Raw genomic sequence first — 57,671 nt, 5'->3', positions numbered from 1 at the left:
AATCCAGAGGGCCCGGACGCCAACGGCGATCCCGTATCCGCGGCGCACGACATCCGCGAGACCTTCGCCCGCATGGCCATGGACGACGAGGAAACCGTGGCGCTGATCGCAGGCGGCCACACCTTCGGCAAGACCCACGGCGCCGGTCCGGCCTCGCACGTGGGTCCCGAACCCGAAGCCGCGCCGCTCGAATATCAAGGTTTGGGCTGGGCCAGCAGCTACCAGTCGGGCAAAGCGGGGGACGCGATCACCAGCGGCCTGGAAGTCACTTGGACCAGGACCCCGGCGCAGTGGAGCAACGACTTCTTCGAAAACCTGTTCAAGTATGAGTGGGTCCAGACCAAGTCGCCCGCAGGCGCCATCCAGTGGGAAGCCAAGGATGCCGAGGCCGTCGTTCCGGGGCCGACGGCCGGCTCGCCCAAGCGCAAGCCGACCATGCTCACCACCGACCTGTCGCTGCGCATGGACCCGGCCTACGAGAAGATCTCGCGCCGCTTCCTGAACAACCCGCAGGCCTTTGCCGACGCCTTCGCCCGCGCGTGGTTCAAACTGACCCATCGCGACATGGGTCCGAAGGCTCGCTACCTCGGACCCGAAGTGCCCAAGGAAGACCTGATCTGGCAAGATCCCCTGCCCAAGGCGGTGCACAATCCCGGCGCGGCGGATATCGCCGACCTCAAGGCCAGAATCACCGCGTCCGGCCTGTCGGCTCCCGCGCTGGTGGCCGCGGCCTGGGCGTCGGCCTCGACCTTCCGCGGCTCGGACAAGCGCGGCGGGGCCAACGGCGCGCGCATCCGCCTGGCGCCGCAGAAGGACTGGGCCGTGAACCAGCCCGTGCTCGCGACGCTGGCCAAACTGGAGGAAATTCAAACAGCTTCCGGCAAGGCGTCGCTGGCCGATGTCATCGTGCTGGCTGGCGCAGTGGGAATCGAAATGGCGGCCAAGGCTGCGGGCGCCTCTGTCTGCGTTCCTTTTGCCGCGGGCCGGGTAGATGCTTCGGCGGAGCAGACCGACGCAGCGTCTTTCGGCGCGCTCGAACCCATCGCCGACGGTTTTCGCAACTATCTCAAGGGCAGCTACAACATACCGGCCGAAGCCCTTCTGATCGACAAGGCACAGCTGCTGACGCTGACCGCGCCCGAAATGACCGCACTGATCGGAGGCCTGCGCGCCATCGGCATCAATGCCGACGGTAGCAAGCACGGCGTATTCACCGACAAGCCTGGCACCTTGACCAACGATTTCTTCGTCAATCTGCTCGACATGGGTACGCAGTGGAAGGCCGCCGGCGACCTGTACGAAGGCCATGACCGCAAGACCGGCGCCCTGAAATGGACAGGCACGCGCGTCGACCTGGTGTTCGGCTCGAATTCGATCCTGCGCGCGCTGGCCGAGGTCTACGGAAGCGCGGACGGACAGCACAAATTCATCGACGACTTTGTCGCGGCCTGGGTGAAGGTGATGAACCTGGACCGCTTCGATCTGGCTTGATCGTGCCGCCTGGTCAGGCCTTGAAAAAGGCCTCGACCAGCTTCACCCAGTACGTCGCGCCCACCGGAAGCAGGGCGTCGTTGAAGTCGTAGTTAGAGTTGTGCAACTGGCACGGCCCCATGCCGTGATAGCTGGCATCGCGGTGATCGCCCTCGCCATTGCCCAGAAACAGATAGGCGCCAGGAATCTCCTGCAGATAGAAGGAAAAGTCCTCCGCGGCCATCAGCTGAGCGGTGTTCTCATCGACGTTTTCGGCGCCGAAGGCTTCGCGCGCAACCTGCGCGGCGAACGCCGTTTCTTTCGCGTGATTCACCACCGGCGGATAAGCGCGTGTGAACTGTAGTTCGCCCGTCGCGCCATAGACCTGTGGCAGGGAAGTCACGATGCGATGCATATCGCTTTCGATCTGGTCCAGCGTCTCGGTCGTGAAGGTGCGCACCGTGCCGCGCAGCACCACTTCGCCGGGTATCACGTTGTAGGCGTCGCCCGCGTGGATCTGAGTGATCGACAGCACGGCCGGGTCGAGCGGATCGCGCCGTCGCGATATGACCGACTGCAACGCCTGCACCAGCTCGGCCGAGATCACAATGGGATCAACGCCCCGGTTGGGCATCGCGGCATGTCCGCCGACGCCGCGGATGACGATGTCCCAGCGGTTGCTCGATGCCATCAGTGGGCCCGCGCGCAGACAGAACTTGTTGGCCGGCTGACCCGGCATATTGTGAATGCCGAAAATCGCATCGCAGGGGAATTTCTCGAAAAGGCCTTCTTCGATCATGGCTCGCGCGCCGGCATGGCCGCCTTCTTCCGCGGGCTGGAAAATGAAATTCACGGTGCCACCGAACAGCTCGCGGTGCTTGGCCAGGTACTGCGCCGCACCCAGCAGCATGGTGGTATGGCCGTCATGCCCGCAGCCGTGCATGCGGCCACTGACGGTGGATGCATGCGCGAAACGGTTCAGTTCCGGCATGGGCAGTGCATCCATGTCCGCCCGCAATCCCAGGCTCTTGCGCGATGCAGCGCCGGTGCCGTGCAATACGCCGACCACGCCGGTCTTGCCCAGGCCGGTGTGCACTTGCAGCCCCCATGCGCGCAAACGATCGGCCACCAGCCTGGAGGTCCGGGTCTCCTCGAAGGCCAGCTCCGGGTTGGCATGGATGTCGCGCCGGATGGCGGTAAGTTCGCCGCGCGCACGTTCGATTTCGTCTAGGGTCTTCATGGAAATTCCTGTCTGGCGGTAAAAATCTGTCCTACATCATAGCCATGCGTGCCGTCAGACCGCCAATCACGGCAGAGCCGCCATGTCCCCTCCGGCAATTCCGCCCAGGCACGTTATATTTCTTCATTGCCTGTTTTTGCGCCCGCCATGCCTGCTGCATCCATCCCCATTGCCGCTATCGCCACCGCCCCGGGCCGGGGAGGAATCGGCGTGGTGCGTGTCTCGGGCGGCAACCTGGCCCCACTGATCATGCGGCTTTTCGGCCGGGAACTCAGCGCGCGCCATGCACATTACCTGCCTTTCACCGCCGCCGACGGCGAGGTGCTGGATCAAGGCATCGCCCTGTTTTTTCCCGCGCCGCATTCCTACACCGGCGAAGACGTACTCGAACTTCAGGGCCACGGCGGACCGGCCGTGCTGCGGCGCCTACTGGCGCGCTGCATGGAAGCCGGCCGCGACCAAAGCCTGCGCCTGGCCCAACCGGGCGAATTCACGCACCGTGCCTTCCTTAACGAGCGCCTGGACCTGGCCCAGGCCGAAGCCGTGGCCGACCTCATCGATGCGTCGTCGGAAGCCGCGGCGCGCGGCGCCATGGCCTCCTTGTCCGGGGAATTCTCCGCGCGGGTCAACGCCTTGGCCGATCGCATCGTGCATCTGCGCATGCTGGTCGAGGCCACGCTCGACTTTCCCGAGGAGGAAATCGACTTTCTTGAAAAATACCAGGCCCGTCCCACGCTCGATGCGCTGGCGGCCGATCTGGATACACTCGTCAGGCAGGCCAGGCAGGGCGTAATCCTGCGCGAAGGCCTGCACGTAGTGCTGGCCGGCCAGCCCAACGTGGGCAAGTCCAGCCTGCTCAATGCGCTGGCGGGCGACGACATCGCCATCGTCACGCCCATCGCCGGCACCACGCGCGACAAGGTCGTACAGGAAATACACATCGAGGGCGTGCCGCTGCACATCGTGGATACCGCTGGCCTGCGCGAGACCGACGATACCGTCGAAAGTCTGGGCATCGCCCGCACCTGGAAGGAAATCGAACGTGCCGACCTCATCGTGCATTTGCAGGACGCCACGCGTCCCGGTGACGCGCTCGATGCTCAGATCACCGCGCGGCTGCCGGCCCGCACGCCGGTGCTGGTCGTCTACAACAAAGTGGATCTGCTGCCCGAACCCTTTACCGCGCCTGCAGGTGGACCTGCTTATGCAGGCGCCCTGACAATCTCGGCGCGTGCCGGCACCGGTCTGTCCGAACTGCGCACGCAACTGCTGCAGCTGGCTGGTTGGAATCCCGGCGCCGAATCTCCCTGGCTGGCGCGCGAACGGCACTTGCATGCTCTGCAGGCGGCCGCCCAGCATCTGGCGTTCGCCTCAGAGCACGCCTCGCAGGACGATCGCGTACTGGATCTGTTTGCGGAAGAACTGCGGCTGGCGCACGAGAGCCTGACGGCCATAACGGGAAAATTCACCAGCGACGATCTGCTCGGTGAGATCTTTTCCAACTTCTGCATCGGCAAGTAGCTTGACGCCCGAAGAAATCCAGCCAAAGATGACGCAAACTTTCCCTTCCTGCAACACCCAATCCATGCAATCAAAAGCACGGCACTCCCGGCATACCCTCTACGGCATCGCGCTGGTTTGCGCGCTTTCGACGACTTCGGCACCCGCTATCGCAGCCGGCTCAATCGACGATCTGTGGAGCATGACCATCGCGGCTGCCAACTCAATTGCTGCGCAGGCCCAGGCCAACAACGACAAGAAGGCCCTGCATCTCATCGTGGACGAAGTCCAGCAATGCATGACCCGGGTCAACGACGCGCTTGCCAACAACGCCAAGCCCGACACCATCGTCCGCGAATGCGCCCAGAAAGTCCTGGCTGATGTTTGCACCGGCACCGGCTTTGCAAACACGAGCACGGCGCTGTCCATCAAGTCCACGCCCGAATGTGGGAACCTTGCCGACGCCGCCCGGATGTAGTGCCTAGGATAGGCATGTGTTTTGTTTAGTGGCTCAGCCGTCACGCATGCACGACCTTCTTTTTCGCGATCGTAATCTGCGCGATCGCACATGCCGCGATCAGCAGTACGGCGGCAATGGCTGCCGATACCTTCAATCCCGCCACGACATGATGCGGTTCGTCTCCAGCCAGTGCACCGAAAAGCGCCACACCCATCGCACCGGCGGCCTGCCGCGCGGCGTTGAGCACTGCCGCGGCAATACCTGAGCGCTCGCGCTCGACATTGGCCAGTACCGCCGTCGTCATCGCAGGCACGCCCAGCCCCATGCCGCCGGGCATCATCACGAAAGCAATGGCCAACTGCCAATAGGGTACCGATGCCGTGGCCACGATAGCAAGCAGCGAGAACCCCATTGCATCGATCAGCGCGCCGGTGATCATGGGTGCACGCGAACCGGCTTTTCCGACCCACCAGCCGCTGATGATGTTGACCACGAGAAACGTCGCGGTAAGCGGCAGAAAGGCCAGCCCAGCGGCGAGCGGCGTGTAGTCCAGCACACGCTGAAGATAAAGGCTCAGTACGAAAACAATGCCGTAATAGGTAAAGTTGGCGATGCTGCCGAAGCAGACGGCGCCACAGAAAATTGGCGACTTGAATAATGACAAAGGCAGCATCGGTGCCTCCGTCTGTGCTTCCCAGCAAACGAATGCGATCGCCGCGGCAGCTCCGATCGATGCGCAGATCCACACCAGAGGATTTTCAAAGCCCCTAGGCTGGACCTCGATCACGGCACCGATGACGGCGCTCAGGGCGATTACACTCAACAGCTGGCCGACTACATCGAAACCGCGTTTGGCCGCGGGCCGCGGCGTTTCTTCACACTTGAGCGTCAGCCACACGGCGATCGCGCAGATGGGCAGGTTGACCAGGAAAATGCTGCGCCAGCTCGTCACGCCGATCAGAAGGCCACCGATAATGGGCCCGGCGGCGACGGCGATGCCGCCGACAGCCGTCCACCAGCCTATTGCCATGGCGCGACGCTCGGGATGCCCCGCAGCGGCGTGATTGATGAGCGCGAGCGAACAGGGCAGCATCATTGCGGCGCCCACACCCTGCAGCATGCGTCCGGCGATCAGCAGCGCCGCGTTGGGAGCAAGACCGCAGGCAGACGATGCAAGCGCGAACATGACAATGCCACCAAGATAGCCTCGTTTGGCCCCCCAGCGGTCGCCAATATAGCCGCCGGTCAAAAGCAAAGCGGCAAACACCAGAGCATAAGCATCGACCACCCACTGCAGGCCGGCGAGGGTAGCGCCCAACTCCCGCGCTATCGTGGGTAGCGCGACGTTGACGATGGTCACATCGAGTTGGACGATTCCGAAGCCGAAACTTGCCGCGACGGTCGTCGCAACGATGGGGAAGGAGACTGCACGCTTAGTCATGCCGCCATGGTAGTTGCGGACCGGATGCGATGCTTCGGCACAGGCCGAAGCATGTGCAGATCACTTCAGAACTGAACCGCCGAGAGGAGCGGCATCCCGGAAAAATACCGCGCCGCGTTGTCGAGGAACCGTTGATAGGAAGCCTGCGCCGCTTCCGGCGAAGTTCCTGCCATATGGGGAGTCAACACGATATTGTCCAGATCCTTCAAGACTGCCGGCAACTCCGGCTCGCCTTCATAGACGTCTAGTCCCGCGCCAGCGATCACGCCCTGTTCGAGGGCGTAAGCCAAGGCTGCCGTATTGACCACGCTGCCACGCGCCACGTTGACCAGGTATCCCTCGGGACCCAAGGCTTGTAGCGTCTGGGCGTCCACCAGATGCCGCGTCGCCGGGCCGCCTGGTGTCGTCACGATCAGGTAGTCCGACCAGGCTGCAAGCTCCCTGGCACTACCGAAGTATGCATAGGGTTCATCTTCGATAAGGCTGCGGTTGTGATAGCCGATTTCCAGCTCGAATCCCAGGCCGCGCCGGGCGATCTTGCGGCCTATGGTGCCCATGCCAAGAATGCCCATGCGCTTGCCCGAAAAGTTGGGCGGGAAGGGCAGGCAATCGCGCCAACCGCCGGCTCGCGTGTGGGAATCGAGCCTGACGATGCGCCGCACTGCGGCCAATAACAAAGCCATGGCATGGTCGGCGACGCAGTTGTCGTTTGTGCCTGCGCCATTGCCCACTGCAATGCCGCGTTCTCGCGCGGCTTTCAAGTCGATATTTTCGTAGCCGGCACCCAGTGCGCAAATTAGCTCGACCCTGGGCAGGACAGCCAATTGCTGCGCCTGGCAACCCACCGTGCCGTTGGTCAATATCGCCCGCACATTGGCATGTTGCGCCAGGCGCTCCGGCGTCTGGTCTCGCTGATCGGGGACATGATGAATTTCAAAGTGCCTGGACAGCATTTCCCTGTAGTCGTTCTTCAGGGCAATAAGTACCAACAGATCGTTTTTCATAACCGGAGAAAGATCGGCGCCAAATGGTGCCATTGCGCCAGCATGTCAGCATCACCGCGCTTTGTCGAATCGCAGGCGGAGCCGCCTAGAAAGCTGCCACGGCACCTGTGGATAAGTAGGGATAAGCGCTACGGCGACGACCTGTGCAAAGTGTGTGGACCCAATATGAACAAGCGCCTTATTTCGGTCTCTTGCGAAAAGTTGTTCAACTTTGACCGCCATGCTCAAGCCTTGCGCCGCACAGGTAAAATTGAACATAACTTATTGAAATAAATGAATTTTTATCAGTTAATGGAGTTATCCACAGACACCCATTACCACCACCAAACTAATATATATAAAAGCATTGGATAACAGATAGAGATAGTCATCCAGTCGCTTGCAACGAACAATCGTTCGTCCGTTCAAGACATATGCAAGACCGCTTGACCTGAGGTGATCAACGTCGCGGTTTAGATGTGGTGCGATGAGTTCTCAGCGTGAGGACGGTAGATAACGCCGGATGTTCGGCAGTACGCTCAGGCTGGAGGGTAGACGGATGTCCGAATGGATCCGTATGGCGGCGGTCGTCTTGGCATGAAGCTGCCGACAGACGATCACAATGCGTTTTTTCTGGTCCGCTATGCGGACCAGTTTCTTTGCTATGGCAAAATGGTGGGAAGCAATCGCGTATGACAGTTAGGTTTGCCGTGTGCCTACACTTTCTTCAGCTTTTCGATTGCGGCATCCAAAGTGCTTTCTTTTTTCGCAAAGCAGAATCGTACGAGCGAGTGATTCGACTGCGGCGCATCCGGTTCTCGGTAGAAGGCCGATACCGGGATCACTGTTACACCGTGCTCGATGGTCAGCCGGCGAGAAAAATCGGCTTCGTTTTCACCTGATATTTCCCTGTAGTCCGCCATCAGGAAAAAAGTACCTGGGCTAGGCAGGACCTGGAACCGGCTGGTTGCCAGTCCTTGGACCAAGCGGTCGCGCTTTGCCTGATAGAAGCGCGACAGTCCGAGATAGGGCTGCGGATCGCTCATGTACTGTGCCAGAGCAAATTGCATGGGCGAGGACACGGTAAAGACCATGAACTGATGAATCTTGCGCAGCTCGGCTGTCATGGCCTTTGGGGCGCAGCAATAGCCAACCTTCCAGCCGGTCGCATGATAGGTTTTGCCGAACGACGAGATTACGAAGGTATGGTCTGACAGCAAGGGGCGCGTTGCCAGACTGCGATGGGATTGCCCGTCGAACACAATATGTTCGTAAGGTTCGTCGGACAGTAGCAGTACGCCGGTGTCACGCACGATACGTTCGAGGGCGTCCAGATCGTTGTCCTGCAGGATGATCCCCGTTGGATTGTGGGGAAAATTCATCATGATCAGTCGAGTCCGCGGCGTAATGGCGTCCCGCACTCGTTGCCAGTCGACCCGAAAACGAGGGTCTTCAACGGTTGGCGCTCGTAGCGCAATCGTTATTGGGGTGCCTCCTGCCAGGCGGATAGCCGGCAGATACGAGTCATAGCAAGGTTCGAGGACCACGACTTCGTCGCCTTGGCCCACCACGGCCATTACAGCGGCCATCAGGGCTTCGGTCGCGCCACTGGTTACGGTGATTTCGGTATCAAAGTCGTAGGAGCGTCCGTACAGTGCCTGAACCTTGCTTGCGATAGCCCGTCTCAGAGCAGGTATGCCCGTCATGTGGGGATATTGGTTATGGCCGTCAGCCATGGCCTGGGTTACCAGGCGGCACAGGGCAGGGTCCGGATCGAAATCGGGAAAGCCTTGTCCCAGATTGATGGCGTGATGGTCCTGAGCCAGGCGACTCATTACCGTGAATATGGTTGTGCCGATGTCGGGTAGTTTCGATTGCAGCATGGGAGTCGAACAGGTGGGTTGGATAGGGGCAGTTCGCCGCATAGTAAGCCGAGGTCTGGGAGCTTGGGATGGGTTGGTTTTGGTTTGAAGATATATGGAAATTGACCTAGGGAAAATATCTAGTGTCCCATGCGTGGCGGCTGGGTATGCTCGTCCTAGCAGTTGACTCAAGAAGTGCGCAAGTCTCTTTGGTGTATAGGTTTTAGCGTCCTTGAATCATTTGCGCATTCCGTTTTATCCATCATGGACGCTATAGGAAAATGGCAAAAGGTAAAGTCAAGTGGTTCAACGCTGATAAGGGCTATGGGTTCATCACGCCCGACGGCGGTGGTCCGGAGGTATTCGCGCACTTTTCGGCCATTCAGGGACGCGGTTATCGCAGTTTGAATGAAGGTCAGGAAGTCGAGTTCGAAGTCAAGGATGGTCCGAAGGGACCCCAGGCGGCCGAAATCAAGCCGCTCTGATCGCAGGAATCCCGTTTCCTGCTTGCCAGTTCCGTCTGGCTGCAACGCCCCAAGGTCTTATGGTCTTGGGGCGTTGTCACGTGAGCGTGAAAAAAACATGTGGATAAGACCTTAATAAGCTGGGGATAAGCTGGGATAACTATTCGATACGCTAAGGTGAGCCTTTTGGGAAGGTAACGGTGGTGAACTCGATTTTTTCAGTTATGCACAAATAGGTTTCCTTGAGAGAAAGAGGGGGGATTCTTTCCGTCCCGCAGGAGGAGGGAAACTTATTGATGTTGAATACGATGCGGCGCGGCATTTTTCTGTGAGTTATTCACAAAGATATCCTCAGCAGTTTTCTTTGATATCACGTGGATGTACTTTCGATATTGTTACGGGTCCAAAGTTGCGGATAGGTTTCAATCTTGCAGCGGATCATGCGATGGTTTCACGTGAAACACCGCGTCTGCTAGTAATTTCGATGTTTCACGTGAAACAGCAATCCCTCAGCCACTATAATGACAGCTGACGCTCTTTCATCTTTATCTACTATGGATTTCCCACGCGAATTTGATGTGATCGTTGTTGGCGGCGGTCACGCAGGTACAGAAGCCGCATTGGCATCGGCACGCATCGGCGCGGCGACGCTTCTGCTTACCCACAATATCGAGACACTGGGGCAAATGTCCTGCAATCCTTCCATAGGGGGAATTGGCAAGGGACACCTGGTCAAAGAGGTAGACGCTCTCGGTGGGGCCATGGCCATTGCTACCGACGAGGCGGGAATCCAATTTCGTATTCTCAATAGTTCCAAGGGTCCCGCTGTGCGCGCTACGCGTGCCCAGGCAGACCGGATCCTGTACCGCAAAGCTATCCGCGGCCGTTTAGAAAATCAACTCAATCTCTGGCTTTTTCAACAGGCTGTCGATGACTTGATGGTCGAGGGAGATAAGGTCGTTGGTGCGGTGACCCAGATTGGGCTGAAATTTCGAGCACGAACCGTGGTGCTTACGGCAGGGACGTTCCTTAACGGCTTGATTCATGTGGGTTTGCAACACTATTCGGGCGGCCGGGCAGGGGATCCACCGGCCATTTCTCTCGGGGCGCGGCTGAAAGAACTCAGACTGCCTCAAGGCCGGTTAAAGACAGGGACGCCTCCGCGCATCGACGGACGAACCATCAATTACAGCGTATTGGAAGAACAACCGGGAGACTTCAATCCAGTCCCGGTATTTTCGTTCATGGGCAATGCCGCTATGCATCCCCGTCAGCTGCCTTGCTGGATTACCCATACCAATAGCTATACCCATGAGATCATTCGCGGCGGGCTCGATCGCTCGCCCATGTACAGTGGCGTGATCGAGGGTGTGGGCCCGCGTTACTGTCCATCCATCGAGGACAAGATCCATCGCTTCGCCGACAAGGAATCGCATCAAGTATTTCTCGAGCCGGAAGGGCTGGACACGCACGAGATCTATCCCAATGGTGTGTCCACCAGTCTGCCGTTCGATGTGCAGCTGGATCTGATCCGTTCCCTACCTGGGTTAGAACAGGCGCACATATTGCGTCCAGGCTACGCTATCGAATACGACTATTTCGACCCCCGTGGGCTAAAGTCCACCCTGGAAACCAAGGCAATCACGGGTCTGTTCTTTGCCGGGCAGATAAACGGAACGACGGGCTATGAAGAGGCTGCAGCCCAGGGCTTGCTGGCCGGAACAAACGCCGCGTTGCAGGCGCAAGGTAAGGCAAGCTGGACGCCGCGCCGCGACGAAGCCTATCTGGGTGTACTGGTCGATGATCTGGTGACGCGCGGTGTCACGGAGCCGTATCGCATGTTCACTTCACGTGCGGAATACCGCTTGAGCCTGCGCGAAGACAATGCGGATCTGCGCCTGACCGAAATCGGACGCAAGCTGGGTCTGGTCGACGATGCTCGCTGGGATGCTTTCAGCCGCAAACGCGACGCCATTGCGCAGGAACTAGAGCGACTCAAATCCACTTGGGTCAATCCGCGCCTGATGCCAGTGGAAATCGCAGAACCCTTATTGGGCAAGGCGATTGAACGTGAGTATTCACTATCAGATTTGCTCAAACGTCCCAACGTCAGTTACGCCAGCCTCATGGCGGCCAAGCAGGCAGACGGTACTTTGTTGGCTGGTCCGGGGCTGATTCATAACCAAACGCTGGCCGAGCAGATCGAGATACAGACTAAATACGCCGGCTACATCACGCGCCAGCAAGACGAAGTGCGCAAACATGCCGACCAGGATCAGCAAGCCATCCCCGTGGACATCGACTATGAAGCAGTCACCAGCCTGTCTTTCGAAGTTCGCCAGAAGCTCAAAACCCACAAGCCCGAAACCATAGGCCAGGCCGCACGCATCTCTGGCGTTACGCCCGCGGCTATTTCGCTGCTGCTCATCCACCTGAAGCGATTGCACTACGGTGCGCGCAAGCAGGCAGCATGATGCGCGACGCAGCGATACCCGCCGATTCCGACCGTCGGCTGGCGCAGGCATGCCGGCAGCTCGAACTGCAGGCCACGCAAATGCAACGCGGGAAGCTGTTGCACTACATTGAACAAATGCAGCGCTGGAACCGCACCTACAATCTCACGGCCGTGCGCGATGTCGGTCAGATGCTGGTGCAGCATGTGTTCGACAGTCTCGCCGCAGCGCGGCCTATCGAAATGCATGCCAGGGCGCAACCGCTGCAGATCATGGATGTAGGCTCCGGCGGTGGCTTGCCCGGGGTGGTTCTGGCCATACTTCACCCGAATTGGCAGGTGCATTGCGTCGACGCCGTGGACAAGAAAATGGCCTTCGTGCGCCAGATGAGCGGTACCCTGGATCTCCCCAATTTGCGGGCCAGCCATGTGCGCGTTGAAACCTTGCCTGCATCAGGTTGCGACATCGTGATTTCCCGCGCTTTTGCCTCGTTGCTGGACTTCGCTAGCTTGGCGGGCCTGCACGTAGGCGAGCAGGGCGCCTTGCTCGCCATGAAAGGCAAGACCCCCGAAGACGAAATCGCCGCCTTGCATGCGCAGGGCGTCTGGCAAGTACAGCACATCGATACGCTGCAGGTGCCCGAGCTCGACGCCCAACGCTGCCTGGTCTGGATGCGCCGCACTGAGCAGACCTGAAAACCCGAAAGCAATATCCCAGCTACGCAGCAACTTCGACAGGAATTCCATGACCGCCCCCGCGTCCCAGACCCAGCCGACCGCACACGTCTTTTGCATTGCCAATCAAAAGGGCGGTGTCGGCAAGACGACGACAGCCATTAATCTGGCCGCCGGCCTTGCCACGCAGGGACAGCGCGTTCTGCTGGTCGACCTGGATCCGCAAGGCAACGCGACCATGGGTAGCGGCATCGACAAAAGCACGCTCCAGGGCACACTCTATCAAGTGCTGATCCGCGAAATGAACATCGTCCAGGCACGCGTACGTTCCGAAGTGGGTGGATACGACGTACTGCCGGCCAACCGTGACCTGGCGGGCGCCGAGATCGATCTGGTCGAGATGGACGAACGCGAGCGCCAGCTCAAGCAAGCCATCGCCGGCGTCGCCGATCAATACGACTTCATCCTCATCGACTGTCCGCCCACCTTGTCGCTGCTCACGCTCAACGGTCTGGTGGCGGCCCACGGCGTGATCATTCCCATGCAGTGCGAATATTTCGCGCTGGAGGGCTTGTCCGATCTGGTCAACACCATCAAGCGCGTGCACCGCAATATCAACGACGAACTGCAGCTCATCGGATTGCTGCGGGTGATGTTCGATCCGCGCATGACCTTGCAACAACAGGTTTCTGCGCAGCTCGAATCGCACTTCGGCGACAAGGTGTTCAAGACGGTCGTTCCGCGTAATGTGCGCCTGGCCGAGGCCCCCAGCTATGGCATGCCCGGCGTGGTCTACGACCGCAGCGCGCGCGGCGCGCAGGCCTATATTGCATTCGGTACCGAGGTGATCGAGCGCGTCAAGGCCATGCGCGGCGGTGTCTGAATGCAAACGGATCAAGGCTTGTCCCATGCGGCACAGATCGCCCGTATAGAAGAGGCGTCGCTCAACGCAACCGTCGTGCCTGAGCAGCAGCTCTACAACGGCTGGCTGGTGCGCTGGGCCGATTCGGCGGCCAAGCGGGCGCGCAGCATCAATATCCTGGCGCCGTCCGCAGCGCCTTTGGACGAACGGCTGGACTACGTCGCCCACATTTACAAGCGACACGACCTGCCGTTGATTTTTCGGCTAACCGACGCCTGCCCCGATGTCGATCTGCAGGAGACCCTGTCGCAGCGAGGATTCAAATCTTTTGGGCACACGCTGGTCATGACGGCATCCATGCGACAAGCGAACGAATTCGCCGCGCGGCAGCAGCAGGGCACCTGGCAGTTGCGGCCGGCCGACGTGCAGACCTTTGCGGCTCAAGTAGGACGCCTTAAAGGTTCCAGCGCGCAATACATCGCCGAGCATGCGCTGCGCCTGTCAAGCGTTGCCGTGCCCAGCCAGATGCTGCTGGCCTATCACGGCCGTGCTTGCGTCGGCGCGGCGTTGGGCGTGTTCGACGGCGCGCTGATGGGCATTTTCGATGTCATTAGCGACGCGGCGCAGCGCCGACAGGGCATTGCAACCCAGTTGCTGCGCGCGCAGTTGCAGGAGGGCGCCAGGCGGGGCATCTCGCAGGCCTACCTACAGGTCGAGACGGTCAATCAGCCGGCGCGCACCCTCTATGCCCGCTACGGCTTTACGAATCATCATCAATACTGGTACATGTCGCCGGCCGGTGGCCAGGACGACCAATAAACGCATCGAGAAAGAGGAATCACATGGCGACAAAAAACCCCAAGGGCTTGGGCCGGGGTCTGGATGTACTGCTGGGTGCGGACGCGCCCGCTGTCGATAATCTGGGCAAATCGGGGGGCCAGAAAGAAGGCCCGCCGACGTCGTTGGCCGTGGCCAAGCTGCGCGCGGGCAAGTACCAGCCGCGCACCCGCATGGACGAGGGTTCGTTGACCGAGCTGGCCGAATCCATCCGTGCCCAAGGCGTAATCCAGCCCATCACAGTCCGCGCTCTGGGCGCTGACGCGCCGGGCGAGTACGAGATCATCGCCGGCGAACGGCGCTTTCGTGCTGCGCAATTAGCGGGCTTGAAGGAAGTGCCGGTACTGGTACGCGAGGTATCGGACGAGAACGCCGCCGTCATTGCGCTGATCGAGAACATCCAACGCGAAGATCTCAATCCGCTGGAAGAAGCCCAGGGCGTACGGCGGCTGCTGGACGAGTTCGGCCTGACCCATGAGCAGGCGGCGCAGGCCATCGGCCGCTCGCGCTCGGCCACCAGCAATCTGTTGCGCCTGCTCAATCTGGCCGCTCCCGTGCAGACCATGCTGTTAGCCGGCGATATCGACATGGGTCACGCGCGTTCGCTGCTTCCCGTGGACGCGGCCACGCAGATCCAGCTGGCCAACCAGGTTGTGGCCAAGAGGCTGTCGGTGCGCGAAGCCGAAAAACTCGTTGCCCGGGTCCAAAAAGAAACCGAAGCCACTAGGACTAAAAAATCCAAGAGTCCCTCGCGCGACGTCACGCGGCTCGAAGAAGCCCTGTCCGACATTCTGGGCACGCGCGTGACGCTCAAGGTCGGTGCCAAGGAAAAGGGCCAGATCCTCATCGATTTTCACGGTTGGGATCATCTGAATTCACTTCTCGAACGCCAGGGACTGTCGGGGGTGCTCGATGCTTGAGCAAACCTTGCCGCGGATCGCCTTGCTCGCCACGGGCGGCACCATTGCCGGCACTCAGGTACAGGCCAACTCCGCCGGCTACAAGGCCGGTGCCCTGCCGATCGGACACCTGGTCGATGCCGTGCCCGGCTTGTCCAACCTGGCTCGAATACAGGCCGAGCAGGTCGCCAACATCGGCAGCCAGAACATGAGCCATGACGTATGGGGGGCGTTGGCCGCACGCATCGCCGACCTGTCCAGGCAAGAGGACATAAAGGGCATTGTCGTCGTGCACGGCACGGACACGCTCGAAGAAACCGCGTATTTCCTGAGTCTGGTCACGCATACCGACAAGCCTCTGGTACTGGTGGGCGCGATGCGTCCGGCGACGGCGCTGGGCGCGGAAGGTCCAGCCAATCTGTACAACGCGGTGGCCCTGGCCGTCAGCGCTCAAGCGCGCGGCCGCGGCCCGCTGGTCGTGATGAACGAAGACATTCACTACGCACGCGAAGTGCAGAAAATCGCCAGCATGGGCATCTGCGCCTTCGCATCGCCTAACCGAGGCAGGGCGGGGGTCGTGCGCGGAGGCGAACCGCGTTTCTACTCGCGCAACACAACGCGGCATACCCTGGACAGCGAATTCTCCTTGTCGGCCCTACAAGCGGCGCACTGGCCGCGTGTGGACATCGTCTACGCCCACGCAGGCATGGACGGCCTTCTCATCGACGCGCTGGCCGGCCATGCGGCGGGCATCGTGCTGGCCGGTGTAGGGGGCGGCAACACTACCGACAGCGCGCTGTCGGCGCTGTCGCGCGCGGCTGCGGCCGGCGTGGCGGTGGTGCGCAGCAGCCGCACCGGCAGCGGTCCGGTCGATCGCGGCGGCGAGGTCGACGATGACGCGATGAATTTCGTCGCTGCGGGCGAGCTCAGCCCGCAGAAGGCCCGAGTACTGCTGATGCTGGCCTTATCGGTCGGCCGCGACCCCGCGCAATGGCAGCGCTGCTTCGAACAGTATTGATCCCATCCGGGTAAATGCCTATCTTGATTTGACATTCTTAATCAAGTTACTCATAATCCCAAGTTCTTCGCGGAGGGGTGCCCGAGTGGTTAAAGGGGGCAGACTGTAAATCTGTTGGCCTTGCGCCTACGTTGGTTCGAATCCAACCTCCTCCACCAGAAAACCTGCAAGGTTATTAGGTTCTTTCAGGTTTTTGCGCGCGGAGAAAACCAGGCAGGTGCCAAGCAAAGCCGGCTGGTGCAGGAAAAGGGAAGCCTTAGGTGGTATGCCGCGGGTGTAGCTCAATGGTAGAGCAGAAGCCTTCCAAGCTTACGACGAGGGTTCGATTCCCTTCACCCGCTCCAGCAAAGTCGGCGTTGTGCGGTAATTGTCTGGGCTGTGCAGTATTTGCCCATGTGGCTCAGTGGTAGAGCACTCCCTTGGTAAGGGAGAGGTCACGCGTTCGATCCGCGTCATGGGCACCACGAATTCAATCGTAGTTCTTCACTTTCTTTACTTCAAGTCTGGTTCGCGGCGGTTTCTCCAAGCGTGAGGTCCCGGCGGGCAGACTCTACAAGGTCCAGGAGTCAGCCATGGCAAAAGGCAAGTTTGAGCGTACCAAGCCGCACGTGAACGTGGGTACGATTGGTCACGTTGACCACGGCAAAACGACGTTGACGGCGGCGATCACGACGGTGCTGTCGAGCAAGTTTGGTGGAGAAGCGAAGGGCTACGACCAGATTGATGCGGCCCCTGAAGAGAAGGCGCGCGGCATCACGATCAACACGGCGCACGTGGAGTACGAGACGCAGAACCGTCACTACGCGCACGTGGATTGCCCGGGACACGCGGACTACGTCAAGAACATGATTACCGGGGCCGCCCAGATGGACGGGGCGATTCTGGTGGTGTCGGCCGCCGACGGCCCGATGCCCCAGACGCGCGAGCACATTTTGCTCTCGCGCCAAGTGGGCGTGCCGTACATCATCGTGTTCCTGAACAAGGCGGACATGGTGGACGATGCCGAGCTGCTCGAGCTGGTGGAAATGGAAGTGCGCGAGCTGCTCTCGAAGTACGATTTTCCGGGCGATGACACCCCGATCGTCAAGGGTTCGGCCAAGCTGGCGCTCGAGGGCGACAAGGGCGAGCTGGGCGAGCAGGCGATCATGGCGCTGGCCGATGCGCTGGACACGTACATCCCGACGCCTGAGCGCGCTGTGGACGGCGCTTTCCTGATGCCGGTCGAAGACGTGTTCTCGATCTCGGGTCGCGGCACGGTGGTGACCGGCCGTGTCGAGCGTGGCATTGTCAAGGTGGGCGAAGAAATCGAGATCGTCGGTATCAAGCCCACGCTCAAGACCACCTGCACGGGCGTGGAGATGTTCCGCAAGCTGCTGGACCAGGGCCAGGCCGGAGACAACGTCGGTATTTTGCTGCGCGGCACCAAGCGTGAAGAAGTCGAGCGTGGCCAGGTGCTGGCCAAGCCCGGTTCGATCACCCCGCACACCGAGTTCACGGCCGAGGTGTACATTCTGTCCAAGGATGAAGGCGGTCGCCACACGCCGTTCTTCAATGGTTATCGTCCCCAGTTTTACTTCCGCACCACGGATGTGACCGGCACGATCGACCTGCCCAAGGACAAAGAGATGGTGCTGCCGGGCGATAACGTGACGATGACGGTCAAACTGCTGGCCCCGATCGCCATGGAAGAAGGCCTGCGCTTTGCTATCCGCGAAGGCGGACGTACCGTCGGCGCCGGCGTCGTCGCTAAAATCATCGCCTAAGCAACGGTAGGCGGGCCTGGTGCCCGCAAGGCAAATGTCCGGCTGGTCTGGCATTCGCAGCGATGGAACAAGGGCCGCTCGGCCCTCTTTCCATCTCTACTAGAAAAGTAGTATCATGTATGGTTCCGCGAGGCACTATGCATGCCAGAATCACCGCCATAGGGGTATAGCTCAATTGGCAGAGCGTCGGTCTCCAAAACCGAAGGTTGTAGGTTCGATTCCTACTGCCCCTGCCAAAGCTCAAGTTTTGGCCCTGACTCGTTCTTAAAATGTCCAACACCAACGTAGAAACCGTAACCAGCACTGCCGACCGGATCAAGCTCGGACTGGCGGTTCTTGTCGTCATCGCAGGAATTGTCGGTTTCTCGGTGTTGGATTCGCAGTCCATCGGCGTGCGCATTGGCGTGTTCGTCGGTGGTCTGGCCATCGCAGCGCTCATTGCCTGGTTCAGCGAACCCGGTCGCCGCACGCTCAGCTTTGGCAGCGAGTCCTACAACGAAATGCGCAAGGTCGTCTGGCCTAGCCGCAAAGAAACCACCCAGATGACTGGCATCGTGTTTGCCTTCGTGGTCGCCATGGGTGTGTTCATGTGGGTGGTCGACAAATTGATCGAATGGATACTCTACGGCCTATTGCTGGGCTGGAAATAAAGGGCCGTCATGAGTAAGCGTTGGTATGTCGTCCATGTCTATTCAGGCATGGAAAAAAGCGTCCAGAAGGCGCTGAACGAGCGCATTGAGCGCGCTGCGCTGCAGACTTCGTTTGGTCGCATTCTTGTGCCGTCGGAAGAAGTCGTCGAAATGAAAGGCGGCCAGAAGTCGATCAGTGAGCGTCGTATTTTCCCGGGCTACGTCCTGGTTGAGATGGACCTCACCGACGAAAGCTGGCACCTGGTCAAGAATACCAATCGAGTCACCGGTTTTCTGGGCGGCTCGGGCAATCGTCCTTCGCCGATCTCCGAAAAGGAAGTCGAGAAGATCCTCTCCCAAATGGAAGAGGGTGTCGAAAAACCGCGTCCCAAGGTGCTGTTCGAAGTGGGCGAGATGGTGCGCGTCAAGGAAGGCCCGTTCGCGGACTTTAACGGCAACGTCGAAGAAGTCAACTACGAAAAGAGCAAGGTGCGCGTGTCGGTGACCATTTTTGGCCGCGCGACCCCTGTGGAATTGGATTTCAGCCAGGTCGAAAAGACCTGATCTGGCGGGGCGATGTCCCCGATGGCAGTACCGCGTTAAGCCGTTTTCATCAACCCCGGGGAGCCCGCCGCAAGCGGCGAGCGTTAGAACCCGCAAGGAGCAAAGCATGGCGAAGAAGATCGTCGGCTTTATCAAGCTGCAAGTGCCGGCTGGTAAGGCCAATCCCTCTCCCCCGATCGGTCCGGCGTTGGGCCAGCGCGGCCTGAACATCATGGAATTCTGCAAGGCGTTCAACGCCAAGACTCAGGGCATGGAGCCCGGTCTGCCGATTCCCGTGGTGATCACCGCGTTCGCGGACAAGTCCTTCACCTTCATCATGAAGACCCCGCCCGCGACGGTCCTCATCAAGAAGGCCGCTGGCGTGCAAAAGGGCTCCCCCAAGCCCCATACTGACAAGGTTGGCATGCTGACGCGCGCCCAGGCCGAGGAAATCGCCAAGACCAAGCAACCCGATCTGACCGCGGCCGACCTGGACGCCGCCGTCCGTACGATCGCAGGCAGCGCCCGCAGTATGGGCATCACCGTCGAGGGCATCTGATCATGGCAAAACTGTCCAAGCGCGCCGCCGCTATCGCCCAGAAGATCGAACGTACCAAACTGTACCCGGTCTCTGAAGCCCTGACCCTGGTCAAGGAAACCGCCACCGCCAAGTTCGATGAATCCATCGACGTGGCCGTGCAGCTGGGTATCGACCCCAAGAAGTCCGATCAACTGGTCCGTGGCTCGGTTGTCATGCCTGCTGGCACTGGCAAGACCGTTCGCGTCGCCGTGTTCGCCCAGGGTGACAAGGCTGAAGCGGCCAAGGCCGCCGGCGCCGACATCGTCGGCATGGAAGACCTGGCCGAGAGCATCAAGGGCGGCAATTTCAATTTCGACGTGGTCATCGCATCGCCCGACACCATGCGCGTCGTCGGTACGCTGGGCCAGATCCTGGGTCCGCGCGGCCTGATGCCGAATCCCAAGGTCGGCACCGTGACGCCCGACGTCGCCACCGCTGTGAAGAATGCCAAGGCCGGCCAGGTGCAATACCGCACCGACAAGGCAGGCATCATTCACGCCACCATCGGCCGCGCCTCGTTCGGCGTGGAGCAACTGCAAACTAACCTGGCTGCCCTGGTCGACGCCCTGCAAAAGGCTCGTCCCGCCGCCGCCAAGGGCATTTATCTGCGCAAACTCGCTGTCTCGTCGACGATGGGCGGCGGTGCGCGCGTGGAAATTGCCTCGCTGTCGGCCTGATCGCCGACGGTACGTAACGTACTTTGGGCCGCACCCGAATTTTCGGGTGTAGCTGTCAAAGACCGCTGGAGCCTATGACCTCACGTTATAACGGGGTCTTGGGCTTAATACCGGAAATCCTGGGCGACCAGAAAATCCGAATCCAGCGTAGATGGCGCTCCCAGGAAGAATTCTTTATCTGAAGAACTCAACCCAGGCGCCGCATTCGGTAGACGCGCAAGACTGCGAGGAAACCCCGCAAGGGAAATCTGAACCGGTCCCAGGCGTCTTTTGATGGAGTGTTCAAACCGTGAGTCTCAATCGTCAAGAGAAAGCGGTCGTGATCGAAGAAGTCTCGGCGCAAATCGCCAAGGCCCAATCGATCGTGGTCGCCGAGTACCGTGGTCTGGACGTCGCTTCTGTCACCGTACTGCGCAAAACTGCGCGTGAATCGGGCGTTTACCTGCGTGTTCTGAAAAACACGCTGGCCCGTCGAGCTGTTGCTGGCACGGCTTTCGAGTCGCTGGCCTCGCAACTGACCGGTCCGCTGATCTATGGCATCAGCACCGACCCGGTTTCGGCGGCCAAGGTTCTTGCCGGTTTCGCCAAGAGCAATGACAAGCTCGTGCTCAAGGGCGGTTCGCTGCCCAACAGCGCACTGAGCGCTGAAGGTGTAAAGGCTCTGGCCACCATGCCTTCGCGTGACGAGCTGCTCTCGATGCTGATGGGCACCATGCAAGCCCCGATCGCGCAATTCGTGCGTACGCTCAACGAAGTTCCGACCAAGTTCGCCCGTGGCCTCGCCGCCGTGCGCGATCAGAAGGCCGCCGCGTAAGCGGGCAGCCGAGCGGAAATTCGCTGAACGACATAACGACAATCCAACCCTGGCATTTATCCAATTCTGGAGTTCTGAAAAATGGCACTTAACAAAGCTGAAATCCTTGACGCCATCGCTGGCATGACCGTGCTCGAGCTGTCCGAGCTGATCAAGGAAATGGAAGAGAAATTTGGCGTGTCGGCTGCCGCCGCCGCTGTCGCCGTGGCTGCCGCTCCGGCCGCTGCCGCTGCCGCTGTTGAAGAGCAGACCGAGTTCACCGTCGTGCTGGCTGAAACCGGCGCCAACAAAGTGAGCGTCATCAAGGCCGTGCGTGAAATCACCGGCCTGGGTCTGAAGGAAGCCAAGGACCTGGTCGACGGCGCTCCCAAGCCCGTGAAGGATGGTCTGGCCAAGGCTGACGCCGAAGCCGCCAAGAAGAAGCTGGAAGAAGCCGGCGCCAAGGCCGAGTTGAAGTAATCCCTGGCCTTCTTGCCCGGGGACAGCGCAGTTTGCCGTCCCCGGGCTTTTGCGTTTCCAGGAAAGCCCGCTTGCGTGTGTGGATTAGTGGGATTTCCTGGAGTCGTAATACCCAGGGCCGTGGTTGACGGCCCATGCAACCTCGAGTCGGAGTGCTCATGCCTTACTCGTACACCGAAAAAAAGCGCATCCGCAAAAGCTTCGCCAAGCGTGAAGACGTCCAGAACGTGCCCTTCCTGCTGGCGACACAGCTTCAATCCTACCTAACGTTCCTGCAATCTGACGTTCCCTCCGCGCAGCGGGCCAGCGATGGCCTGCAGGCCGCGTTCACGTCGATTTTCCCGATTGTCAGCCATAACGGTATGGCGCGCTTGGAGTTCGTCAGCTATGTGCTGGGCGAACCCGTGTTCGACGTCAAGGAATGCCAGCAGCGCGGTCTGACCTATGCATCGCCCCTGCGTGCCAAGGTACGTTTGGTGCTGATGGATCGCGAAGTCAGCAAACCCACCATCAAGGAAGTCAAGGAACAGGAAGTCTACATGGGCGAAATTCCGCTCATGACCGGCACCGGTTCCTTTGTCATCAATGGTACCGAACGCGTCATCGTGTCGCAACTGCACCGTTCGCCCGGTGTGTTTTTCGAGCACGATCGCGGCAAGACCCATAGCTCGGGTAAGCTGCTCTTCTCGGCCCGAGTCATTCCCTATCGCGGCTCCTGGCTGGATTTCGAGTTCGACCCCAAGGACGTCCTGTTCTTCCGTGTCGACCGTCGTCGCAAGATGCCCGTGACGATTCTGCTCAAGGCCATTGGCATGACGCCGGAATCGATTCTGGGTGAATTTTTCGAATTCGACGATTTCACGTTGCAAAGCGAAGGCGCCATGATGACCGTGGTGTCCGAGCGATGGAAGGGCGAGATCGCGCGCTTTGACATTGCCGACCGTGCCGGCAAGGTGCTGGTCGAGAAGGACAAGCGCATCAACGCCAAGCACTTGCGCGATATGGCCAGTGCCGACATCGAACGCATCACGGTGCCCGAAGATTTTCTGCTCGGCCGTGTACTGGCCAAGAACATCGTCGATGCCGAGACCGGCGAGATCGTTGCCCATGCCAACGACGAGATCACCGAATCGGTGCTGATGGCCATGCGCGAGGCCAAGGTCGCCAGCTTCCAGACCCTGTACACCAACGACCTGGACCGCGGCCCCTATATCTCGCAGACGCTGCGTACCGACGAAACCGTCGACCAGATGGCCGCGCGCGTGGCGATCTACCGCATGATGCGCCCCGGCGAGCCGCCGACCGAAGAAGCGGTCGAGGCCCTGTTCCAGCGCTTGTTCTACAGCGAGGAAACCTACGATCTGTCGCGCGTGGGCCGCATGAAGGTCAACAGCCGCCTAGGTCGCGGCGAAGACAACACCGGTCCGATGACGCTGACCAACTCGGATATCCTCGAGACCATCAAGGTTCTGGTTGAGCTGCGCAACGGCCGCGGCCAGATCGACGATATCGATCACCTGGGCAACCGCCGCGTGCGCTGCGTGGGCGAACTGGCCGAGAACCAGTTCCGCGCCGGCTTGGTGCGTGTCGAGCGCGCCGTCAAGGAACGCCTGGGTCAGGCCGAGACCGAAAACCTGATGCCGCACGATTTGATCAACTCCAAGCCGATTTCGGCCGCCATCAAGGAGTTCTTCGGTTCGAGCCAGCTGTCGCAGTTCATGGATCAAACCAATCCCCTGTCGGAGATCACGCACAAACGACGTGTTTCCGCCCTGGGCCCCGGCGGTCTGACCCGCGAGCGTGCCGGCTTCGAGGTGCGCGACGTGCATCCCACGCACTATGGCCGCGTCTGCCCGATCGAAACGCCTGAAGGTCCGAACATCGGCCTGATCAACTCCATGGCGCTGTACGCGCGCCTGAACGAGTACGGCTTTCTGGAAACGCCTTACCGCAAGATCATCGACGGCAAGGTTAGCGACCAGATCGACTACCTGTCGGCCATCGAGGAAAGCCACTACGTCATCGCCCAGGCTAACGCCGAGCTGGACGAGCAGGGCCGTTTCGTCGACGACCTCGTGGCCTGCCGCGAAGCGGGCGAAACCATGATGACCTCGCCGGCCAATGTGCATTACATGGACATCGCCCCGTCGCAGATCGTCTCGGTCGCAGCCTCGCTGATTCCGTTCCTGGAACACGACGACGCGAACCGCGCGCTGATGGGTGCCAACATGCAGCGCCAGGCCGTGCCTTGCCTGCGTCCGCAGAAACCGCTGGTCGGCACGGGTATCGAACGCACGGTGGCCGTCGACTCCGGTACCACCGTGCAGGCCTTGCGCGGCGGTGTGGTCGACCATGTCGACGCCGAGCGCGTGGTGATCCGCGTCAACGACGACGAGAACGTCGCCGGCGAAGTGGGCGTGGACATCTACAACCTCATCAAGTACACCCGTTCCAACCAAAACACCAACATCAACCAGCGCCCCATCGTCAAGCGCGGCGACAAGGTCGCCAAGGGCGATGTTCTGGCCGACGGCGCGTCGACGGACTTGGGCGAGCTCGCCCTGGGCCAGAACATGCTGATCGCGTTCATGCCCTGGAACGGCTATAACTTCGAAGACTCGATCCTGATCTCCGAGAAGGTCGTGGCCGACGATCGCTATACCTCGATCCACATCGAGGAGCTGACGGTCGTCGCGCGCGACACCAAGCTCGGGCCGGAAGAAATCACCCGCGACATCAGCAATCTGGCCGAGACCCAGCTCAACCGCCTGGATGAATCGGGCATCGTCTACATCGGCGCCGAAGTCAATGCAGACGACGTGCTGGTGGGCAAGGTCACGCCCAAGGGCGAGACCCAGCTCACGCCGGAAGAAAAGCTGCTGCGCGCGATCTTCGGCGAGAAGGCCTCGGACGTCAAAGACACCTCGCTGCGCGTGCCCTCGGGCATGATCGGCACCGTCATCGACGTGCAGGTGTTCACTCGTGAAGGCATCGTGCGCGACAAGCGCGCCCAGTCCATCATCGACGATGAATTGCGCCGCTATCGCCAGGACCTGAACGACCAGCTGCGCATCGTCGAGAACGACCAGTTCGATCGTCTGGAAAAGATGCTCAACGGCAAGACCGTCAACGGCGGTCCGAAGAAGCTGGCCAAGGGCGCCACGATTACCAAGGCCTACCTGGCCGATATGGACCGCTGGCAGTGGTTCGACATCCGCCTAGCCGACGAGCAGCACGCCGTCGTTCTGGAACAGGCCAAGGAGTCGCTCGAGCAGAAGCGACACCAGTTCGACCTGGCCTTTGAAGAAAAGCGCAAGAAGCTCACGCAAGGCGACGAGCTGCCGCCGGGCGTGCTCAAGATGATCAAGGTGTACCTGGCCGTCAAGCGTCGCCTGCAGCCTGGCGACAAGATGGCCGGTCGTCACGGCAACAAGGGCGTGGTTTCGCGTATCACCCCCGTGGAAGACATGCCGCACATGGCCGACGGCACCACCGCCGACATCGTTCTGAACCCGCTGGGCGTGCCCTCGCGGATGAACGTCGGCCAGGTGCTGGAGGTCCACCTGGGCTGGGCCGCCAAGGGTGTGGGCCAGCGCATCGCCGACATGCTGCGCGACGAGCGCGTGGCGCAGGTCAAGAACATCCGTGCTTATCTGGAAAAGGTCTACAACTCGACCGGCTCCGGTGCGCACATCGATGAGCTGACCGACGACGAAGTCATCGAGATGGCGCACAACCTGCGCGACGGCGTGCCGCTGGCCACGCCTGTCTTTGACGGCGCGACCGAAGAGGAAATCAGCACGATGCTCAAGCTGGCCTATCCGGACGACATCGCTCAGAAGATGCAGCTGACGCCTTCGCGCGCGCAGGCATGGCTTTTCGATGGCCGTACCGGCGAGCAGTTCGAGCGCCCGGTCACCATCGGCTACATGCATTACCTGAAGCTGCACCATCTGGTCGACGACAAGATGCACGCCCGTTCGACCGGCCCGTACTCGCTCGTCACCCAGCAACCGCTGGGCGGCAAGGCGCAGTTCGGCGGCCAGCGCTTCGGTGAAATGGAAGTGTGGGCCCTGGAAGCTTACGGCGCCGCGTACACGCTGCAGGAAATGCTGACGGTGAAGTCCGACGACATTAACGGCCGCACCAAGGTTTACGAAAACATCGTCAAGGGCGATCACGTCATCGACGCCGGCATGCCGGAATCGTTCAACGTGCTCGTCAAGGAAATCCGTTCCCTGGCCCTCGACATGGATTTGGAGCGTAACTGATGAAAGCGCTACTCGACCTCTTCAAGCAAGTCTCGCAAGACGAGCAGTTCGATGCCATCAAGATCGGCATCGCCTCGCCTGAGAAGATCCGTTCCTGGTCTTACGGCGAAGTCCGCAAGCCCGAGACGATCAACTACCGTACCTTCAAGCCCGAGCGCGACGGCCTGTTCTGCGCCAAGATCTTCGGGCCCATCAAGGACTACGAGTGCCTGTGCGGCAAGTACAAGCGCCTGAAGCACCGCGGCGTGATCTGCGAAAAGTGCGGCGTCGAAGTCACCGTCGCCAAGGTTCGCCGCGAGCGCATGGGCCACATCGAGCTGGCCAGTCCCGTCGCGCACATCTGGTTCCTAAAGAGCCTGCCTTCGCGCCTGGGCATGGTGCTGGACATGACGCTGCGCGACATCGAGCGCGTGCTGTACTTCGAAGCCTGGTGCGTGATCGAGCCGGGCATGACCCCGCTCAAGCGCGGCCAGATCATGTCCGATGACGACTTCCTGGCCAAGACCGAAGAGTACGGCGACGACTTCCGCGCCCTGATGGGTGCCGAGGCCGTGCGTGAGTTGCTGCGCACCATCGACATCGACCGCGAAGTCGAGACCCTGCGCGGCGAGCTCAAGGCCACCAGCTCGGAAGCCAAGATCAAGAAGATATCCAAGCGCCTGAAGGTGCTGGAAGGCTTTCAGAAATCCGGCATCAAGGCCGAATGGATGGTCATGGAAGTGCTGCCGGTGCTGCCGCCGGACCTGCGCCCGCTGGTGCCGCTCGATGGCGGCCGCTTCGCCACGTCCGACCTGAACGACCTGTATCGCCGCGTCATCAACCGCAATAATCGCCTCAAGCGCCTGCTGGAGCTGAAGGCGCCCGAAATCATTCTGCGCAACGAAAAGCGCATGCTGCAGGAAGCCGTCGACTCGCTGCTCGACAACGGCCGCCGCGGCAAGGCCATGACCGGCGCCAACAAGCGCCAGCTCAAGTCGCTGGCCGACATGATCAAGGGCAAGAGCGGGCGCTTCCGCCAGAACCTGCTGGGCAAGCGCGTGGACTACTCGGGCCGTTCGGTCATTGTGGTGGGTCCGCAGCTCAAGCTGCATCAGTGCGGCCTGCCCAAGCTGATGGCGCTGGAGCTGTTCAAGCCCTTCATTTTCAATCGTCTCGAAATGATGGGCCTGGCCACGACCATCAAGGCGGCCAAGAAGCTGGTGGAAAGCCAGGAGCCGGTGGTGTGGGACATCCTCGAAGAGGTGATCCGCGAACACCCGGTCATGCTCAACCGCGCGCCGACGCTGCACCGCCTGGGCATCCAGGCCTTCGAACCGACGCTGATCGAAGGCAAGGCCATTCAACTGCACCCGCTGGTCTGCGCGGCGTTCAACGCCGACTTCGACGGCGACCAGATGGCCGTTCACGTGCCGCTGTCGCTCGAAGCCCAGCTCGAGGCCCGCACGCTGATGCTGGCCTCGAACAATGTGCTGTTCCCGGCCAACGGCGAACCCTCGATCGTGCCGTCGCAGGACATCGTGCTGGGTCTGTACTACACAACCCGCGAGCGCATCAACGGCAAGGGCGAAGGCATTTTCTTCACTGACGTGGCCGAAGTCCAGCGAGCCTACGACAACGGCGAAGTCACGCTGCAAACACGCATCACCGTGCGCCTGAAGGAGCACGAGAAGGACGCCAACGACGAATGGCAGCCCGTCATCCGTCGCCATGAAACCACCGTGGGCCGTGCGCTGCTGTCGGAGATTCTGCCCAAGGGACTGCCGTTTACGGTACTGAACAAGGCGCTCAAGAAGAAGGAAATCTCGCGCCTGATCAACCAGTCGTTCCGTCGCTGCGGCCTGCGCGACACGGTGATCTTCGCCGACAAGCTGATGCAGTCGGGCTTTCGCCTGGCCACGCGCGGCGGCATCTCGATCGCCATGGAAGACATGCTGATCCCCAAGGCCAAGGAGAGCATCCTGGCCGAGGCCAGCCGCGAAGTGAAGGAAATCGACAAGCAGTACTCGTCGGGTCTGGTTACCTCGCAAGAGCGCTACAACAACGTCGTGGACATCTGGGGCAAGGCCGGCGACAAGGTCGGCAAGGCCATGATGGAGCAACTGGCCACCGAGCCGGTCATCAACCGCGCCGGCCAGGAAGTGCGCCAGGAATCCTTCAATTCCATCTACATGATGGCCGACTCGGGCGCGCGCGGTTCGGCCGCCCAGATTCGCCAGTTGGCCGGCATGCGCGGCCTGATGGCCAAGCCTGACGGCTCGATCATCGAGACGCCCATCACGGCGAACTTCCGTGAAGGCCTGAACGTTCTGCAGTACTTCATCTCGACGCACGGCGCCCGCAAGGGCCTGGCCGATACGGCGCTCAAGACCGCGAACTCCGGCTATCTCACGCGCCGCCTGGTTGACGTGACGCAGGACCTGGTCATCACCGAAGACGATTGCGGTACCTCGCAAGGCTATTCGATGAAGGCGCTGGTCGAAGGCGGCGAAGTCATCGAGCCGCTGCGCGACCGTATCCTGGGCCGCGTGGCCGCGGTGGACATCGTCAATCCCGACACGCAGGAAACCGCCATTCCGGCGGGCACGCTGCTGGACGAAGACCTGGTCGACGCGATCGACAAGCTGGGCGTGGACGAGGTCAAGGTTCGCACGCCGCTCACTTGCGAAACCCGCCACGGCCTATGCGCGCATTGCTACGGCCGCGATCTGGGCCGCGGCGTGCGCGTCAACTCCGGCGAAGCGGTCGGCGTCATCGCCGCCCAGTCGATCGGCGAACCGGGCACGCAGCTCACCATGCGTACCTTCCACATCGGCGGCGCGGCTTCGCGCTCGGCCCTGGCCAGCGCGGTGGAAACCAAGTCGGCCGGTAACGTCGGCTTCATCAGCACGATGCGCTACGTGACCAACGCCAAGGGCGAACGCGTGGCGATCTCGCGCTCGGGCGAACTGGCCATCTTCGACGACAACGGCCGCGAACGCGAACGCCACAAGATCCCCTACGGCGCCACGGTGCTGGTGGGCGACGGCGAAGCCGTCAAGGCCGGCACGCGCCTGGCTACGTGGGATCCGCTGACCCGTCCGATCGTGTCCGAGTACGGCGGCGCGGTGCGCTTTGAGAACATCGAGGAAGGCGTCACGGTTGCCAAACAGGTCGACGAAGTCACCGGCCTGTCGACGCTGGTCGTCATCACGCCCAAGACGCGCGGCGGCAAGATCACCATGCGTCCGCAGATCAAGCTGGTCAACGAGGCGGGCGAAGACGTGCGCATCGCCGGCACCGACCACGCGGTGAACATCTCGTTCCCGGTGGGCGCGCTGATCACGGTGCGCGACGGCCAGCAGGTCGCGGTGGGCGAAGTGCTTGCCCGTATCCCGCAGGAATCGCAGAAGACCCGCGACATTACCGGCGGTCTTCCGCGCGTGGCCGAGCTGTTCGAAGCCCGTTCGCCCAAGGATGCCGGCATGTTGGCCGAAGTCACCGGCACGGTCTCCTTCGGCAAGGACACCAAGGGCAAGCAGCGCCTGGTCATCACCGACCTGGAAGGTACCAGCCACGAATTCCTCATTCCGAAGGAAAAGCAGGTGCTGGTGCACGACGGGCAGGTGGTGAACAAGGGCGAAATGATCGTGGACGGCCCGGCCGATCCGCACGACATCCTGCGCCTGCAAGGCATCGAGAAGCTTGCCACCTACATCGTCGACGAAGTGCAGGACGTCTATCGCCTGCAAGGCGTGAAGATCAACGACAAGCACATCGAAGTGATCGTGCGGCAGATGCTGCGCCGCGTGAACATCGTCGATGCGGGCGACACGTCGTTCATCACCGGCGAGCAGGTCGAGCGTTCGGAACTGCTCAACGAGAACGATCGCATCGTTGCCCAGGACAAGCTTCCGGCCACGTTCGAGAACGTTCTGCTGGGTATCACCAAGGCCTCGCTGTCGACGGATTCGTTCATCTCCGCGGCGTCCTTCCAGGAAACCACCCGCGTGCTGACCGAAGCGGCCATCATGGGCAAACGCGACGACCTGCGCGGCTTGAAGGAAAACGTCATCGTCGGCCGCCTGATCCCAGCGGGTACCGGCCTGGCCTATCACCTGGCCCGCAAGGACAAGGAGGCCATCGAAGCGGCCGAACGCGAGGCTGCCCGACAGCTGGCCAACCCGTTCGAGGATGCGCCGGTCACGGCATCGGTCGAAGCTGATGCCGATGCCGCTGCCGATGCCGCTGCGGACGCGGCGCCCAGCGTGGAGTAAGCTGTCTGCGCGTGCTCCGGCCGTAGCCGAGGCATACGACAAAAAAGCCGCCGGAAAAACCGGCGGCTTTTTTATTTTCATACGACCTTGAGGTAAACCTATTCGGGTCCGGCGGCCCAAGGCTGCGCCACGATGCTCACGCCGCGCGTTCGTCGATGCGGGCGATTTCGTCTTCCGTGTAGGCAGGCAGCCGCAGGATGAAAGTGGAGCCGGCGCCGGGCTGGCTGTCCACCTCGATGCTGCCGCCGTGACGGGCCGCCACGGTGCTGACAAAGGCCAGGCCCAGGCCCGCCCCGTTGCTGTCATTGCGTGCAGCCGGACCCACGCGCGTGAAGGGCTGAAAGATGTTCGGGAGATCTTCCTGCTCGATACCCAGGCCGCTGTCGGCGATGCAGATTAACCAGCTCGCACCCTCGCACTGCAGGGAAATCCGCACCCGCCCGCCACCGGGCGTGTACTTGACCGCGTTGTCGATCAAGTTGCATATGGCACGCAGCAATAAAGCACGGTCGCCGCGGATCAGGGCGTGGTGCGGATCGTCGCCGAAGGACAGGTCCACACGGCGCGCCTGGGCCAGACCCCAGAAATCGTCCATGGCCTCGTGCAGCAGCATGTCCACGTCGATGACCACGTGCGCAAGGCGTACCGATTCGGCGCGGGTCAGATGCACGAAGTCATCGACCAGCCGCAGGGTACGCCGCGCCAGCTGGCCGATGCGCGACCAGGCATCATGCTGTTTCTTCGGATCGCTTTCCTGGCTGTTCAGGTAGACCAGCGCAAGGATGGAGTTCTGAGGCGCGCGCATGTCGTGCGAAACGAAACGCAAGGTCTCCTCGCGCTTGCTCTCTGCCAGGCGTATTGCGCTGATATCGTTGAACGTGACGACCGTCCCGGCGAACTCGCCGGAGCTGATGTGGATAGGCGCGCATTTAAGGATGACGCTGCGGCCTTGGCGGTCCTGAATCTCCATGTTCAGGCGCCAGGGCGACGCGTCGGACTGCCGGCCGGTGAGGGCAGGGCCGACCTCGCCCAGCACGGCGGGATCGGAAACGAGTTGTTCCAACAGCCAGGCAGTCGATTGGCCCAGGCGCGGCGCGCGCAGCGCAAGGTCGCGGAAATAGGCCAGCGCGGCGCGGTTGCGCATGCGCAGGCGTCCGTCTTCATCGGAGACGAAGACCGGGTCGGTGATGCCGTCGAAGCCGTCGACCAGAAAGCGCCGCAGGTTGCGCACACGCGTCAGTGCCTGTCGCAGTTCAAGCAGACGCGCACCCATGGCGTCCTTGCTCGGGCGCGCCGGCAACTGCGCCTCGCCGAGTATGGGCGGATATTCCTCCCGCAGCCGTTGCAGCTCCCTGTCTATATCGCCGAGCACGGCCTCCTGCTGACGCCAGCACCATAGCGGATAGCATACGATCAGCATGAGAACCGCCGCCGAAGGCGCCATCCAGTAATGCGCATAGTTCAAGGCCGCGAACGCCGCGGCCATTGTTAGAGCGGCCGCAGCCAGTGATAGCAGCAGGGCGCCGCGCGGCGGCATGCGGCGTAAGGCCAGGCACGCCAGCAGGGCGCACAATGCGGTAACCAAGGCAGTGAGCCATGCCGGTGCGGTGCGGATCATGAGATCGTCCCGGGCGGCCTGCAGCTGTTCGCCCAGCAGCTCTACGCCGCTCAGCCGCCCCATCGGCGTGGGAAAGCGGCGCGCCCAGCTGTCGGGCTGCGAACCCACCAGCACGTATTTGCCGCGGATCTGCGCTGCGGTAACTTGCCCGCGCAGCACTTGCAGATAGGATGCGACGCGCATGTGGCCTGAGGGGCCGACGTAATCGATGCCGGTGGTGCCGCCCGGCCCGGCCTGCCTCAATATCGTGTCCGCCTTGCTTTTCTCGCCGCCCGCGGCAAGCAGGGCCAGCACCACATACCGGCAATTGCGGCCGTCTTGCAGATGCGTACTCCATTGCACGCGGCGGATGATGCCGTCGTTGTCCGGCATGCTGTTCAGATAGCCCGTGCCCGCGGCCGCCGCGGCCAACTTGTCATTGGCAAGATCGTTTCGGGTGGGGGCGGCCAGGTGGTCGAGCACGGCGGGCAGCACGACATGGCCGTTGCGCTGGATGGCCTGGAGCAGCAGCGCGTCGTCCCGCGGATTGGTTGCGGACTCGTTGGGAAGCAGGCCAACGGCACGCGCGCCCTGCAGCTTGCCCAGCAGCTGAACGAGAACACTGCGTGGCCATGGCCACGGACCCAATGCGTCCAGCGATGCATTGTCGACGGTGACCAGAAGAATGTCGGGCGAGGCCGGCCGGCTCGACCAGGCCATGGCTTGGTCATAGAGACTTTGGTCGAAACGGCCCAGGCCGTTAAAGGAGCCCAGTAGGGCGGCCACGACGACCAGCAGGCCGATAAGCAACTGGTCGGCCGACCAATTCAGGCGCCTTCGGCGTCTTTGTGTCTGGGCCATGTCAGCGCATCCGGAGCGACTCAGGGCACGATGGGGAACGGGGAAACGCGTTCGCCGGCTTCCTGTTCGGAAAGATGCACCAGATCGAGGCGGTAGCCGAGCGCGTAGGAGGAACTCAGGCGCACGCCGTGCTGCGCGCGCAGTTGCAGCTTCTGGCGGATATTGGACAGATGCGTGTCCAGCGTGCGGGAGGTGGCGGGAATCTCGCGGTTCCATACGCTCTCGGCGAGCACGTCGCGCGACAGCAGGCGGCCGATGTTGCGAAAGAACAGCACCGCAAGGTCGAACTCCTTGGGTGCCAGCACGATGTTGCGGCCGTCCAGGGTGATGAAGCGCTCTGCCGGGTCGATGCGATAGGCGCCGACCGTGAAAGCGGCCTCAGCCGCCTGCACGGGCTGGGCGCGGCGAAGCAGGGCGCTGATGCGGGCCAAGAGCTCGGCGTGGCGCAAGGGCTTGGAGATGAAGTCGTCGGCGCCGGCCTGCAGGCCTTGCACTACCTCCTCTTCCTGGCTGCGGCTGGTGAGCAGGATGACGGGGATGGCATAGCCGAAGTGGTTGCGCAGATGCCGAAGTACTTCGTCCCCATTCATGTCGGGCAGTTGCCAATCGAGCAGCACCAGATCATAAGTGATGTTGCGCATGGCGCCCAGCAAGTCGACGCTCTGCTGGAAGCTGTCGCAGTGGTAGCCGGCCGAGGCCAAGACCTGCTGAATTTGACGGGCCTGGTCCAGGTCGTCCTCGAGCGATGCGATCTTCATAGGTTTGCGCTTGTTGGTGAGACAACAAATGATGCAAACCTATGAACGGCTCCATCTTTACATCTCTTAAGGTTTGTAAAGAGCAAAGCGTGAAGATTTGATAAATATTACGTCTCAATACATTCATGAGATTTCGGTAACAACGGAGGGGCTTGGGAGACGAGAGCTAAGGCCGCCAGGATTTTCCCCTCGTTCAAAGGGTTCTCCCGCCTATCTTTCTTTGACAAACGCACTTGCCTGAGCTAAGCTTTCGGGCTCACTGCTACATTTGCGAATAAAAGGATGGCCGGTGCGATTTTTCGCCTGGACGCTCCGGTTTTCGCAATGTGCCGTTTCAGTCTGCGCTCGATAAGATTTGCGAGCGCGATGCCTGCAAATCCTTCTTCAAATGCGGGCATGGCCGAAGCGAGAGCCGCTCTTTTACGTATGCGACATGGTGCGACGGAAAACGGGCGGGTCTGTGTGAGCTGCCTACACATCCAGTGGTAATACGTAAAAGGAATTCCCGAGGCCATGCCTACCATCAGCCAACTCGTGCGCAAGCCGCGCGAAGTCAGCATCATCAAGAGCAAGAGCCCTGCGCTCGAAAATTGCCCGCAGCGCCGTGGCGTCTGCACGCGCGTCTACACCACCACCCCCAAGAAGCCGAACTCGGCGCTGCGTAAAGTCGCCAAGGTGCGCCTGACCAATGGTTTCGAGGTCATCTCGTACATTGGCGGCGAAGGCCACAATCTGCAGGAGCACTCGGTGGTGCTGGTGCGCGGCGGTCGTGTCAAGGACTTGCCGGGTGTGCGCTACCACATCGTGCGCGGTTCGCTGGACCTGCAAGGCGTGAAAGACCGCAAGCAGTCGCGCTCCAAGTACGGTGCCAAGCGCCCCAAGAAGGCCTGATTTCCTGAGGCCGATCAGCAGTCATAAACCCGCAAGACCCGAACGGCAAACTGCCGCGAGGAACGTGCAAACGCACAGCATCGTTGGATGCGTGTGGACCGTAAGGGGCCATTTGAATGAATGGCCACGGCCGTGGGGTCGAACAAACCCGCGGTTCAACTGAATAGACACAAGGAAGTAAGAAATGCCCCGTCGCCGCGAAGTCCCCAAGCGCGAGATCCTGCCCGATCCGAAGTTCGGCAGCGTCGAACTCGCCAAGTTCATGAACGTTGTGATGCTGGACGGCAAGAAAGCCGTCGCCGAGCGCATCGTCTACGGTGCCCTCGAGCAGGTCCAGAACAAGACTGGCAAAGAGCCGCTGGAAGTCTTTTCTCTGGCCATCAACAATATCAAGCCCATCGTCGAAGTGAAGAGCCGTCGTGTGGGTGGCGCCAACTACCAGGTGCCGGTCGAAGTGCGCCCCGTGCGCCGCCTGGCCCTGGCCATGCGCTGGCTGCGCGAAGCCGCCAAGAAGCGCGGCGAGAAGTCCATGGACCTGCGTCTGGCCGGCGAACTGATCGACGCCTCCGAAAGCCGCGGCGCCGCAATGAAGAAGCGTGAAGACACGCACAAGATGGCCGAAGCCAACAAGGCATTCAGCCATTTCCGCTGGTAATACAAGGAATACCGAATCATGGCCCGCAAAACCCCGATCGAGCGCTATCGCAACATTGGTATCAGCGCTCACATCGACGCTGGCAAGACCACCACGACCGAACGCATCCTGTTCTACACCGGCGTCAACCACAAGTTGGGCGAAGTGCATGACGGCGCGGCGACGACCGACTGGATGGAGCAGGAGCAAGAGCGTGGCATCACCATCACCTCGGCGGCCGTGACCTGCTTCTGGAAGGGGATGGACCTGTCCTACCCCGAACACCGCTTCAACATCATCGACACCCCGGGACACGTGGACTTCACCATCGAGGTGGAGCGTTCCATGCGCGTGCTCGACGGCGCCTGCATGGTGTACTGCGCTGTGGGTGGCGTGCAGCCGCAGTCCGAGACCGTGTGGCGTCAGGCCAATAAGTACAATGTGCCGCGTCTGGCGTTCGTCAACAAGATGGACCGTACCGGCGCCAACTTCTTCAAGGTCTACGACCAGATGAAGCTGCGCCTGAAAGCCAACCCCGTGCCCGTCGTCATCCCGATCGGCGCCGAAGAAAACTTCAAGGGCGTGGTCGATCTGGTGAAGATGAAGGCTATCTTCTGGGATGAGGCTTCCCAGGGCATGAAGTTCGACTACGCGGACATCCCGGCCGAACTGGCCGCGGACGCCAAGAAGTGGCGCGAGAACATGGTCGAGGCCGCCGCCGAGTCCGGCGAAGAACTGATGAACAAGTATCTCGAAGAGGGCGACCTCAACGAGGACGACATCAAGCAGGGGCTGCGCGTTCGCACCATCTCGACTGAAATCCAGCCCATGCTGTGCGGTACTGCGTTCAAGAACAAGGGCGTGCAGCGCATGCTCGACGCGGTTATCGACTACCTGCCTTCGCCCGTAGATATTCCTCCCGTCAAAGGCACCGACGAGGACGACAACCCCACCGTCCGCAAGGCTGACGATAGCGAAAAATTCTCCTCCCTGGCGTTCAAGCTGATGACCGACCCTTTCGTCGGCCAGTTGACCTTCGTGCGCGTCTATTCGGGCGTGCTGAAGAAGGGCGACACGGTGCTCAACACCGTCAAGGGCAAGAAAGAACGTATCGGCCGTATCGTGCAGATGATGGCCAACGACCGTATCGAGATTGACGAGATCGTCGCTGGCGACATCGCCGCTTGCGTGGGCCTGAAGGAAGTGACGACGGGCGAAACGCTGAGCGACCCGAGCGCCGCCATCGTGCTGGAGCGCATGGTGTTCCCTGAGCCCGTGATTTCGCAGGCCGTGGAACCCAAGACCAAGGCCGACCAGGAAAAAATGGGCATTGCGCTGCAGCGCCTGGCTTCCGAGGATCCTTCGTTCCGTGTTCGCACCGATGAAGAGTCGGGCCAGACCATCATTTCCGGCATGGGCGAGTTGCACCTGGAAATCATCGTCGACCGCATGAAGCGCGAATTCGGCGTGGAAGCCAACGTCGGCAAGCCCCAGGTGGCCTACCGCGAAACCATACGCAAGACTGTCGAAGAAGCCGAAGGCAAGTTCGTCAAGCAGTCGGGCGGCCGCGGCCAGTACGGCCACGCCGTGCTCAAGGTCGAGCCCCTGCCTCCCGGCGGCGGTTACGAGTTCGTCGACGCGATCAAGGGCGGCGTGGTGCCTCGCGAGTTCATCCCCGCGGTGGACAAGGGCATCCAGGAAACCCTGCCGGCCGGCATCCTCGCGGGCTTCCCCGTCGTGGACGTGAAGGTCACGCTGCACTTCGGTTCGTACCACGACGTGGACTCGAACGAAAACGCGTTCAAGATGGCCGGTTCGATGGCGTTCAAGGAAGGCATGCGCAAGGCCAGCCCGGTTCTGCTCGAGCCCATGATGGCCGTTGAAGTCGAAACGCCCGAAGACTACGCCGGTACCGTGATGGGTGACCTGTCATCCCGCCGCGGTATGGTGCAGGGCATGGACGACATGGTCGGCGGCGGCAAGATCATCAAGGCCGAGGTTCCCCTGGCCGAGATGTTCGGCTATTCGACCTCGCTGCGTTCGGCGACCCAGGGTCGCGCCACGTACACGATGGAGTTCAAGCACTACGCCGAAGCTCCCAAGAACGTGGCCGACGAGGTCATCGCCGCTCGCGCCAAGTAAACATCTACCCATGACCGCGTCCCGGCGTCGGGACGCGGCAACCCAACAATTTTTTTCCTTGCAATCAAAGGACAGAGATCATGGCAAAAGGCAAGTTTGAGCGTACCAAGCCGCACGTGAACGTGGGTACGATTGGTCACGTTGACCACGGCAAAACGACGTTGACGGCGGCGATCACGACGGTGCTGTCGAGCAAGTTTGGTGGAGAAGCGAAGGGCTACGACCAGATTGATGCGGCCCCGGAAGAGAAGGCGCGCGGCATCACGATCAACACGGCGCACGTGGAGTACGAGACGCAGAACCGTCACTACGCGCACGTGGATTGCCCGGGACACGCGGACTACGTCAAGAACATGATTACCGGGGCCGCCCAGATGGACGGGGCGATTCTGGTGGTGTCGGCCGCCGACGGCCCGATGCCCCAGACGCGCGAGCACATTTTGCTCTCGCGCCAAGTGGGCGTGCCGTACATCATCGTGTTCCTGAACAAGGCGGACATGGTGGACGATGCCGAGCTGCTCGAGCTGGTGGAAATGGAAGTGCGCGAGCTGCTCTCGAAGTACGATTTTCCGGGCGATGACACCCCGATCGTCAAGGGTTCGGCCAAGCTGGCGCTCGAGGGCGACAAGGGCGAGCTGGGCGAGCAGGCGATCATGGCGCTGGCCGATGCGCTGGACACGTACATCCCGACGCCTGAGCGCGCTGTGGACGGCGCTTTCCTGATGCCGGTCGAAGACGTGTTCTCGATCTCGGGTCGTGGCACGGTGGTGACCGGCCGTGTCGAGCGTGGCATTGTCAAGGTGGGCGAAGAAATCGAGATCGTCGGTATCAAGCCCACGCTCAAGACCACCTGCACGGGCGTGGAGATGTTCCGCAAGCTGCTGGACCAGGGCCAGGCCGGAGACAACGTCGGTATTTTGCTGCGCGGCACCAAGCGTGAAGAAGTCGAGCGTGGCCAGGTGCTGGCCAAGCCCGGTTCGATCACCCCGCACACCGAGTTCACGGCCGAGGTGTACATTCTGTCCAAGGATGAAGGCGGTCGCCACACGCCGTTCTTCAATGGTTATCGTCCCCAGTTTTACTTCCGCACCACGGATGTGACCGGCACGATCGACCTGCCCAAGGACAAAGAGATGGTGCTGCCGGGCGATAACGTGACGATGACGGTCAAACTGCTGGCCCCGATCGCCATGGAAGAAGGCCTGCGCTTTGCTATCCGCGAAGGCGGACGTACCGTCGGCGCCGGCGTCGTCGCTAAAATCATCGCCTAAGCGGCAGGGTCCAGGTCCCCATGAAAATGGGGCGCCTATTCCACTGGGCCTGCGAATCGTATAGACTTTCGTGTTTGGCTTTGACTGCCGACCACTTAAGTCGATTTCACAGGCCAAAAACCCACGCTCCGGGTTAAATCGTTCTTTAGGAAATTTCATGAAAAACCAGAAGATCCGCATCCGCTTGAAAGCCTTCGATTACAAGCTGATCGATCAATCCGCCGCTGAGATCGTCGAGACCGCCAAGCGCACCGGCGCCGTGGTCCGTGGCCCCGTGCCCCTGCCCACCCGCATCCGCCGCTACGATGTGCTGCGTTCGCCTCACGTGAACAAGACCTCGCGCGACCAGTTCGAAATCCGCACCCATCAACGCCTGATGGACATCGTGGACCCCACCGATAAGACGGTCGACGCGCTGATGCGCCTGGACCTGCCGGCCGGCGTCGACGTGGAAATCGCGCTGCAGTAAGGCCGAACCAGCCCCGCTCAAAGAGGGCGGGGTTGAAAAAAGCCGGACTTTTCCGAAAGTCCGGCTTTTTTCATCAGTGCAAGAGCGCACGCAGCATGCTTTTTCCACAATGCCTGAATCCGAGCAACAGACCTTGCAAAATCAAGGTTTGCCATGCTAAGATGCAAAGCTTGCCATTTTGTGGTGAGCCTTTATGCATATTGAATGCGCAAAGGCAAATTTGTAGGGTTCGATGCCTTTACTGTCGAATCCGATTAGCCCCGACCAATCGCAGTTGGGAATGCAAAACCTGGGGCCATTGGCCCTGTGGAGAAAACAATGTCGAATACGACATCCACGCCCGCCGCTTTCCGGCTGGGTCTGGTGGGTCGCAAGGTCGGCATGACCCGTGTGTTCACGGAAGATGGCGAGTCCATCCCCGTGACCGTGCTGGACGTGTCGAACAACCGCGTAGCCCAGGTGAAGTCGCCGGAAAATGACGGCTATGCCGCCGTCCAGCTGGCTTACGGCACCCGTCGTGCCTCGCGCGTCGCCAAGGCGCAAGCGGGCCACTACGCCAAGGCCGGCATCGAAGCCGGTAGCATCCTCAAAGAATTCCGCCTGGATCCTTCCAAGGCCGCCGAATTTACGGCGGGCTCGGTCGTTGCCGTGGAGTCCGTGTTCGAAGCCGGCCAACAGGTCGACGTGACGGGCACCACTATCGGTAAGGGCTTCGCCGGCACGATCAAGCGCCACCACTTCGGTTCGCAGCGCGCTTCGCACGGTAACTCGCGTTCGCACCGCGTTCCCGGCTCGATCGGTCAGGCGCAGGATCCCGGTCGCATTTTCCCCGGCAAGCGCATGTCCGGCCACTTGGGCGATGTTACGCGCACCGTCCAGAACCTGGACGTCGTCCGTGTCGACGCCGAACGCGGCCTGCTGCTCGTCAAGGGCGCCGTACCCGGCTCGGCCGGCGGCGACGTCGTCGTGCGTCCGGCCATCAAGGCCCCCGCCAAGCAGGGAGCATAAGCAATGGACATCAAGCTCCTGAACGAACAAGGTCAATCGACCACGTTTAGCGCGCCCGACACCGTGTTCGGCCGCGACTACAACGAAGCGCTGGTTCATCAGATCGTGGTGGCCTACCAGGCCAATGCCCGCAGCGGCAACCGCGCCCAGAAGGACCGTGCCGAAGTCAAGCACAGCACCAAGAAGCCCTGGCGCCAAAAAGGCACCGGCCGCGCTCGCGCCGGCATGACCTCCTCGCCGCTGTGGCGCGGAGGCGGCCGCATCTTCCCGAACTCGCCTGAAGAAAACTTCGGCCAGAAAGTCAACAAGAAGATGTACCGCGCCGGTATCCGCTCGATTCTGTCGCAGCTGGCCCGCGAAGACCGCATCGCCGTCGTCGACACGTTCGCGCTCGAATCGCCCAAGACCAAGCTGGCTGCGGCCAAGCTCAAGACCATGGGCCTGGATTCGGTGCTGATCATCACCGACAACGTCGATGAGAACGTTTACCTCGCCACCCGCAACCTGCCGCACGTTGCCGTGGTCGAACCCCGCTATGCCGACCCGCTGTCGCTGATCCACTACAAGAAGGTGCTGATCACCAAGCCGGCCATCGCGCAACTCGAGGAGATGCTGGGATGAACGCCGAACGCTTGATGCAAGTCATTCTTGCCCCGATTGTGACCGAAAAGGCCACCTTCGTTGCCGAGAAGAACAATCAGATCGCCTTCCGCGTCGTGGCTGACGCCACCAAGCCGGAAATCAAGGCTGCCGTCGAACTGCTCTTCAAGGTGCAGGTCGAGTCCGTGCAGGTTCTCAATCGCAAAGGCAAAGAGAAGCGCTTCGGTCGCTTCGTCGGTCGCCGCCGCAACGAGCGCAAGGCCTATGTCTCGCTCGTCGCCGGTCAGGAAATCGACTTTGCGGAGGTGAAGTAAATGGCCCTCGTAAAAACGAAACCGACATCGGCCGGCCGCCGCGGCATGGTCAAGGTGGTGCACCCCAATCTGCACAAGGGTGCTCCCGAAGCCTCGCTGCTCGAGAAGCAGATCCGTGGTTCGGGCCGTAACAACAACGGCCACATCACCGTTCGCCACAAGGGCGGCGGTCACAAGCAGCACTACCGCGTCGTGGATTTCCGTCGCAACAAGGACGGCATTCCCGCCAAGGTCGAGCGCCTCGAATACGATCCCAACCGCACGGCGCACATCGCGCTGCTGTGTTATGCCGACGGCGAGCGCCGCTACATCATCGCCCCGCGCGGTCTGGAAGTGGGCGCCACGCTGGTCTCGGGCATCGAAGCCCCGATCCGCGCCGGTAACACGCTGCCCATCCGCAACATCCCGGTCGGTACCACGATCCACTGCATCGAGATGCTGCCCGGCAAGGGTGCCCAGATGGCCCGCTCGGCCGGCGCATCCGCCGTGCTGCTGGCTCGCGAAGGCATCTACGCCCAGGTTCGACTGCGCTCGGGTGAAGTGCGCCGCGTGCACATCGAGTGCCGCGCCACCATCGGTGAAGTGAGCAACGAAGAACACAGCCTGCGCCAGATCGGCAAGGCCGGCGCGATGCGTTGGCGCGGTGTCCGCCCGACGGTTCGCGGCGTGGCCATGAACCCGGTCGATCACCCGCACGGTGGTGGTGAAGGCCGCACTGGCGAAGGCGGCGTGCCCGTCAGCCCGTGGGGTACCCCGGCCAAGGGTTACAAGACCCGCCGTAACAAGCGGACGGACAGCATGATCGTCCAACGTCGCAAGCGCAAGTAAGAGGCGAACACTATGTCACGTTCGATCAAGAAGGGCCCGTTTGTCGACGCTCACCTTATCAAGAAGGTGGACGCGGCCGTTGCGGGCAAAGACAAGAAGCCGATCAAGACCTGGTCGCGCCGTTCCACGATTCTGCCCGAGTTCATCGGTCTGACGATTGCCGTGCACAACGGCAAGCAACACATTCCTGTGTATGTCAACGAGAACATGGTCGGTCACAAGCTTGGCGAGTTCGCCCTGACCCGTACGTTCAAGGGTCACGCTGCGGATAAGAAGGCCAAGAGGTAAGGGATAAGCCATGGAAACTACTGCCATTATCCGTGGGGTGCATATCTCGGCGCAGAAGACTCGCCTGGTCGCGGACCTGATCCGCGGCAAGTCGGTCGCTCAAGCGCTGAACATCCTCACCTTCTCGCCGAAGAAGGCCGCCGGCATCCTGAAAAAGGCTGTCGAGTCCGCCATCGCCAACGCCGAGCATAACGACGGCGCCGACATCGACGAACTGAAGGTCACCACGATTTACGTGGACAAGGCCGAGTCGATGAAGCGTTTTTCGGCTCGCGCCAAAGGCCGCGGCAACCGTATCGAGAAGCAGACCTGCCACATCACGGTCAAGGTCGGAGCTTAAGGAGTCAAGATGGGTCAGAAAATACATCCCACTGGGTTCCGTCTCGCGGTCACCCGTAATTGGACCTCGCGTTGGTACGCCGACGACAAGGCTTTCGGCGGCATGCTCGCTGAAGATATCCGCGTGCGCGAATATCTGAAGAAGAAGCTCAAGAGCGCATCGGTCGGTCGCGTGATCATCGAGCGTCCTGCCAAGAATGCCCGCATCACCGTCTACTCGGCGCGTCCGGGCGTGGTGATCGGCAAGCGCGGCGAGGATATCGAAAACCTCAAGAGCGACCTGCAGCGCCTGATGGGCGTGCCCGTGCACGTCAATATCGAGGAAATCCGCAAGCCGGAAACCGATGCTCAGCTGATCGCCGATTCGATCACCCAGCAGCTCGAAAAGCGCATCATGTTCCGCCGCGCCATGAAGCGCGCCATGCAGAACGCCATGCGCCTAGGCGCCCAGGGCATCAAGATCATGAGTTCGGGCCGTCTGAACGGCATCGAAATCGCGCGTACCGAGTGGTATCGCGAAGGTCGGGTGCCGCTGCATACGCTGAAGGCGAACATCGACTACGGTACCTCCGAAGCCCACACCACGTACGGCGTGGTTGGCGTCAAGGTCTGGGTCTACAAGGGCGATCTGCTGGCCAATGGCGAGCTGCCCCCCGAAACCGCCGCTCCGCGTGAAGAAGAGCGTCGTCCGCGTCGCGCCCCTCGTGGCGACCGTCCGGAAGGCGCCCGTGCGGGCCGTCCTGGCGGCCGTGGCCGTGGTCCCCGCAAGGCGGACGCCGCTCCGGCTCCTGAAGGAGAATAAACATGCTTCAACCCGCTCGCAGGAAATATCGTAAAGAGCAGAAAGGCCGCAACACCGGCCTGGCTACGCGCGGCGCCGACGTTTCGTTTGGCGACTTCGGCCTGAAGGCCACCGGCCGTGGCCGTCTGACCGCCCGCCAGATCGAAGCTGCCCGTCGCGCCATCAACCGTCACATCAAGCGTGGCGGCCGTATCTGGATCCGTATCTTCCCCGACAAGCCGATCTCGCAGAAGCCTGCCGAAGTGCGTATGGGTAACGGTAAGGGCAACCCGGAATACTGGGTCGCCGAGATCCAGCCCGGCAAGGTGCTGTACGAAATGGAAGGTGTCAGTGAAGAGCTGGCGCGCGAGGCGTTCCGCTTGGCCGCTGCCAAGCTGCCGATCTCGACCACCTTCGTGTCGCGTCATATCGGTGCTTAAGGAGTAACGAATATGAAAGCTACCGAACTCCATACCAAGGACACCGCCGAGCTCGGCAAAGAGCTCGAAAGCCTGCTGAAGGCGCAGTTTGGTCTGCGCATGCAGAAGGCCACTCAGCAGCTCGCCAACACCAGCCAGCTGCGCAAAGTGCGCCGCGACATCGCGCGTGTGCGCACTGTGCTGGCCGAGAAGGCAGGGAAATAATCATGACCGAACAAACCACTCAAGTGGCCAAGCGCCAGCGCACGCTGGTTGGCAAGATCGTCAGCAACAAGATGGACAAGACTGTCGTGGTGCTCGTCGAGCGCCGGGTCAAGCACCCCATCTACGGCAAGATCGTCATGCGTTCGGCCAAGTACAAGGCGCACGACGAAGCCAACCAGTACAACGAAGGCGATACGGTCGAAATCGCCGAAGGCCGCCCCATCTCGCGCTCCAAGGCGTGGTCGGTGGTGCGCTTGATCGAGGCTGCCCGCATCATCTAAGCTGCCTGCAGTCTCGCAAAAAAGCCAGAGGAAGTCCTCTGGCTTTTTTTTGGCTGCGCGGTTCTTCCAGGAAAATGCCTACGCCTTGAGTCGCGCGACGGTGGTATGGTCGTGCCTGCAGTCAGGCGCGTGCCCTGGTGGCGCGTGGATCAATCACAATGGCCCATGGGTGGAACAATGCAAGAGCGCGCAGTGAAAACGGTGGTGGACGCAGTTGCGCTGGTCGAGGCCAGCGCATTGACGCATATCAAGGTGGGTCTGTCCGACATCGACGGTGTGATGCGGGGCAAGTACCTGCGCAAGGACAAATTCCTGTCCGCCCTCAAGTCGGGCCTGGGTTTCTGCAATGTTGTGCTGGGCTGGGACCTGGACGACCATCTGTACGACAACGTCAAGTACACCGGCTGGCACACCGCGTATCCGGATGCCCAGGTGCGCATCGTGCCCGAGAGCTGTCGCCGGCTGCCGCTGGAACCGGGACCGGGCGGCGAGGCCATGCTGTTCTTCCTTGCCGAGTTCGAGGGCGCTGCGGCGCAGGTCTGTCCGCGCCGACTGCTGCATCGCGTGCTGGAACGCGCCGACAGCCTGGGGTTCGATGCTTACGGCGCGCTCGAGTACGAATTCTTCATGTTCACCGAGACACCGCAATCGGTGCGCGAGAAGGGCTATCGCAACCTGCAGAACTGGACGCCGGGCAACTTCGGCTATTCGGTTCTGCGCAGCACGGTGGCGTCCGATTTCTATCGGCAGCTAAATGAGATGTGCGAAGCCATGGACATGCCCATTGAAGGCCTGCATACCGAAACCGGCCCCGGCGTGCTGGAAGCCGCGCTTGCGGTCGACCAGGTAGCCAGGGCGGCCGACAAAGGCTTTCTGTTCAAGACCTTTACCAAGGCGCTGGCGCAGCGCAACGGCATGATGGCGACGTTCATGGCCAAGTGGTCGCACGAGCATCCGGGCCAGAGCGGCCACATTCATTTATCGCTGCGCGACAAGCAGACGAACAAGTCGGCCTTCTTCGACGAAAGCCAGCCTTACGGCATGAGCAGGACCCAGGCCCGCTTCATGGCGGGTGTGCAGCGCTATCTGCCCGAGTTCATGGCGATGTACGCGCAGACGGTCAACAGCTATTCGCGCCTGGTACCGGGCTATTGGGCGCCGCTCGATGCCACTTGGGGCATGGAGAACCGCACCACGGCCCTGCGCCTGATTCCCGGCAGCGATACATCGCAGCGCGTGGAAGTGCGCATCGGCTCGGCCGATGCCAATCCCTATTTAGCCTTGGCTGCGGCGCTGGGCTCGGGCCTGTATGGCATCGAGAGGGAACTCGAGCCGGAACCCATGGTCCAGGGCAACGCTTACGCCCAGCAGTTCCCCGCGCACTTGAAGCTGCCCAACACGCTCTGGGATGCGGCGCAGCGTCTGCGCCAGTCCGATGTCGCGCGGACCTTGTTCGGCGAGGCCTTCGTCGAGCATTTCGCCGCCACGCGCGAGTGGGAGGAGCGCGAATTTCGCCGCCACGTCACCGACTGGGAACTGGCGCGCTACTTCGAAATCATCTGAAGCCCGGATGCATTGCGGCATGGCGCCCTTTTATGTTGTCATCCGCATTGCCGTGCATCGACCTCATATCGGACTCCCATGAAACAGGAACTCATTACCATCAGCCCTATCGACGGCCGTGAACTCGTGCGCCGTCCTTTCGCCAGCGAGGCCGAACTGTCGGCCCTGCTGGCCCGCGCCCAGACCGCGCAGCGCGAGTGGCGCTCGCTTGCGCTGACGCAGCGCAAGACCTTGGTCGGCGCGGCAATCGATCGTTTTGTCGCGATGAAGGAGGAGGTGGCCCAAGCGATCACCCGACAGATGGGGCGGCCGCTGCGCTATACGCCGGGCGAGGTCGACGGCTTTGCCGCACGCGCGCGGCACATGATGGAAATCGCCGACCAGGCCCTGGCGCCGGTGCAGGTTGCGCCGCAGGCCGGGTTTACGCGCTATATCAAACGCGAGCCGATCGGCGTCGTGCTGACCATCGCGCCATGGAACTATCCCTTGCTCACGGCGGTCAACAGCATTGTGCCCGCGCTGCTGGCCGGCAATACGGTGATCCTCAAGCATTCGGAGCAGACGCCCCTGTGCGCCGAGCTGATGCATCGCGCCTTCACCGAGGCGGGATTGCCGCAAGGCGTGTTCCAGTTCGTCCACGCCAACCACGAGATGACACAGCGACTGATCGCCGCGCCCGAGGTCGGGTACGTCTCCTTCACGGGGTCGGTCAACGGCGGGCGCATGGTCGAGGCGACGGCCGCCGGCCGGTTCATCGGCATGGGCCTGGAGCTGGGCGGTAACGACCCGGCCTATGTACGCGCGGATGCCAAGCTCGATCATGCGGTCGAGACGCTGGTCGACGGGGCCTTCTTCAATTCCGGTCAGTCGTGCTGCGGCATCCAGCGCATCTATGTGGCGCAGTCGCTTTACGGCGACTTTGTCGAGCAGGCTGCGGCGCTGACGCGGCAGTACGTGCTAGGCGACCCGATGCAAAGTGAAACCACGCTCGGGCCGCTGGTGCGCACATCGGCCGCCGACAGCGTGCGCAAGATCCTGGGCGAGGCGCTCGCGCGCGGTGCGCGCAATCTGATCGACGCGAATTTTTTCCCGGCTGCGCGCGAAGGCACGGCCTATATGGCGCCGGCCCTGCTGGTCGACGTGGACCACGGCATGACGCTGATGAACGACGAATGCTTCGGCCCGGTAGTGGGCATCATGCCGGTCAAGGACGACGACGAGGCGATCCGGTGGATGAACGACAGTCCCTATGGCCTGAGCGCGGCCGTATTCACCCAAGACCAGCAGGCCGCGGTGCGCATCGGCGATCGCGTAGCGACCGGGACGTTCTTCATGAACCGGTGCGACTACCTGGATCCGGCGCTGGCCTGGACCGGCGTCAAGAATACCGGGCGCGGTGCATCGCTGTCGGTAATCGGCTATGAGCACCTGACGCAGCCCAAGTCCTTCCATCTGCGCGCGCTCTGACGCGTTCAATCCTATTGTCAGACAAGGATGAGTGTTATGAAACCCGCTAGCGTCAACTGGAACTACCCGACCGCGGTCAAGGTCGGCCCCGGGCGTATTGCCGAACTGCCCGACGGGTGCAAGGGTCTGGGCATGAAGCGCCCGCTGCTGGTGACCGACCCCGGCCTGGCCGGCATGCCCATGGTGGCCGCGGCGCGCGCCGCATGCGAGGCCGCGGGCCTGCCTTGCGGCCAGTTCCACAGCATCAAGGGCAATCCCACCGGCGCCAACGTCGATGACGGCGTGCGCGTGCTGCGCGACGGCGGGCACGACGGCGTGATCGCATTCGGCGGCGGCTCGGCGCTGGATGCGGCCAAGGCGATTGCATTAATGGCGGGGCAGACGCGCCCGCTATGGGATTTCGAAGACGTAGGCGACAACTACCTGCGGGTGAATGTGGACGGCATGGTGCCCGTGGTGGCCGTGCCGACCACGGCGGGCACCGGTTCGGAAGTGGGGCGCGCCTCGGTCATCACCGACGAGGCCGCGCACGTCAAGCGCATCATCTTCCATGCGCGCATGCTGCCGGCCGTGGTGATTCTGGACCCGGAACTGACGGCGGGCCTGCCCGCAAAGCTGACCGCTGCGACCGGCATGGACGCGCTCTCGCACAACCTGGAGGCCTACTGCTCGCCGTTCTACCACCCGATGGCGGTCGGCATCTCGGTGGAAGGCATGCGCCTGATCAAGGAATATCTGCCGCGCGCAGTAAGCGACGGCAAGGACCTGGAGGCCCGACAACAGATGCTCGTCGCCTCGGCCATGGGGGCGACGGCCTTCCAGCGCGGCCTGGGCGCCATGCATGCGCTGGCGCACCCCCTGGGCGCGCTGTACGACGCGCATCACGGGATGCTCAACGCGATCCTGATGCCCTATGTTCTGCATGCCAACGAATCGGCTATCGGCGAGCGAATCGCGGCATTGGCGCGCTACCTGGACCTGCCTGCGGCCAGCTTCAAAGGCTTCATGGACTGGGTGCTGGATTTGCGCGCATCGATCGGCATCCCGCACAAGCTGGCCGACATCGGCATCGATGCGCGCGATGCCCGGCGCATCGGCGACATGGCGGTGCTCGACGGCTCGTCCGCGACCAACCCGATCGCCTTCGACGCCGCGGCCTATGCGGCGATACTCGAATCGGCCGTGCAGGGCAGGCTGTAGGAAAGGGCCTGTGCCCTTATAGATAAGGCCCATAAATAGTCTGAACTAATTGCTGGCGCTGTGGTCAGATAGCGCATGGAAACCGAAGACGCCCGCCGGCTCAGCCCGGCCGAACAACACGAGCGCCGCCGCCAGGTCATTCGGGCGTACAAGCGCAAGCTCACCAAGCGGCAGATCGCGCGCGATGTGGGACTGAGTTATTCAGCCACGTGCAAGATCATCGACCGCTATAACGCTGGGGGCATGGCGGCGCTGGCGCCAGGTCAACGTGGCCGCAGCGCTGGCGACAAACGCGCACTGACCGTCGAGCAAGAAGCCACGATCCGTCAGACGATCTGCGACAACCGTCCGGAGCAGCTGAAGATGGAGTTCGCCTTGTGGAGCCGTGCCGCCGTGAAGGAGCTGATCGAGCGCGACTACCAGATCACCTTGCACCTGCGCTCGGTTGGAAAGTATCTGGCGCGCTGGGGCTTCACGCCGCAGAAGCCCATCAAGCGCGCCTATGAACAGTCGCCCGAAGCCGTGCGCACGTGGCTGGATGAAACCTATCCTGGCATCGCCGAACGCGCAAAATCAGAGGGTGCGGAGATTCACTGGGGTGATGAGACGGCGCTGGTGAACACCGATGTGCGTGGCCGCAGTTACGCCCCCAAAGGCAAGACGCCGGTAGCGATGGCAGTGGGTGGCACGCGCCAGAAGCTGTCCATGCTGGCCAGCGTGACCAACCAGGGCAAGGCGCGCTGGATGATCATCGACGGCAATTTCAATCACGAGAAGCTGATCGAGTTTTTCGAGGCCCTGGTCGCGGACACCGAGCGCAAGGTGTTTCTGATCCTGGACAACCTGGGCGTGCATCACTGCAAGCCGGTCAAGCAGTGGCTGGCCGAGCATGTCGATCAGATGGAGGTGTTCTATCTACCCAGCTACAGCCCCGAACTCAATCCGGAGGAACGTCTCAACGCCGATCTCAAACACGTTATCCGTCGCAAGGTACCGGCACGCACCAAGGCCAAACTTCGCGCCGCCACTGAAGCACATATGGCCGTGATCGGCAGCGAGCCGGAACGCGTCAAAGCCTACTTTCGCGATCCTCGTGTCAAGTACGCTGCTTGATACTGTTTAAGGGCCGAATCAATAAGGGCCTGCGCGAACGCCGCGTCTGCCGAGCTCGCGCAGGCGGCCGGCGATGCCTGTGGGGAAATAATAGACCGACAGCACGAACAGAAGCCCCAGCCACAGTAGCCAGCGATCCGGCTGGAAAAGAGCCGCGACCGGCCCGAGGCCGGACAGCGCGTGGTGCAACAGGCGCAGGCCATCCTGTAGATAGCTTTGCGCCAGCACGAAGATCGCCGCGCCCGGCACCGCGCCGTACAGGGTACCCATGCCGCCGATCACCAACATCAGCAGAATGTTGAGCATGATCTCGAAGGACAGGGTGGTATCGGGTCCGTTGTAGCGCAGCCAGAGCGCGTACAGCGCGCCCGCCAGGGTGGCGAAGGCGGCGGCTAGCACATTGGAACCGCTGCGGTAGACCACGGTGCGAAAACCGATGGCCTCGGCGCGAAAGGCATTCTCGCGTATGGCTTGCAGCACCCGCCCGAAAGGCGAGTTGACGATGCGCAGCATGGCCAGGAACAGCATCGCGCAGACCAGGAACATGAGGTAATAGCCAACGATGCCGCCATCCACCGCGACGCCGAACACCCGGCCTTGAAATAGTCGGAAAGCCGGACTCAGCAGGCGCGGCACGTCGAAGCTCAGGCCGTCCTCGCCGCCGGTCAGGTCGGACAGCTGCGACACCAGTGTCTGGAATGCCGACGCAATGGCCAGCGTGATCATGGCATAGAAGATCGCGCGTACCCTCAGGCTGACCAGTCCGACGACGGCGGCCAACACCAGGGACAGCAGCAGCGCGGCGCCCGTACCCAGTGCGATGGCGCTCCAGCTCGAACCCATTGCGGTGCTGGCGATGGCCACACCATATGCGCCGATGCCGAAAAACATGGTGTGGGCGAAGCTGACGATGCCGGTATAGCCCAGCAAGAGATCGTAGCTGGCCACCAGGACGATGAACACCAGCACCTTGCCCGCGACCGCCAGCGCGCGCGGGCCGGGAAAGAGGAAGGGCGCGATCGCCAACGCGACCAGTGTCAGCAGCAGCAGCGCCGCCAGGATGCGGCTGCGGGGCAGATCGCCCGAGAGGATGCGAGGCATAGGCGGGCCGATGCAAGGAGGGTCAGCGCGATGCGACCGGGTAGACGCCCTGCGGCCGCCACATCAGGATGACGATGAGCAGGGCGATGTTGGAGAAGAGCGCGGCCTTGGGCACGAGAAAGCCGGTGTAGTTGGCCATCAGGCCAACCAGCAACGAGCCGATCAGACAGCCCAGGGTCGAGCCCATGCCGCCTATCATGATCACGATGAAGATGAGGATGTTGACCTGCGAACCCAGTTGCGGAATGACGGCCTGCTGGTACATGCCCCACAGCACACCGCCCAGGCCGGCCAGCATGGCGCCGGCCACGAACACGCCGATAAAGAGATGGCGGATGCGATAGCCCAGGCTTTCGACCATCTCGCGGTTTTCCACGCCGGCGCGTATCAGTAGGCCGAGTTTGGTGCGGTTGAGCACCCACAGCATGAGCAGCAGAACCAGCACGCCGACGGCCAGGGCCAGCAAGCGGAATTTTTCGACGGCGGCATCGCCCATGAGCACGGCGCCGCTCAAGGCTTGCGGCAGCGCGAACGGTAGCGTCTGCGGGCCCCAGATGGCCTTGATGAGTTCTTCGCCCACGATCAGGCCGCCCACGGTGATGAGGATCTGCTTCAGATGCTGTCCGTACACCGGCCGCACGATGAGACGTTCGAAAACCGCGCCCACCGCACCGGCGACCAGCATTCCGATCACGGCGGCGGGCAAGATCGCGCCCAGGTTGGCGAGCAGGCTGTCCGCTTGGGTCCAGCCCGTCATGCCCCCCATCACGCTGCACGCGACATAGGCGCCCAGCGTGATGAACAGGCCGTGCCCAAAGTTCAGCACATCCATGAGGCCGAACACCAGCGTCATGCCGGAGGCCACAATGAAGATGATCATGCCCATGGCCAGGCCGGCCACGGTGAGCGTGAGCCAGGTCGAGAATCCGTCGACCAGCGGCAGGGCGATGAGCGCCAGGCCGGCGACCATCAGCATGGGAATGGGATCCAAGCGCGTGCCGGGCAGCGGCGTGTCATGGGTGCTTGCGTTCATTGATGGCTGTCCAGGGAAAGGCCCAGCAGGCGGGTCTGCAAAGAGCCGTCCCGGGCGAGTTCGGCCATATCGCCGTGATGCACGATCCGGCCGTTGTCCATGACCGCGACGCGATCGCCCAGGCGGCGCGCGAAGTCGAAGTTCTGCTCGACCAGCAGCACTGTGGTGGCGTCGCGCTTGAGCTCGGCGAAGGCCTCGATCATGTTCTGCACGATGGCCGGCGCCAGGCCCTTGCTGGGCTCGTCTACCAGCAGCAGCCGGCGCGGCTCGACAATGGCGCGCGCCACGGCCAGCATCTGCTTCTGTCCGCCGGACAGCTTGCCGGCCGGATGCAGCCAAAATTTGCGCAGCGCGGGAAAGAAGCCGAATATCCAATCCAGGCGTGCGGTATCCAGGTCGGCGGCCCTGCGCGCCTTGCGGGCAGCCAGCAGCATGTTTTCCTGTACGCTCAGATCGGCGAAGATGCCCATGTTCTCGGGCACGTAGGCGATGCCTTGGTCCACCATATCGGGCGGGGCGATACGCCGGTCCGCGTTGCCCACGATGCGGTCCTGCAGGCGCAACTCGCCGGACGAGATGCGCCACAGGCCCATGATGGTGCGCAGGGTCGTGGTCTTGCCGGCGCCGTTGCGGCCCAGCAGCATGGTGACCTGCCCCGGGGGCACGGCCAAGTCGACGCCGTGCAAGATGTGATAGGCGCCGATGTGCGTGTGCACGCCGCGCAGTTCGAGCAGGGAAGGCATCGGCGTATCGCTCACGCGGCGCTCCTGTCGGGCGCGGTGCCCAGGTAGGCCTGCTGCACGATGTCCGATGCGATCACTTCCGACGGCTCGCCGTCCGCCATGAGCCGGCCATTGTGCAGCACCACGATGCGGTCGGCCAGTTCGCGCACGACGTCCATCTTGTGTTCGACGAGCAGGATGATCTTGCCGCTGTCCTGCTTGAGTCCGCGAATCAGCTCGAGCATGACGGGCATGTCGTCCACGCTCATGCCCGCGGTGGGCTCGTCCAGCATGTAGACGCGCGGCGACAGGGCCATCAGCATGGCGATCTCCAGTTTGCGCTGGTCGCCGTGCGGCAGGCTTGCGGCGGGCAGGCCGCGGCGATCCGCCAGCAGCGTGCGTTCGAGCAATTCGTCGGCCCGCTCCAACAGTGTTCGATCCGTGTCCCAGACGCGCCACAGACGGATGTGGCGCCAGCTCGCCCCCTGTGCCCGCGATTGCAGGGCCAGCCTGATGTTCTCCTGCACGCTCAGGTAGGGAAACAGCTGCGTCAGCTGGAAGGCGCGGCCCAGCCCGGCATGCATACGGGCCGAGACGCCCAGGGGCGTGAGGTCGCGCCCGTCCAGGTGGACTGTGCCCGCGTCAGCGCGCAATTGCCCCGAGATCAGGTTGAAGTACGTCGTCTTGCCGGCCCCGTTGGGGCCGACCACAGCGGTCAGCGTGCCGGGCTCGTAGCGGCAGCTGACCTGATCCACGGCCGTATGGCCGCCGAAGCGAATGGTGAGATCGCGGGTTTCCAGCACGTTGCGATCAGCGCTTGTTGAGGATGGGCACGTCCATCTGTTCGGGCGTGATCACGTTGACCAGGTCCTGCTCGGCCCAGGACAGCGACGGGTTGTTGCGGATGCGAAAGTGGTACATGTTCTGCATGGCCTGATGATCCTGCGCACGGAAAGTCATCTTGCCCTTGGGCGTCTCGAAGCTCATGCCTTCCATGGCCTTGATCAGCGTCTCGGTGTCAGAGTCGCCATGGGTCTTCTTCAGGGCCGCGACGATGGCCAGCGCCGCGGACATGCCACCACAGGTGAAGAAGTCGGGCGGCTGGCCGTAGCGCTTCTCGTGCTCGGCCACCAGCCAGTCGTTGATGGGGTTCTTGGGCATGCCGTAGTAGTAGTACGTGGCGCCTTCCATGCCGGGCAGGGCCTTCCACGATGCGGTGGCTGGCAGGATATTGCCGCCCGTGGCGATCTCGATACCGTAGCGCTGGGGATCCAGGTCGGCGATCTTGAACGGATTGCCCGCGCCGGCCCACAGGATGAAGATGATCTTGCGGCCGGGTTTGTCTTTGAGTGAATCGAACAGGCGCTGCGCCCCGGCGGTGAAGTCGGTGGTGTTCACCGGCAGGTATTCCTCGTGGACGATCTTGGCGTGCTTGAGCGCGCTCTTGAACGCCTTGACGCCGTCGCGGCCGAAGGCGTAGTCCTGCGCCAGCATGGCGATGGACGTGCCTTCCTTGTCGAAGACCGTGGCGTTGGCGATGGCGTCCTGCGACGAATTGCGGGCGGTGCGGAAGATGTAGCGGTTCCACTTGGCGCCGGTGATTGAGTCGGCCACGGCGGGCTCGACCAGCAGGATCTTGCGGTACTCCCGGGCGATGGGCAGCATGGCCAGCGCCACGCCGGACGAGGTCGGACCCACGGCGATGTCGGCGTGGTCGTCGGCATAGGCCGAGGCCAGTTGTGCGCGGCCCACGTCGGGCTTGCCCTGATCGTCCTTCTCGATCACGCGGATCTTGCGGCCGTCGATTTCCATGGTGCCGTGGGTCGCGTATTCCAGGCCCATCATCAGGCCGGTCTGGGTCTGCTTGGCATAGGCCTCAAGCGGGCCGGTCTTGTCGTAGACGTGGGCGATGACGAAGTCGTTCGCCCAGGCCGGGGTCTGCAGTGCAAAAGCGGCCAGGGCGGCCAGCAACAGTCGTTTCATGGATGTCTCCTTCGTGGCATTTTTCAAAGTTCGCCGGGGCGGGCCAGGAAATCGGCCACGGCGTTGATCTGGAGGGGGACGTTCAAGGCCGGCGCGTGGCCGCATTCTTGGAAATCGATGCGCGCCGCGCGCGGGCCCCGCCGCGTCATCGCGTCGGCCACGCTTTCGGGCAGCAGATCGGACTGCGCCCCGCGCAGCAGCAGTACCGGCAGGCGCAGGGCGTCGTACGCGTCCCAGCGGTCGTAGTCGCGCGGATGGTGGCGGAACTGGCCGACGATGGCCGGATCGTAGTGCAGCGTGACGCGGCCGTCGGGCAGGCGGCGCGTCGAAGTCTCGGCCATGCGCCGCCACTGCGCGTCGCTTTGCCAGCCGTAGGGGCGATAGGCCTGGCGCAGCCAGCCTTCCAGCTCGGTCACGGTGTCGAACGCGGGCGGGTTGCCGACATAGGTCGTGATGCGTTCTACGGCGGGGGCAGGCAGTTCGGGGCCGATGTCGTTGAGCACCAGGTGCGAGATCCTGCCGCGCAGCGTGGTGGCGGCGGCGACCAACCCGATGGCGCCGCCCATGGATGTGCCGACCCAGCGCAGCTGCGGCAGGCGCAGCGCGTCGGCCAGGGCGGCCGCCAGGCGGGCATAGCTGTCCAGCCGGTAGTCTGCGATGGGGTCGGCGCTCCATTGCGACAGGCCGCGCCCGGGGGTGTCGGGGCAAATGACACGATAGCGCGCGGCCAGCACCTGGGCCAGATCGTCGAAATCGCGTCCGGTGCGGGCCAGGCCATGCCACAGGAACACGGCGGGCGCCGAGGCCTCGCCCCATTGGACGAAATGCAGCTCGCGGCCCAGGCAGCCGATGTAGCGCGAGGCAGGCCCTATACAGGCCTGCTCAGCTGCGCAGGTGGCGTCGTCGCGCATGTCTCCTTCCTCGTGTCCGGGTCCGCGCCCGGCGTTATAGTTGTCAGGATTTCGTTCGACTATGGCGCGCGGAAAAACAGAGCGCAACACAATCGCACACCGGGTGCGGACTGAGTCAATAAAATGTGGAGCCTGGGTAAAAATCCGGGCGGCGCAGTTCCCCAGGAGACATCGCCATGACAACAAGGGGTTCCGGGCATCAGATCCTGGAGGGCGGGCCGCAGGGTTACGAACAGTGGCGCGAGACGCTGAGCGATGCGTTCGGCCCCTTCGAAGTGCACCGCGGCGCGTCCGAGCCTTTCGCCGGCAGCGTGCGGTACGTGCGCCGCGCGGGGTTCCAGTTCAACGATCTGCACTACCAGGGCCAGCAGATCGAGCGCACGTCGCACAATGTGGCGCGGCTGTCGCAGGAGTTCTACACCTTCGGTCTGCCGCTGGCCGGGCCTTTGGAGGTGTCCCGCTCGGGTCGGCAGTTTCAGGTCGAACCCGGCTGCGTCTACCTGATGAACCAAAGTGCGCCCTATCGCGCGACGGCCCAGGGTGAGCAAGGCTACCGCAGCCTGAGCATCTCGTTTCCGCGCCAGTCGTTGGAGCGGCGTCATGCGCGCATCGAACCCTTCTACAAGTTGCTCATCGGCGACGGCTCGCCGCGCGGAGCCCTGCTGGCGCAATATCTGGAGCAGCTGTTCAAGGGTCTGGGGGACTGGTCCGATGCCGAAGTGGCCGAGCTGGGCGAGCGCCTGCTCGACCTGGTCGTGCTGTTCCTGGTCGAGCCCGGCCGGGCCCAGGCCTCGGAGGCCGACAGCAGCGTCACGCTGGCCCATCGCGAACGCATCGAGTCCTACATCAAGCGCCACCTGGGCGATCCGGACCTCAGGCCCGAGGCTATCGCCCAGGCCTGCGGCATCTCGCCGAGCTACCTGCACCGGATCTTCCAGGGCGTGGGCGTGGAGGCGTATCTCTATGAGCAGCGCCTGCTGTATTGCCGCGACCTGCTCGCCAGCCCGCGGCACGCGCACCGTGGCATCGCGGAACTGGCCTACCTGGCAGGGTTCGCGCATCCCTCGCATTTCAGCCGTCTGTTCAAGCGCCGGTTCGGCGCTTCGGCGCGGGCCTTCCGCGCCGAACGGGCATCGGACTGACGTTTCAGATCAGGCGCTTGCCCTCGCGCAGCATGTCTGCGAACTCCTCCGCCGTAACAGGCGGGCTGAAGTAGTAGCCCTGAATTTCGTCGCAGTTATGCCGGCTGAGGAAGCGATAGTGCTGCTCGGTTTCCACGCCCTCGGCGATCACCTTGAAATTCAGCGTGTGGGCCAGGGCGATCACGGCTTGCACGATGGCCTCGTCCTCTTTTTCGGTCAGCATGTTGCGCACGAAGGATTGATCTATCTTGAGCGTATCCACGCGAAAGCGCTTCAAGTAGTTGAGGCTGGAATATCCGGTTCCGAAATCGTCGATGGACAGCTTCACGCCGAGTTTTTTGACTGCGTCGATCGTTTCCACGACCTTTTCGGCGTCCTGCGCTATCAGGCTTTCGGTAAGTTCCAGCTCCAGGCAACCAGGCGGCAGCTGCGTGTCTTGCAGGGTGCGCGCCACCCAGGCTATGACGTCCTGCTGCAGGAACTGGCGCACCGAGAGATTTACCGCAACGCAGACACAGGGCAGTCCGGCCTGCATCCAGGCCCGTGCCTGCATGCAGGCCATGCGCAATACCCAGTCGCCAATGGGCACGATCAGGCCCGAATCTTCGGCGATGGGGATGAATTGGTCTGGCGGCACATCGCCCAGCTCGGGGTGGCGCCAGCGCAGCAGCGCTTCGCAGCCGGTGATGCGGCCGCTGTCCAGGTTGATCTTGGGCTGATAGGCCAAGGACAGCTGGCCTGTTCCGATCGCGGCTTGTAGCTTGATTTCCAGGTCGACTCGGTGCTGGGTCTCCAGGCTCATGCCGATAGCGAAGAACTGCCAGGTATTGCGGCCCAGCTCTTTGGCTCGATACATCGCCATGTCGGCGTTGTCGACCAAGGTCTGGCCGGTTTCGCCGTCCTTGGGAAAAACGCTCACGCCTACGCTGCCCGAGAGATGGATTTTTCGGTCCTGCACGAGGAGCGGGCTGTCCAGGCAGGCGACGATCTTGCGCGCGACCAGGCCGGCATCGCTCGATCGCGTGAGAGGGGTCAGGAGAATAAGGAATTCGTCGCCGCCGAGCCGGGCCACTGTGTCGTGCGGGCGCACCAGTTCGGCAAGCTGCTTGGCTACGGCCCTGAGCACGGCATCGCCGAATAGGTGGCCGTAACCGTCATTGACGACTTTGAATCGATCCAGATCGATGTAGAGCAGCGCCAGCAGCGTGCCATGGCGCCGGGCATGCACGATGGCCGTCGCGATCCGCTCCTCGATCAAGTTGCGATTGGCCAAGCCGGTCAGATGATCGTACATCGCCAGAGCCCGCAGATTCGCTTCGGCCTGCTCGCGCTCGGCGATCATCCGGTCCAGCGACTCGCCCAGGCGCTTGGTTTCCAGGAAATTGTTCACCGACGACGGTGTCCGGGCTTGGGGTGGGTCGACCGCCGGCTGGCCGATGGCGGCCACGCGCCTTTCCAATTCAGCCAGCGGCATGCCGAAGCGGCGGGCGATGCGCACTGAAAGCAGTACCAGGCCCAGCGCGATAGCCATACCCATGCCTAGCACCGCATAGAGCTGGTGGCGCAGCGGCATCTCGA

52 protein-coding genes and 4 tRNA genes (2 of these 56 cut by a window edge) are annotated in these 57,671 nt (G+C 62.1%); 43 read left to right on the top strand and 13 right to left on the bottom strand.

Features of this window, described 5'->3' with window-relative positions:
* On the top strand, positions 1-1,491 hold the 3' portion of the coding sequence (katG, locus tag H143_RS0106550) for a catalase/peroxidase HPI (RefSeq protein ID WP_019937432.1). It extends 663 nt beyond the left edge of the window; only the last 1,491 of its 2,154 coding nucleotides appear in the window; its start codon lies off the left edge, out of view; the stop codon is at positions 1,489-1,491.
* A 13-nt stretch (positions 1,492-1,504) separates the two neighbouring features.
* Here the strand turns inward: katG and H143_RS0106545 are convergent, their stop codons facing one another.
* A complete protein-coding gene (locus H143_RS0106545) occupies positions 1,505-2,710 on the bottom strand; it encodes a M20 aminoacylase family protein (RefSeq protein ID WP_019937431.1) in 1,206 nt (401 codons plus the stop codon).
* Between the two features lie 147 nt (positions 2,711-2,857).
* Between H143_RS0106545 and mnmE the strand changes: the two genes are divergently transcribed.
* Complete coding sequence (gene mnmE, locus H143_RS0106540) at positions 2,858-4,231, top strand: tRNA uridine-5-carboxymethylaminomethyl(34) synthesis GTPase MnmE (protein WP_026349794.1); 1,374 nt, start codon at positions 2,858-2,860, stop codon at positions 4,229-4,231.
* A gap of 64 nt (positions 4,232-4,295) precedes the next feature.
* A complete protein-coding gene (locus tag H143_RS0106535; protein ID WP_155803339.1) occupies positions 4,296-4,688 on the top strand; it encodes a hypothetical protein in 393 nt (130 codons plus the stop codon).
* A gap of 40 nt (positions 4,689-4,728) precedes the next feature.
* Here the strand turns inward: H143_RS0106535 and H143_RS20105 are convergent, their stop codons facing one another.
* From H143_RS20105 to H143_RS0106515, 3 genes are all read right to left on the bottom strand, one after another.
* A complete protein-coding gene (locus tag H143_RS20105; RefSeq protein WP_019937428.1) occupies positions 4,729-6,111 on the bottom strand; it encodes an MFS transporter in 1,383 nt (460 codons plus the stop codon).
* Positions 6,112-6,176: 65 nt separating this feature from the next.
* Complete coding sequence (locus tag H143_RS0106525) at positions 6,177-7,115, bottom strand: 2-hydroxyacid dehydrogenase (RefSeq protein WP_019937427.1); 939 nt, start codon at positions 7,113-7,115, stop codon at positions 6,177-6,179.
* A gap of 695 nt (positions 7,116-7,810) precedes the next feature.
* On the bottom strand, positions 7,811-8,977 hold the full coding sequence (locus tag H143_RS0106515; RefSeq protein WP_019937425.1) for a methionine aminotransferase: 1,167 nt from the start codon (positions 8,975-8,977) through the stop codon (positions 7,811-7,813).
* 260 nt (positions 8,978-9,237) lie between these two features.
* Between H143_RS0106515 and H143_RS0106510 the strand changes: the two genes are divergently transcribed.
* The 20 genes from H143_RS0106510 (at position 9,238) to rpoC (ending at position 30,152) form a co-directional block, all read left to right on the top strand.
* Positions 9,238-9,441, top strand: a complete 204-nt coding sequence (locus H143_RS0106510) for a cold-shock protein (RefSeq protein ID WP_019937424.1) — start codon at positions 9,238-9,240, stop codon at positions 9,439-9,441.
* A 533-nt stretch (positions 9,442-9,974) separates the two neighbouring features.
* Positions 9,975-11,894, top strand: coding sequence for a tRNA uridine-5-carboxymethylaminomethyl(34) synthesis enzyme MnmG (gene mnmG / locus H143_RS0106505; RefSeq protein ID WP_026349793.1), 1,920 nt, complete (start codon positions 9,975-9,977; stop codon positions 11,892-11,894).
* A complete protein-coding gene (gene rsmG, locus H143_RS0106500) occupies positions 11,891-12,568 on the top strand; it encodes a 16S rRNA (guanine(527)-N(7))-methyltransferase RsmG (RefSeq protein WP_019937421.1) in 678 nt (225 codons plus the stop codon). Before mnmG ends, rsmG begins: the two co-directional genes overlap by 4 nt.
* A gap of 49 nt (positions 12,569-12,617) precedes the next feature.
* Positions 12,618-13,430, top strand: coding sequence for a ParA family protein (locus H143_RS0106495; protein ID WP_019937420.1), 813 nt, complete (start codon positions 12,618-12,620; stop codon positions 13,428-13,430).
* The gene (locus tag H143_RS0106490) at positions 13,431-14,228 is read left to right on the top strand and encodes a GNAT family N-acetyltransferase (protein ID WP_019937419.1); all 798 of its coding nucleotides are present in this window, start codon (positions 13,431-13,433) and stop codon (positions 14,226-14,228) included.
* Between the two features lie 23 nt (positions 14,229-14,251).
* On the top strand, positions 14,252-15,166 hold the full coding sequence (locus tag H143_RS0106485; RefSeq protein ID WP_019937418.1) for a ParB/RepB/Spo0J family partition protein: 915 nt from the start codon (positions 14,252-14,254) through the stop codon (positions 15,164-15,166).
* Positions 15,159-16,163, top strand: a complete 1,005-nt coding sequence (locus H143_RS0106480) for an asparaginase (protein WP_026349791.1) — start codon at positions 15,159-15,161, stop codon at positions 16,161-16,163. The genes H143_RS0106485 and H143_RS0106480 overlap by 8 nt, the downstream gene beginning before the upstream one ends.
* Before the next feature lie 71 nt (positions 16,164-16,234).
* Positions 16,235-16,321: transfer RNA gene (locus H143_RS0106475), tRNA-Tyr, on the top strand.
* Positions 16,322-16,433: 112 nt separating this feature from the next.
* A tRNA-Gly gene (locus H143_RS0106470) sits at positions 16,434-16,507 on the top strand.
* Positions 16,508-16,552: 45 nt separating this feature from the next.
* A tRNA-Thr gene (locus H143_RS0106465) sits at positions 16,553-16,627 on the top strand.
* 108 nt (positions 16,628-16,735) lie between these two features.
* A complete protein-coding gene (gene tuf / locus H143_RS0106460) occupies positions 16,736-17,926 on the top strand; it encodes an elongation factor Tu (protein ID WP_019937403.1) in 1,191 nt (396 codons plus the stop codon).
* Positions 17,927-18,086: 160 nt separating this feature from the next.
* A tRNA-Trp gene (locus H143_RS0106455) sits at positions 18,087-18,162 on the top strand.
* A 33-nt stretch (positions 18,163-18,195) separates the two neighbouring features.
* On the top strand, positions 18,196-18,576 hold the full coding sequence (secE, locus tag H143_RS0106450; protein WP_019937416.1) for a preprotein translocase subunit SecE: 381 nt from the start codon (positions 18,196-18,198) through the stop codon (positions 18,574-18,576).
* A gap of 9 nt (positions 18,577-18,585) precedes the next feature.
* A complete protein-coding gene (gene nusG / locus H143_RS0106445; RefSeq protein WP_026349790.1) occupies positions 18,586-19,119 on the top strand; it encodes a transcription termination/antitermination protein NusG in 534 nt (177 codons plus the stop codon).
* Between the two features lie 106 nt (positions 19,120-19,225).
* Positions 19,226-19,657, top strand: a complete 432-nt coding sequence (gene rplK / locus H143_RS0106440; RefSeq protein WP_019937414.1) for a 50S ribosomal protein L11 — start codon at positions 19,226-19,228, stop codon at positions 19,655-19,657.
* A gap of 2 nt (positions 19,658-19,659) precedes the next feature.
* Entirely contained in the window at positions 19,660-20,355 is a 696-nt protein-coding gene (gene rplA / locus H143_RS0106435) for a 50S ribosomal protein L1 (protein ID WP_019937413.1), read from the top strand.
* A 289-nt stretch (positions 20,356-20,644) separates the two neighbouring features.
* Positions 20,645-21,169: a 50S ribosomal protein L10 gene (rplJ, locus tag H143_RS0106430; protein ID WP_026349789.1), complete on the top strand. Its 525-nt coding sequence runs from the start codon at positions 20,645-20,647 to the stop codon at positions 21,167-21,169.
* 81 nt (positions 21,170-21,250) lie between these two features.
* A complete protein-coding gene (rplL, locus tag H143_RS0106425; protein ID WP_019937411.1) occupies positions 21,251-21,628 on the top strand; it encodes a 50S ribosomal protein L7/L12 in 378 nt (125 codons plus the stop codon).
* 158 nt (positions 21,629-21,786) lie between these two features.
* On the top strand, positions 21,787-25,899 hold the full coding sequence (gene rpoB, locus H143_RS0106420) for a DNA-directed RNA polymerase subunit beta (protein ID WP_019937410.1): 4,113 nt from the start codon (positions 21,787-21,789) through the stop codon (positions 25,897-25,899).
* Entirely contained in the window at positions 25,899-30,152 is a 4,254-nt protein-coding gene (gene rpoC, locus H143_RS0106415) for a DNA-directed RNA polymerase subunit beta' (RefSeq protein WP_019937409.1), read from the top strand. Before rpoB ends, rpoC begins: the two co-directional genes overlap by 1 nt.
* A gap of 136 nt (positions 30,153-30,288) precedes the next feature.
* On the opposite strand, the gene H143_RS0106410 is transcribed toward rpoC, so the two are convergent.
* Positions 30,289-32,610 (bottom strand): CHASE2 domain-containing protein, encoded by a 2,322-nt coding sequence (locus tag H143_RS0106410; protein ID WP_019937408.1) that lies wholly within the window; start codon positions 32,608-32,610, stop codon positions 30,289-30,291.
* A 20-nt stretch (positions 32,611-32,630) separates the two neighbouring features.
* On the bottom strand, positions 32,631-33,368 hold the full coding sequence (locus tag H143_RS20100; protein ID WP_019937407.1) for a response regulator transcription factor: 738 nt from the start codon (positions 33,366-33,368) through the stop codon (positions 32,631-32,633).
* A 513-nt stretch (positions 33,369-33,881) separates the two neighbouring features.
* Here H143_RS20100 and rpsL point away from each other — a divergent pair.
* From rpsL to H143_RS0106310, 19 genes are all read left to right on the top strand, one after another.
* On the top strand, positions 33,882-34,259 hold the full coding sequence (rpsL, locus tag H143_RS0106400) for a 30S ribosomal protein S12 (protein ID WP_019937406.1): 378 nt from the start codon (positions 33,882-33,884) through the stop codon (positions 34,257-34,259).
* A 184-nt stretch (positions 34,260-34,443) separates the two neighbouring features.
* Positions 34,444-34,914, top strand: a complete 471-nt coding sequence (gene rpsG, locus H143_RS0106395; RefSeq protein ID WP_019937405.1) for a 30S ribosomal protein S7 — start codon at positions 34,444-34,446, stop codon at positions 34,912-34,914.
* Positions 34,915-34,932: 18 nt separating this feature from the next.
* Positions 34,933-37,035, top strand: coding sequence for an elongation factor G (gene fusA / locus H143_RS0106390; protein ID WP_019937404.1), 2,103 nt, complete (start codon positions 34,933-34,935; stop codon positions 37,033-37,035).
* Positions 37,036-37,115: 80 nt separating this feature from the next.
* A complete protein-coding gene (tuf, locus tag H143_RS0106385; protein WP_019937403.1) occupies positions 37,116-38,306 on the top strand; it encodes an elongation factor Tu in 1,191 nt (396 codons plus the stop codon).
* Between the two features lie 157 nt (positions 38,307-38,463).
* Positions 38,464-38,775, top strand: a complete 312-nt coding sequence (gene rpsJ, locus H143_RS0106380) for a 30S ribosomal protein S10 (RefSeq protein WP_019937402.1) — start codon at positions 38,464-38,466, stop codon at positions 38,773-38,775.
* A 318-nt stretch (positions 38,776-39,093) separates the two neighbouring features.
* Entirely contained in the window at positions 39,094-39,783 is a 690-nt protein-coding gene (gene rplC / locus H143_RS0106375; protein ID WP_026349787.1) for a 50S ribosomal protein L3, read from the top strand.
* Between the two features lie 3 nt (positions 39,784-39,786).
* Positions 39,787-40,404 carry a 50S ribosomal protein L4 gene (gene rplD / locus H143_RS0106370; RefSeq protein ID WP_019937400.1) on the top strand — a complete coding sequence of 206 codons (618 nt, stop codon included), beginning with the start codon at positions 39,787-39,789 and terminating at the stop codon, positions 40,402-40,404.
* Positions 40,401-40,697, top strand: a complete 297-nt coding sequence (rplW, locus tag H143_RS0106365) for a 50S ribosomal protein L23 (RefSeq protein ID WP_019937399.1) — start codon at positions 40,401-40,403, stop codon at positions 40,695-40,697. Before rplD ends, rplW begins: the two co-directional genes overlap by 4 nt.
* Positions 40,698-41,525 (top strand): 50S ribosomal protein L2, encoded by an 828-nt coding sequence (gene rplB / locus H143_RS0106360; protein ID WP_019937398.1) that lies wholly within the window; start codon positions 40,698-40,700, stop codon positions 41,523-41,525. It begins immediately after the preceding gene.
* A 12-nt stretch (positions 41,526-41,537) separates the two neighbouring features.
* A complete protein-coding gene (gene rpsS / locus H143_RS0106355) occupies positions 41,538-41,813 on the top strand; it encodes a 30S ribosomal protein S19 (RefSeq protein WP_019937397.1) in 276 nt (91 codons plus the stop codon).
* A 10-nt stretch (positions 41,814-41,823) separates the two neighbouring features.
* The gene (gene rplV, locus H143_RS0106350; RefSeq protein WP_019937396.1) at positions 41,824-42,153 is read left to right on the top strand and encodes a 50S ribosomal protein L22; all 330 of its coding nucleotides are present in this window, start codon (positions 41,824-41,826) and stop codon (positions 42,151-42,153) included.
* Between the two features lie 9 nt (positions 42,154-42,162).
* A complete protein-coding gene (rpsC, locus tag H143_RS0106345) occupies positions 42,163-42,954 on the top strand; it encodes a 30S ribosomal protein S3 (RefSeq protein ID WP_019937395.1) in 792 nt (263 codons plus the stop codon).
* 2 nt (positions 42,955-42,956) lie between these two features.
* Positions 42,957-43,373, top strand: a complete 417-nt coding sequence (gene rplP, locus H143_RS0106340; protein ID WP_019937394.1) for a 50S ribosomal protein L16 — start codon at positions 42,957-42,959, stop codon at positions 43,371-43,373.
* Between the two features lie 12 nt (positions 43,374-43,385).
* The gene (gene rpmC, locus H143_RS0106335) at positions 43,386-43,577 is read left to right on the top strand and encodes a 50S ribosomal protein L29 (RefSeq protein WP_019937393.1); all 192 of its coding nucleotides are present in this window, start codon (positions 43,386-43,388) and stop codon (positions 43,575-43,577) included.
* A 2-nt stretch (positions 43,578-43,579) separates the two neighbouring features.
* Positions 43,580-43,858 (top strand): 30S ribosomal protein S17, encoded by a 279-nt coding sequence (gene rpsQ, locus H143_RS0106330; RefSeq protein ID WP_019937392.1) that lies wholly within the window; start codon positions 43,580-43,582, stop codon positions 43,856-43,858.
* A 201-nt stretch (positions 43,859-44,059) separates the two neighbouring features.
* A complete protein-coding gene (locus tag H143_RS0106325) occupies positions 44,060-45,421 on the top strand; it encodes a glutamine synthetase (RefSeq protein ID WP_155803539.1) in 1,362 nt (453 codons plus the stop codon).
* A 78-nt stretch (positions 45,422-45,499) separates the two neighbouring features.
* On the top strand, positions 45,500-46,888 hold the full coding sequence (locus tag H143_RS0106320; protein ID WP_019937390.1) for an aldehyde dehydrogenase family protein: 1,389 nt from the start codon (positions 45,500-45,502) through the stop codon (positions 46,886-46,888).
* Positions 46,889-46,924: 36 nt separating this feature from the next.
* Complete coding sequence (locus H143_RS0106315; RefSeq protein ID WP_019937389.1) at positions 46,925-48,088, top strand: iron-containing alcohol dehydrogenase; 1,164 nt, start codon at positions 46,925-46,927, stop codon at positions 48,086-48,088.
* A 75-nt stretch (positions 48,089-48,163) separates the two neighbouring features.
* Complete coding sequence (locus H143_RS0106310) at positions 48,164-49,201, top strand: IS630 family transposase (RefSeq protein WP_019937388.1); 1,038 nt, start codon at positions 48,164-48,166, stop codon at positions 49,199-49,201.
* Between the two features lie 18 nt (positions 49,202-49,219).
* Here H143_RS0106310 and H143_RS0106305 read toward each other — a convergent pair whose 3' ends face one another.
* Genes H143_RS0106305 through H143_RS0106280 form a run of 6 tightly spaced genes read right to left on the bottom strand, consistent with a single transcriptional unit; the run spans position 49,220 to position 54,951 of the window.
* On the bottom strand, positions 49,220-50,302 hold the full coding sequence (locus tag H143_RS0106305) for a branched-chain amino acid ABC transporter permease (RefSeq protein ID WP_019937387.1): 1,083 nt from the start codon (positions 50,300-50,302) through the stop codon (positions 49,220-49,222).
* Between the two features lie 22 nt (positions 50,303-50,324).
* Positions 50,325-51,335, bottom strand: a complete 1,011-nt coding sequence (locus H143_RS0106300) for a branched-chain amino acid ABC transporter permease (RefSeq protein WP_019937386.1) — start codon at positions 51,333-51,335, stop codon at positions 50,325-50,327.
* Complete coding sequence (locus tag H143_RS0106295) at positions 51,332-52,078, bottom strand: ABC transporter ATP-binding protein (RefSeq protein ID WP_033366152.1); 747 nt, start codon at positions 52,076-52,078, stop codon at positions 51,332-51,334. Before H143_RS0106295 ends, H143_RS0106300 begins: the two co-directional genes overlap by 4 nt.
* 11 nt (positions 52,079-52,089) lie before the next feature.
* Positions 52,090-52,860, bottom strand: coding sequence for an ABC transporter ATP-binding protein (locus H143_RS0106290; RefSeq protein ID WP_019937384.1), 771 nt, complete (start codon positions 52,858-52,860; stop codon positions 52,090-52,092).
* Positions 52,861-52,867: 7 nt separating this feature from the next.
* Positions 52,868-54,040 carry a substrate-binding domain-containing protein gene (locus H143_RS0106285; RefSeq protein WP_019937383.1) on the bottom strand — a complete coding sequence of 391 codons (1,173 nt, stop codon included), beginning with the start codon at positions 54,038-54,040 and terminating at the stop codon, positions 52,868-52,870.
* Between the two features lie 23 nt (positions 54,041-54,063).
* Entirely contained in the window at positions 54,064-54,951 is an 888-nt protein-coding gene (locus tag H143_RS0106280) for an alpha/beta fold hydrolase (RefSeq protein ID WP_019937382.1), read from the bottom strand.
* Between the two features lie 176 nt (positions 54,952-55,127).
* On the opposite strand from H143_RS0106280, the gene H143_RS0106275 reads away from it, so the two are divergent.
* A complete protein-coding gene (locus tag H143_RS0106275; protein ID WP_019937381.1) occupies positions 55,128-56,093 on the top strand; it encodes a helix-turn-helix domain-containing protein in 966 nt (321 codons plus the stop codon).
* Positions 56,094-56,097: 4 nt separating this feature from the next.
* Here the strand turns inward: H143_RS0106275 and H143_RS0106270 are convergent, their stop codons facing one another.
* Positions 56,098-57,671 carry the 3' portion of an EAL domain-containing protein gene (locus H143_RS0106270; RefSeq protein ID WP_019937380.1) on the bottom strand. It continues 979 nt past the right edge of the window, so only the last 1,574 of its 2,553 coding nucleotides appear in the window; its start codon lies off the right edge, out of view; the stop codon is at positions 56,098-56,100.

Origin of the sequence: Bordetella sp. FB-8 (assembly GCF_000382185.1) — a bacterium.
In the GTDB taxonomy this organism is placed as follows: domain Bacteria; phylum Pseudomonadota; class Gammaproteobacteria; order Burkholderiales; family Burkholderiaceae_B; genus Bordetella.
The sequence above is the reverse complement of the archived record's forward strand: the minus strand, read 5'-3'. Positions and strand labels throughout refer to the sequence as shown.

Bases quoted from the DNA above. Each gene is read 5' to 3' on its own strand.
- H143_RS0106320 (WP_019937390.1), top strand. From the start codon at position 45,500: ATGAAACAGGAACTCATTACCATCAGCCCTATCGACGGCCGTGAACTC.
- H143_RS0106310 (WP_019937388.1), top strand. From the start codon at position 48,164: ATGGAAACCGAAGACGCCCGCCGGCTCAGCCCGGCCGAACAACACGAG.
- H143_RS0106545 (WP_019937431.1), bottom strand. From the start codon at position 2,710: ATGAAGACCCTAGACGAAATCGAACGTGCGCGCGGCGAACTTACCGCC.
- rplD (WP_019937400.1), top strand. From the start codon at position 39,787: ATGGACATCAAGCTCCTGAACGAACAAGGTCAATCGACCACGTTTAGC.
- rsmG (WP_019937421.1), top strand. From the start codon at position 11,891: ATGATGCGCGACGCAGCGATACCCGCCGATTCCGACCGTCGGCTGGCG.
- rpsQ (WP_019937392.1), top strand. From the start codon at position 43,580: ATGACCGAACAAACCACTCAAGTGGCCAAGCGCCAGCGCACGCTGGTT.
- tuf (WP_019937403.1), top strand. From the start codon at position 16,736: ATGGCAAAAGGCAAGTTTGAGCGTACCAAGCCGCACGTGAACGTGGGT.
- rpmC (WP_019937393.1), top strand. From the start codon at position 43,386: ATGAAAGCTACCGAACTCCATACCAAGGACACCGCCGAGCTCGGCAAA.
- fusA (WP_019937404.1), top strand. From the start codon at position 34,933: ATGGCCCGCAAAACCCCGATCGAGCGCTATCGCAACATTGGTATCAGC.
- rpsS (WP_019937397.1), top strand. From the start codon at position 41,538: ATGTCACGTTCGATCAAGAAGGGCCCGTTTGTCGACGCTCACCTTATC.
- H143_RS0106480 (WP_026349791.1), top strand. From the start codon at position 15,159: ATGCTTGAGCAAACCTTGCCGCGGATCGCCTTGCTCGCCACGGGCGGC.
- rplP (WP_019937394.1), top strand. From the start codon at position 42,957: ATGCTTCAACCCGCTCGCAGGAAATATCGTAAAGAGCAGAAAGGCCGC.
- rplC (WP_026349787.1), top strand. From the start codon at position 39,094: ATGTCGAATACGACATCCACGCCCGCCGCTTTCCGGCTGGGTCTGGTG.
- rpsG (WP_019937405.1), top strand. From the start codon at position 34,444: ATGCCCCGTCGCCGCGAAGTCCCCAAGCGCGAGATCCTGCCCGATCCG.
- rpoC (WP_019937409.1), top strand. From the start codon at position 25,899: ATGAAAGCGCTACTCGACCTCTTCAAGCAAGTCTCGCAAGACGAGCAG.
- rplA (WP_019937413.1), top strand. From the start codon at position 19,660: ATGGCAAAACTGTCCAAGCGCGCCGCCGCTATCGCCCAGAAGATCGAA.
- secE (WP_019937416.1), top strand. From the start codon at position 18,196: ATGTCCAACACCAACGTAGAAACCGTAACCAGCACTGCCGACCGGATC.
- H143_RS20105 (WP_019937428.1), bottom strand. From the start codon at position 6,111: ATGACTAAGCGTGCAGTCTCCTTCCCCATCGTTGCGACGACCGTCGCG.
- H143_RS0106285 (WP_019937383.1), bottom strand. From the start codon at position 54,040: ATGAAACGACTGTTGCTGGCCGCCCTGGCCGCTTTTGCACTGCAGACC.
- rpsJ (WP_019937402.1), top strand. From the start codon at position 38,464: ATGAAAAACCAGAAGATCCGCATCCGCTTGAAAGCCTTCGATTACAAG.
- H143_RS0106410 (WP_019937408.1), bottom strand. From the start codon at position 32,610: ATGGCCCAGACACAAAGACGCCGAAGGCGCCTGAATTGGTCGGCCGAC.
- H143_RS0106490 (WP_019937419.1), top strand. From the start codon at position 13,431: ATGCAAACGGATCAAGGCTTGTCCCATGCGGCACAGATCGCCCGTATA.
- rplK (WP_019937414.1), top strand. From the start codon at position 19,226: ATGGCGAAGAAGATCGTCGGCTTTATCAAGCTGCAAGTGCCGGCTGGT.
- rplW (WP_019937399.1), top strand. From the start codon at position 40,401: ATGAACGCCGAACGCTTGATGCAAGTCATTCTTGCCCCGATTGTGACC.
- rplV (WP_019937396.1), top strand. From the start codon at position 41,824: ATGGAAACTACTGCCATTATCCGTGGGGTGCATATCTCGGCGCAGAAG.
- H143_RS0106305 (WP_019937387.1), bottom strand. From the start codon at position 50,302: ATGCCTCGCATCCTCTCGGGCGATCTGCCCCGCAGCCGCATCCTGGCG.
- H143_RS0106295 (WP_033366152.1), bottom strand. From the start codon at position 52,078: ATGCCTTCCCTGCTCGAACTGCGCGGCGTGCACACGCACATCGGCGCC.
- rplL (WP_019937411.1), top strand. From the start codon at position 21,251: ATGGCACTTAACAAAGCTGAAATCCTTGACGCCATCGCTGGCATGACC.
- rplB (WP_019937398.1), top strand. From the start codon at position 40,698: ATGGCCCTCGTAAAAACGAAACCGACATCGGCCGGCCGCCGCGGCATG.
- tuf (WP_019937403.1), top strand. From the start codon at position 37,116: ATGGCAAAAGGCAAGTTTGAGCGTACCAAGCCGCACGTGAACGTGGGT.
- H143_RS0106315 (WP_019937389.1), top strand. From the start codon at position 46,925: ATGAAACCCGCTAGCGTCAACTGGAACTACCCGACCGCGGTCAAGGTC.
- H143_RS20100 (WP_019937407.1), bottom strand. From the start codon at position 33,368: ATGAAGATCGCATCGCTCGAGGACGACCTGGACCAGGCCCGTCAAATT.
- rpsL (WP_019937406.1), top strand. From the start codon at position 33,882: ATGCCTACCATCAGCCAACTCGTGCGCAAGCCGCGCGAAGTCAGCATC.
- nusG (WP_026349790.1), top strand. From the start codon at position 18,586: ATGAGTAAGCGTTGGTATGTCGTCCATGTCTATTCAGGCATGGAAAAA.
- rpsC (WP_019937395.1), top strand. From the start codon at position 42,163: ATGGGTCAGAAAATACATCCCACTGGGTTCCGTCTCGCGGTCACCCGT.
- H143_RS0106515 (WP_019937425.1), bottom strand. From the start codon at position 8,977: ATGCTGCAATCGAAACTACCCGACATCGGCACAACCATATTCACGGTA.
- mnmE (WP_026349794.1), top strand. From the start codon at position 2,858: ATGCCTGCTGCATCCATCCCCATTGCCGCTATCGCCACCGCCCCGGGC.
- rpoB (WP_019937410.1), top strand. From the start codon at position 21,787: ATGCCTTACTCGTACACCGAAAAAAAGCGCATCCGCAAAAGCTTCGCC.
- H143_RS0106275 (WP_019937381.1), top strand. From the start codon at position 55,128: ATGACAACAAGGGGTTCCGGGCATCAGATCCTGGAGGGCGGGCCGCAG.
- H143_RS0106495 (WP_019937420.1), top strand. From the start codon at position 12,618: ATGACCGCCCCCGCGTCCCAGACCCAGCCGACCGCACACGTCTTTTGC.
- H143_RS0106525 (WP_019937427.1), bottom strand. From the start codon at position 7,115: ATGAAAAACGATCTGTTGGTACTTATTGCCCTGAAGAACGACTACAGG.
- H143_RS0106300 (WP_019937386.1), bottom strand. From the start codon at position 51,335: ATGAACGCAAGCACCCATGACACGCCGCTGCCCGGCACGCGCTTGGAT.
- mnmG (WP_026349793.1), top strand. From the start codon at position 9,975: ATGGATTTCCCACGCGAATTTGATGTGATCGTTGTTGGCGGCGGTCAC.
- H143_RS0106535 (WP_155803339.1), top strand. From the start codon at position 4,296: ATGCAATCAAAAGCACGGCACTCCCGGCATACCCTCTACGGCATCGCG.
- H143_RS0106485 (WP_019937418.1), top strand. From the start codon at position 14,252: ATGGCGACAAAAAACCCCAAGGGCTTGGGCCGGGGTCTGGATGTACTG.
- H143_RS0106280 (WP_019937382.1), bottom strand. From the start codon at position 54,951: ATGCGCGACGACGCCACCTGCGCAGCTGAGCAGGCCTGTATAGGGCCT.
- H143_RS0106510 (WP_019937424.1), top strand. From the start codon at position 9,238: ATGGCAAAAGGTAAAGTCAAGTGGTTCAACGCTGATAAGGGCTATGGG.